The organism is Streptomyces sp. NBC_01669 (assembly GCF_026339735.1).
Lineage (GTDB): Bacteria > Actinomycetota > Actinomycetes > Streptomycetales > Streptomycetaceae > Streptomyces > Streptomyces yanii.
Genome location: NZ_JAPEQG010000001.1, coordinates 6,590,172 through 6,646,856 on the forward strand (window position 1 = coordinate 6,590,172; position 56,685 = coordinate 6,646,856).

Genomic DNA, 56,685 nt, shown 5'->3' on the forward strand with positions numbered 1-56,685 from the left:
CTTCATGCGCGCCGAGCTGGCCCGCCCCGGCACGCAGATCATGTCGAACGAGCAGTTCAACCAGGCGTTCACGATGCACGGCACGATCATGCTGCTGATGTTCGCGACGCCGCTGTTCGCCGGGTTCGCGAACTGGATCATGCCGCTGCAGATCGGCGCGCCCGACGTGGCGTTCCCGCGGCTGAACATGTTCGCGTACTGGCTGTACCTCTTCGGCTCGATCATCGCGGTGGCCGGCTTCCTCACCCCGCAGGGTGCGGCGGACTTCGGCTGGTTCGCCTACTCCCCGCTCTCGGACGCCGTCCGTTCGCCGGGTGTCGGCGCCGACATGTGGATCATGGGTCTGGCCTTCTCCGGCTTCGGCACGATCCTCGGTTCGGTCAACTTCATCACCACGATCATCTGCATGCGCGCACCCGGCATGACGATGTTCCGGATGCCGATCTTCGTGTGGAACGTCCTGCTGACCGGTGTGCTGGTCCTGCTGGCCTTCCCGGTGCTCGCCGCCGCGCTCTTCGCGCTGGAGGCGGACCGCAAGTTCGGTGCGCATGTGTTCGACGCGGCCAATGGCGGCGCGCTGCTCTGGCAACACCTCTTCTGGTTCTTCGGCCATCCAGAGGTGTACATCATCGCCTTGCCATTCTTCGGAATCATTTCCGAAGTGATTCCGGTGTTCAGCCGGAAGCCGATGTTCGGCTACATCGGCCTCATCAGTGCCACGATCGCCATCGCGGGCCTGTCCGTGACCGTGTGGGCGCACCACATGTACGTCACCGGCGGTGTGCTGTTGCCGTTCTTCTCCTTCATGACGTTCCTCATCGCGGTACCGACCGGGGTGAAGTTCTTCAACTGGATCGGCACGATGTGGAAGGGATCGCTGTCCTTCGAGACACCGATGCTCTGGGCCGTCGGCTTCCTGATCACCTTCACCTTCGGTGGTCTGACCGGCGTCATCCTGGCCTCGCCGCCGATGGACTTCCACGTCTCGGACTCGTACTTCGTCGTCGCGCACTTCCACTACGTCATCTTCGGCACCGTGGTCTTCGCGATGTTCTCCGGATTCCACTTCTGGTGGCCGAAGTTCACCGGCAAGATGCTGGACGAGCGGCTCGGCAAGATCACGTTCTGGACGCTGTTCGTGGGCTTCCACGGCACGTTCCTGGTGCAGCACTGGCTCGGCGCGGAGGGCATGCCGCGTCGTTACGCGGACTACCTCGCCGCCGACGGCTTCACCCTGCTGAACACGATCTCGACGATCTCCTCGTTCCTCCTCGGACTGTCGATGCTGCCGTTCTTCTACAACGTGTGGAAGACCGCCAAGTACGGCAAGAAGGTCGAGGTCGACGACCCGTGGGGCTACGGCCGTTCGCTGGAGTGGGCGACCTCCTGCCCGCCCCCGCGGCACAACTTCCTCACCCTGCCGCGGATCCGCTCCGAATCCCCGGCGTTCGACCTGCACCACCCGGAGATCTCGGCGCTCGAACAGCTGGAGCACCACTCCGAGGGTGACAAGGCCCTCGTTGGTGGCAAGGAGGCCGGCAAGTGAAGATCCAGGGCAAGATGTTCCTCTGGCTGAGCATCTTCATCCTCGCCATGGCAGTCACCTATGGCGTGTGGTCGAAGGAGCCGGCCGGTACCACCGCGCTCGTCCTGGCCTTCGGTCTGAGCGTCATGATCGGCTTCTACCTGGCCTTCACGGCGCAGCGCGTCGACGCGATGGCTCAGGACAACAAGGAAGCCGATGTCGCGGACGAGGCCGGCGAGGTGGGGTTCTTCTCCCCGCACAGCTGGCAGCCGCTCTCACTGGCCATCGGCGGCTCCCTCGCCTTCCTGGGAGTCATCTTCGGATGGTGGCTGCTCTACTTCTCGGTCCCGATCATCATGATCGGCCTGTTCGGCTGGGTCTTCGAGTACTACCGCGGCGAGAACCGCACCCAGTGACACCGCTCCACCGGTGACACCGCTCCACCTGACGGGGGGCCCGCACTTCTCCTCCACGAGAAGTGCGGGCCCCCCGTTTGCAGTCACCCGACGCGCTGAAACTGATGAATCTTCTTAGCGTGGGTTCATGAACCTCACGCCGCGCTTCCGACCCGTAGCGAGTTGCACACTGGTGGTCGTGACCCTGGTTGCAGGGGCGACTGCCTGTGGTGGGCCCGATGGTCATCCGCTGTCCGCGCAGCCGTACGACGCGGCGGACGAGATCTCCTTCAACACCCCGGAGGGCGGCAAGAAGGCCGATCCCGACAAGCCCCTCGAAGTCACCGTCACGGGTGACGACGGCCGGATCACGGACGTGACGGCCGTGGACACGGCCGGACACCATCTCGCGGGTGAACTCGCCGCCGACGGGAGCCGCTGGCACTCCACCGTCCCGCTCGCCGCGGGCACCCGGTATACCGTCAAGGTCAGCGTCGAGGACGACGACGGCGCCCCGGGCGCCCGTACGCTCTCTTTCGAGACGGCCCCGGCGAAGAAGTTCCTGAAGGTCGCCTTCGGCCCGCAGGCAGGCACCTACGGCGTCGGGCAGCCCATTACGGCGGTACTCAGCGCTCCGGTCAAGGACAAGGCCGCCAGGGCCACCGTGGAACGCTCCCTGAAGGTCCGGTCCACGCCCTCCGTGCCGGGCTCCTGGTACTGGGTCGACGACAAGACCCTGCACTACCGCCCGGAGGAGTACTGGCCCGCCAGGGCCACCATCGAGGCCACCAGCACCATGGCGGGCATCAAGGTCACCAAGGCGCTGTACGGGGCTCCCACGAAGGCGTTGAAGATCACCACCGGTGACCGCATAGAAGCCATCACCGATGCCGCCGCGCACACCATGTCGGTCAAGCGCAACGGACAAGTGATCAGGACCATTCCGGTGACCACCGGCAGGCCCGGCTTCGACACCCGCAACGGCGTCAAGGTCGTGCTGAGCAAGGAGTACTCCGTACGCATGCGCGGGGAGACGATCGGCATCGCGGAAGGCTCATCCGACTCGTACGACCTGCAGGTCTACTACGCGACCCGCGTCACCTGGAGCGGTGAGTACGTGCACGCGGCCCCCTGGTCCGTCGGCTCGCAGGGGTCCGCGAACGTCAGCCACGGATGCACGGGCATGAGCACCAGCGAGGCCGAGTGGTTCTTCAACACCGTGCGCGAGGGCGACATCGTCAAGGTCGTCGGCAGCCAGGGCGCGACGATGACGCCGTTCGACAACGGCTACGGCGACTGGAACCTCTCCTGGGCCAACTGGCGGAAGGGCAGCGCCCTGCAGAACAACGCCACGCCGGACCGCTCGGACACGATCCAGGCGGCGCGCCTGCGCCCCGAGGTCTGACCGGCCGGGGGAGTGCGCTGCCCCTCGGAGGGACATGAAGGGCCGCGGATGCGACCGCGGCGGCTCCCGGGCCGGTCAGGCGTCTGAGCAGAGCCTGTTGCGCAGCAGAGCGGCCAGGGTGTCGGCGAACTCGACCGGCTCGACCGGAAGGGTCACCGCGGCGTCCGCACGGCTCCAGGTGGCCAGCCAGGCGTCCTGAGGGCGCCCGATCAGCAACAGCACCGGCGGACAGTGGAAGACCTCGTCCTTGATCTGCCGGCAGACGCCCATGCCGCCCGCCGGGGCCGTCTCGCCGTCCAGCACGCACACGTCGATGCCACCGTTGTCCAGAGCGGTCAGGACGGCGGGCAGGGTGGCGCACTCCATGAACTCCAGCGGTGGCACGTCCGCCGCAGGCCTGCGACCGGCGGCCAGCCTCACCTGCTCACGGGTGTTGGCGTCGTCGCTGTAGACCAGGACCGTGGCGGTCGGCTGCATTGTTCCTCCGTGACATCTGTGTCTTCGGGGCTCTCGGGGCATGAACCGATGCGCGGATCGTACTCCGACGGACAGCCTGTCAGCACCGGTAATGACGCCGATTCGATGGGCCGTTCGGTGAGGACACACCCTGCTGACACACCGAACGGCACCCCCCGGAGTGAGGGCGGGATAAGCGACCGACATAATGTCGGTCGTGGCGACAGCAACGACAGTAGAAACCGGGCACGCGCACCCGTCGGTCAATCGACCGAACCTCACCAGCGTCGGAACCATCATCTGGTTGAGTTCCGAGCTGATGTTCTTCGCGGCCCTCTTCGCGATGTACTTCACCCTGCGATCGGTGATGGGACCCGACCACTGGAAGGAAATGGCTTCGGCCCTGAACTTCCCGTTCTCGGCGACGAACACCACGATCCTGGTGCTCTCCTCCCTCACCTGCCAGCTCGGCGTCTTCGCCGCGGAGCGGGGCGATGTGAAGAAGCTCCGTGCCTGGTTCGTGATCACTTTCGTGATGGGTGCGATCTTCATCGGCGGCCAGGTCCTGGAGTACACCGAGCTGGTGAAGAAGGACGGCCTCTCGCTGTCCTCCGACCCGTACGGCTCGGTGTTCTACCTGACCACCGGCTTCCACGGTCTGCATGTGACAGGCGGTCTCATCGCCTTCCTGCTCGTTCTGGGCAGGACATACGCAGCCAAGAGGTTCACCCACGAACAGGCGACCGCCGCCATCGTCGTGTCCTATTACTGGCACTTCGTCGATGTCGTGTGGATCGGCCTCTTCGCCACGATCTACATGATCAAGTAACCGGGCTCGAACCCGAACCACATCCAGCATCGACGCAGAAGATCCTGACACCGGGGTAATCCGTGAAAAAGCTCTCCGCACGACGACGCCATCCGTTGGCGGCGGTCGTCGTACTACTCCTCGCGCTGGCGGCCACTGGGGGGCTGTACGCCGCGTTTGCGCCCGCGAGTAAGGCGCAGGCCGACGACACCGCCCAGTCCCTCGCCATTGATGAGGGCAAGAAGCTGTACTCCGTCGGTTGCGCCAGCTGCCACGGAACCGGCGGTCAGGGCACCACCGACGGGCCGAGCCTGGTCGGCGTGGGCTCCGCCGCCGTCGACTTCCAGGTCGGCACCGGCCGTATGCCGGCGCAGCAGCCGGGTGCCCAGGTACCGAAGAAGAAGGTCATCTACACCCAGGCCGAGATCGATCAGCTCGCGGCGTACGTCGCGTCGCTCGGCGCCGGCCCGATCGTGCCGACCAAGGACCAGGTCAGCCCTGACGGTGCGGACATCGCCAAGGGTGGCGAGCTGTTCCGTACCAACTGCGCGCAGTGCCACAACTTCACCGGCGAGGGCGGTGCGCTGACGAAGGGCAAGTACGCGCCCAGCCTTGAGGACGTGGACCCGAAGCACGTGTACGAGGCCATGCAGACCGGCCCGCAGAACATGCCGTCCTTCCCCGACACGACGATGCCCGAGCAGCAGAAGCGGGACATCATCGCGTACATCAAGACCGTGAACAGCGCCGAGTCGGAGACCCCTGGTGGCCTCAAGCTGGGCGGGCTCGGTCCGGTCAGCGAGGGTCTGTTCGCCTGGATCTTCGGGCTCGGCGCACTGATCGCAGTTGCCGTTTGGGTCGCGGCCCACACCGCTAAGGCCAAGAAGTCATGAGTAGCCAAGAGATTCCAGAAGAGAACCTGCCTGCTGAGCAGGGCACCGCGCACACCGCGGTAGGGGTCGCGGACGACCCGTTCGCAGACCCGGGGCTGCCGGCTCACAAGCCGCGCATCCAGGACATCGACGAACGGGCCGCGAAGCGGTCGGAGCGCACGGTCGCGCTCCTGTTCGTGCTGTCCATGGTGGCGACGGTCGGCTTCATCGCCTCGTACGTCATCTTCCCGGTCGACAAGATCGTGTACATCTGGCCGTTCGGTCACGTGAGCGCGCTCAACTTCTCCCTGGGTCTGACCCTGGGCGTGGCCCTCTTCACGATCGGAGCGGGCGCCGTCCACTGGGCGCGCACGCTGATGTCCGACGTGGAGGTGGCGGACGACCGCCACGCCATCGCGGCCGAGCCCGAGGTCAAGGCGAAGGTTCTCGCCGACTTCGCGGCGGGTGCCGAGGAGTCCGCGCTCGGCCGGCGCAAGCTGATCCGCAACACCATGTTCGGTGCGCTGGCCCTGGTGCCGCTCTCCGGCGTGGTCCTGCTGCGCGACCTCGGTCCGCTGCCGGAGAAGAAGCTCCGCAACACCCTGTGGGCCAAGGGCAAGCAGCTCATCAACATGAACACGATGGAGCCGCTGCGTCCCGAGGACGTTGCCGTCGGTTCGCTGACCTTCGCCATGCCCGAGGGCCTGGAGGAGGACGCTCACGACTTCCAGACGCAGATCGCCAAGGCTGCGCTGATGATCATCCGTATCCAGCCGGAGAACATCAAGGACAAGCGCGAGCGCGAGTGGGCCCACGAGGGCATCGTGGCCTTCTCGAAGATCTGCACCCACGTCGGCTGCCCGATCAGCCTGTACGAGCAGCAGACGCACCATGTGCTCTGCCCGTGCCACCAGTCCACCTTCGACCTCTCCGACGGCGCCCGCGTCATCTTCGGTCCGGCCGGTCACGCCCTTCCGCAGCTGCGGATCGGTGTGAACGCCGAGGGCAACCTCGAAGCGCTCGGTGACTTCGAAGAGCCCGTCGGTCCTGCCTTCTGGGAGCGCGGATGAGTACTGCGACCACGAACACGTCTGGTGCTGCCGCACCGGGCAATCGCAAGGCGCCCGCCGGTGAGCGGGTGGCCGACTGGGCGGACGGCCGGCTCGGGATCTACTCCCTGGCCAAGGCCAACATGCGCAAGATCTTCCCGGACCACTGGTCCTTCATGCTCGGTGAGATCGCCCTCTACAGCTTCATCATCATCATCCTCACGGGTGTGTATCTGACGCTGTTCTTCCACCCGAGCATGAACGAAGTCGTGTACCACGGCTCGTACGAGCCGATGCAGGGCATCCGGATGTCCGAGGCCTACGCCTCGACGCTGGACATCAGCTTCGACGTCCGCGGTGGCCTCCTGGTCCGCCAGATCCACCACTGGGCCGCGCTGATCTTCCTGGCCGGCATGTTCGTGCACATGATGCGCGTGTTCTTCACGGGTGCGTTCCGCAAGCCGCGTGAGATCAACTGGCTCTTCGGCTTCCTGCTGTTCGTCCTGGGCATGTTCACCGGTTTCACCGGCTACTCGCTCCCGGACGACCTGCTCTCCGGTACGGGTGTCCGCTTCACCCAGGGCGCGATCCTGTCCATGCCGATCGTCGGCACGTACATCTCGATGTTCCTGTTCGGCGGGGAGTTCCCGGGCGGCGACTTCGTCGCGCGTTTCTACTCGATCCACATCCTGCTGCTGCCGGGCATCATGCTCGGGCTGCTGGTGGCCCACCTGATCCTGGTCTTCTACCACAAGCACACGCAGTTCGCGGGTCCCGGCCGGACGAACAAGAACGTCGTCGGCATGCCGCTGCTGCCGGTCTACATGGCGAAGGCCGGAGGCTTCTTCTTCCTGGTCTTCGGTGTCATCGCCGTCATCGCGGCCATCGCCTCGATCAACCCGATCTGGGCCATCGGCCCGTACCGCCCGGACCAGGTGTCCACCGGCGCCCAGCCCGACTGGTACATGGGCTTCGCCGAGGGTCTGATCCGAGTGATGCCGGGCTGGGAGATCAACCTCTGGGGTCACACGCTCGTCCTGGGTGTGTTCATCCCGCTGATGGCCTTCGGTCTGGTACTCGCCATCATCGCGGTCTACCCGTTCGTCGAGTCCTGGGTGACCGGGGACAAGCGCGAGCACCACATCCTGGACCGCCCGCGCAACGCCCCGACCCGGACGGCCTTCGGCGTCGCCTGGATCACCGAGTACGTCATCGTCTTCATCGGCGGTGGCAACGACCTCTGGGCCACGCACTTCCACCTCTCGCTGAACGCCATCTCGTGGTTCGTCCGGATCTTCATCTTCGTGGGGCCGGTCGTCGCGTTCATCGTGACGAAGCGGATCTGCCTCGGCCTTCAGCGCCGGGACAAGGAGAAGGTGCTGCACGGACGCGAGTCCGGCATCATCAAGCGCCTGCCGCACGGTGAGTTCGTCGAGATCCACGAGCCGCTCGGTCCCGAGCAGCTGCACACGCTCACCGCGCACGAGCAGTACAAGCCGGTCGAGATCGGCCCGACGGTCGACGAGAACGGTGTCGAGCGCAAGGTGCCCGCGATGCAGAAGCTGCGGGCCAAGCTCAGCAAGGGCTACTTCGGCGAGCACAACCAGATCGAAAAGCCCACCGTCGAGGAGTACAAGGAGATCACCAGCGGCCACGGCCACCACTGATCACCTGAACTGATCGCCACAGCAGGAGCCCCGTCCATTCGATGGACGGGGCTCTTCGCTGTCCGTGGGGCTCGATAGGGTGGGGTGTATCCCCTTTATCGGCTGTGGACCCCAGGAGCGGACCATGAACGTTGTGACCCCGATCGGCGGCGACAGCGTGGCGGCTCGTTCCTGGCCGGGCGTGCTGAACCCGCTGCTGCGTGGCGAGGACCTGACCGCCGACGACACCGCGTGGGCGATGGACAGCATCATGAGCGGCGAGGCGACCGACGTGCAGATCGCCGGTTTCGCCGTCGCCCTGCGGGCCAAGGGCGAGACCGTCGACGAGGTCACCGGACTCGTCCGCGCGATGTACGAGCACGCGACCACGATCCACGTGCCGGGCCGCACGGTCGACATCGTCGGCACCGGCGGCGACCTCGCCAAGACGGTCAACATCTCCACGATGTCCGCGATCGTCGTCGCGGGCACGGGCGCCAAGGTCGTCAAGCACGGCAACCGGGCCTCCTCCTCGGCCAGCGGCGCCTCCGACGTCCTGGAGAAGCTCGGCGTCAACCTGGAGCTGACCCCGCAGCGGGTCGTCGAGGTGGCGGAGGAAGCCGGCATCACCTTCTGCTTCGCGGTGAAGTTCCACCCCGCCCTGCGGTACGCGGCGAAGGCCCGCAAGGAGCTCGGCGCGCAGACCACGTTCAACATCCTCGGGCCGCTCACCAACCCGGCGCAGGTGCGCTCCCAGGCCATCGGTGTCGCCGATCCGAAGATGGCTCCCATCGTCGCGGGCGTGCTCGCGGAGCGCGGCAACTCCGCGCTCGTCTTCCGCGGCGACGACGGCCTGGACGAGCTGACGACCACGGCGACGTCCCGGGTCTGGGTGGTCCGCGACGGAGAGGTGCGCGAGGAGGCGTTCGACCCGCGCGACGTCGGTCTGCAGCTGGTCCCCGTCGAGGCGCTGCGCGGTGCCGACGCGTCGTACAACGCCGATGTGGCCCGCCGGCTGCTGGCCGGCGAGACCGGCCCGGTACGCGAAGCGGTGCTGCTCAACTCGGCGGCGGCGCTGGTGGCGCTGGACCCGGGCGAGGGCACGCTGAACGAGCAGCTCGCCGCCGGAATGGCGAAGGCCGCCGAATCCATCGACTCGGGCGCGGCCCGGGCGGCGCTGGAGCGCTGGGTGGCGGTCAGCAACACCTGACCGTACGGAAATGCGGCACAGGGCGCAGTCCAGATCTTGGACTGCGCCTTGCACGTCGGCGCACGTATGGCAGGATGCTGGTCAGGTCATGAGTGACAGCGACTACGGCCCCGGCCCGCTGTCCGGCAACCCTCCGTCCGTGGCGGGGTGCCCCGGGTGAAGACCAGGCCGTAGGCAGCGAGGTCTGCGGCAAGCGCGGACCCCTCGACATCTGTGAATGTCACATCCCTGGGGTCCTGGTCCTCAAGGAGCCTCTTGTGAGCAAGCGAATGCGATAGGGCCCAAGGCCCTTCTCCGCACACCCTTTTCTTCTTCCTGCGCTGCAGCGTTTTCCGCCGGCGCAGTGAATTCGCCTGCCTCTTACGGGAGTTCGCCATGTCTGTCTTCACCGCTGCCGCCGACCAGTCCGTTTGTACCCCGCTGCCCGTTCTGGGACGAGATGTGACCGTTCCTCTGGTGACCGGTGGTGAAGTCACGTACGCCGCCCTCGACTACGCGGCCAGCGCCCCGGCCCTGCAGCGCGTGTGGGACGACGTCGCCGCGTACGCCCCGTACTACGGCAGCGTCCACCGCGGTGCCGGCTACCTCTCGCAGCTCTCCACGGACCTCTTCGAGAACAGCCGCAAGACCGTCGCGGAGTTCCTCGGCTGCCGCGCCGAGGACCAGGTGATCTTCACCCGGTCGACGACGGACTCGCTGAACCTGCTGGCCGCGGTGATCCCCGCCGACTGCCAGGTCTTCGTGTTCGAGACCGAGCACCATGCCTCGCTGCTGCCCTGGCGCGACGCCCGCGTCACCTACCTCAACGCCCCGCGCACCCCGGCCCAGGCCGTCGAGACACTGGAGCGGGCGCTCGCCGACCGCGACCCTTCCCCGAGCTCTCAACTCCGTTCGAGCAGGGGAGGCCCCACCGGTCCGGCGCTGGTCTGCGTCACCGGCGCCTCCAACGTCACCGGTGAGCTGTGGCCGGTGAAGGAGTTGGCCGCCGCCGCCCACGCGCACGGCGCCCGGATCGTGCTCGACGCCGCGCAGCTCGCCCCGCACCACCCGGTGGACATCGAGGAGCTCGACGTCGACTGGGTCGCCTTCTCCGGACACAAGCTGTACGCGCCGTTCGGCTCCGGTGTCCTCGCGGGCCGCGCCGACTGGCTGCAGGACGCCGAGCCGTACCTGGCCGGCGGCGGTGCCTCGCGGAAGGTCGCCCGGCGCACCGACGGCGGTGTGGACGTGGAGTGGCACTCGACCGCCGCCCGGCACGAGGCCGGTTCGCCCAACGTCATCGGTGTCTACTCCATCGCCTCCGCCTGCAAGGCCCTCACCGAGGCCGGTTTCGACCGGCTCGTCGCCCGTGAGCAGCAGCTCGTCACCCGGGTCCGCGAAGGCCTCGAAGAGGTCCCCCAGGTCAAGGTGCTGTCGCTGTTCGGCGACGACGCCCCGCGGGTCGGCGTCATCTCCTTCGTGGTGGAGGGCTGGAACAGCTCGCACTTCGCCGCGGCGCTCTCCGCCGAGTACGGCATCGGGGTGCGCGACGGACTGTTCTGCGCCCACCCGCTGGTCCGCACCCTGCTGGGCAGCGACCCGCAGGACCCGGGCGAGTGCGGTGCGCCGGAGGCCGAGCCGGGCGAGCGGTCGCTCAACGCGATCCGGGTCAGTTTCGGCGCCGGTACGCCGGACGAGCACATCGAGCGTTTCGTCCGCGCGGTCAAGGAACTGGTGAGCAAGGGCGCCCAGTGGACGTACCGCACCGAGGACGGCCGCTGTGTCCCGGACCGGGGCGCGGCGCAGGTCTGACGGGCCCGTCACACTTCGGCCGGGGACGGGCAGCACTGCCCGTCCCCGGCCGGAGCATGACGCGAACCTACGCGTCGAGACCGATGGCGAAGGCCGCCTCCAGGTCGTGCTGCGAGTACGTACGGAACGCGACATGTGTGTCGGTGCCCTCGACACCCGGGATCTTGCTGATCCGGCCGGGGATGACGTCCGCGAGGTCGTCGTGCCTGGCCACTCGGACCATGGCGATCAGGTCGTACGTACCGGTGACCGAGAAGACCTCGCTGACATTGTCCAGCGCGGCGATGGCCTCGGCGATCTCCGGAATCCGGTCCACGCTGGTTTTGATGAGCACGATCGCGGTGATCACGGCTGGCTTTCTCCCTCGGTGGCCGTGGCTGGAGCCTTCACTCTAGCCCTACGGCCGTAGCGTCCCCAGGCGTAGGCGAAGCCGCAGACGAAGCCGACCACATGGGCGAGATACGCCACCCCGGGACCGCTGCCCGCGCCCTGCGCCGCCATCCACTGCAGCACGAACCAGAAGATCAGCACGATCCAGGCGGGAAAGCGCAGCGGGAGGAAGAGCAGGAACGGGAAGAGGCTGGTCACCCGCGCCCTGGGGAACAGGTAGAGGAACGCCCCGAGCACCGCGGAGATCGCCCCTGACGCGCCGACGAGGGTCTGGTCGGAGCTCGCGTGGGCCGCCGCGTAGGCCAGCAGTGCGAGATAGCCGCAGCCGAGGTAGAAGAAGGTGAATTCGGCACGGCCCATCCGCTCCTCGACCATGGCCCCGAACACGTACAGGAAGAGCATGTTGCCGAGCAGATGCAGCCAGCTGCCGTGCACGAACAGTGCGGTCAGAGGGGTGAGCAGGGCCTGCGCGGAGCCCGCCCACAGCTCGCTCGGGATCACCCCCCAGCGCTCGAAGTACCCGGCCTGGGCGGCGAGCAGGGTGTCGGCGGTGCCGTATGTGCGGTTGAAGCCGGAGAGCGGGCTGATCAGGAAGACGGCGCAGCACAGGGCGATGAGGGCATACGTCACCTGCGCACCGGCCGCGGTGGCGGCGCGCAGGAGCCTGCCGGTCACTCCGCCTCTCGCTGCCCGCCGATCGATCATGAACAGAGCATGACGCAAGGTGACGGAACGGGACAGACCGCCTCGCCGTGTCTATGGGTATGTGCAAGGCCGTAGGGTTACAGCAGGACATCCGCAGTTCGACGGCGCACCGCGAGATCCTGTGCAGACAGCAGCACCACGCTCGACGAAAGAGGACGCAACGATGACGACGGTTCCCCAGCCGACCGACGGGACCCGCTGGCGCTGCACGCTCTGCGGAAATCTCACCCGCTTCGACGTGACCCGCACCTCCAAGGTCGTCGAATACGTCCATCTCGACCTGGCCGGTGAGTCGACGGTCGAGGAACGCGAGGTGGTCAGTGAGACCATCGAGTCGGTCCGCTGCCGCTGGTGCAACGCGGTGGACCAGATCGAACTCGTCGACAGGCCGGGTGCCGACTCCTGACGGGGCCGTGCGGACAGACATTTTGGGGTGACGGATCGTGGAGCAGCCCGATAGCGGCGCCGAGCCGGCCGATGGAGCCGGCGACGCCGTCGAGGCGCTCGACCGCCCGCTGCCCGAAGGCGTACGGCGGCGGGTCGTCGCGCTGGTCTCCGACGCGTTCGGCGGCCTGACGGTCACCGAACTCCCGGCCCAGCTCAGGCAGTACGCCCGCTTCACCCCGACCCGGCGCGCCAAGTTCGCCGGGAATGCGATGGCGGCCGCCCTGGAGAACGACACCCTGTTCCGTCAGCGCATCGGCGAACGGCTCCGGGAGTCCCAGCCGGAGCTGGCCGCTGCCGTGGAGGCGGGGTCGCCGCCGGCCGCCGCCGATCCCGTCGATGTGGCCGCGGCCGCCTATGTGCTGCGCCCGGTCGGCTGGGTGAAACTGGTCGCCGCCGCCGGCGAGGAGGTCCAGCGCGCCGACGCCGAGCGGGCCGACGAGGAGAGCCGGCGCGAGCTGGAACGGCTGCGCGAGGAGCTCGCCCAGGCCCGGACCCAGACGAAGAGCGAGACCGAACGGCTCCGCGCCGAACTCGACGCGGCCCGCAAGGAAGCCGATTCGCTGCAGCGCAAACTCCGCTCCGCCCTCAACGAGGTCAAGCGCGGCGAGGCCGCGGTGCGCCGCGGCAAGGCCGAGGCCGACACCCTGCGGGCCGAGGCGGCCGCCCAGATCTCCGCGGCCGAGAGCGAGGCCCGGCGGGTGCGGGCCCGGCTCGGTGAGGCGGAGGCGTCCGTCGAGGCGAGCCGCAGAGCCTCCAGGGAGGGGCGTTCGGTCGAGGACATGCGGCTGCGGCTGCTCCTCGACACGGTGCTCGACGCGGCACGCGGGCTGCGCCGCGAACTGGCCCTGCCACCCTCCTCGATCCGCCCCGCGGACGGTGTCGACGCGGTCGAGCCCGGCGCGATGTCGCCCAAGGACATTGCAGCCAGGGCTCTTTCGGAGACCGATCCGGCCCTGCTCGACCAGTTGCTCGCGCTGCCGCAGGCGCATCTGATCGTGGACGGCTACAACGTCACCAAGACCGGCTATCCGCAGCTGCCGCTGGAGAAGCAGCGGTTGCGGCTGCTGGGCGGTCTCGCGGTGCTCGCCGCGCAGTCCGGCGCCGAGATGACCTGTGTCTTCGACGGGGCCGAACTGGCCGCTCCGGTACTGCTCGCACCGCCGCGCGGGGTGCGCGTGCTGTTCAGCAAGCCGGGCGTGACCGCCGACGAGCTCATCCGCCAGCTCGCCCGCGCCGAACCGCCGGGCAGGCCCGTCGTGGTGGTCTCCACCGACCGTGAAGTGGCGGACGGCGTGGCGAAGGCAGGGGCCAGGCCCGTTGCGTCCGTCTTGCTCCTTAAGCGGCTTTCACGCGTCTGACGCGCCTTGTGGCGACTTGTCGGAAATCAGGGAACGTACCGTCAAGTCGCCGCTACGCCCTGTGTGATGAGCGTAAAGAAGTGGCTGCTGTGGCGAGATTTTTCTTGTGAGGATTTGAACTGATCACAAGATGGTCACTAGGGTCAGGCTTCGAACCTTCGCTCGGTTGATCACCCATTCGGGGTGGCAGCGAAGGAACCGCCGAGTCCGTGACGTGCACGGAGCCGGGGATTCAGTTCCCCCCACAGCCCGGTAGGCGGCTCGAGGAAGAAGGAGCTCGCCTTCGTGGCGTCCCACCGTCGTCCCAAGCAGCCGAGCCGCGCCCGTGTGACCGTGCTCACCGCGACCGCCGCCGCGGCCGTGGCCCTGACCTCCCAGGCCGCACATGCCGACCCCAAGCCGACCAAGAGTGAGGTCAAGGCGAAGGTCGACAAGCTCTACCACGAGGCGGAGAAGGCCACCGAGAAGTACAACGGGGCCAAGGAGCAGCAGCAGAAGCTCGAGAAGCAGGTCGGCGCGCTGCAGGACAAGGTGGCCCGCGGTCAGGAGGAGCTCAACACGCTCCGCAGCGGCCTCGGTTCGCTCGCCGCCGCGCAGTACCGCTCCGGCGGCATCGACCCGTCCGTGCAGCTCTTCCTCGCCTCGGACCCGGACACCTTCCTCGACGAGGCCTCGGCCCTCGACCAGTTGACGGCCAAGCAGACCGAGTCGCTGGAGAAGATCCAGGAGAAGCAGCGGGCCCTCGCGCAGCAGCGCAAGGAGGCCCAGGACAAGCTGGGCGACCTCGCGGACGTCCGCAAGACGCTCGGCGAGAACAAGAAGAAGTTCCAGGGCAAGCTCGCCGAGGCGCAGCGCCTGCTCAACACCCTGACCGCCGCCGAGCGCGCCAAGATGGCCGAGGAGGACCAGCGCGCCAGCCGCGCCGCCGGCGACCGGGTCGATCTGGGCAACGAGGCCCCCGCCTCCGCCCTCGGCGCCGCCGCCCTGAGGGCCGGCGCCACCCAGCTCGGCAAGCCGTACGTCTCCGGCGGCACCGGCCCCAACTCCTACGACTGCTCGGGCCTGACCCAGTGGGCCTACGCCCAGGCCGGTGCCTCCATCACCCGCACCACGTACACCCAGATCAACGAAGGCACGCAGATAGGCCGCAGCGCCCTCAAGCCGGGCGACCTCGTCTTCTTCAACAACACGTCGCACGTGGCTCTGTACGCGGGCAACAACACCGTTCTGCACGCCCCGAAGCCGGGCGCCGTGGTCCGCTACGAATCGATGAACACCATCGGCAGCTTCCAGGTCGGCGTGCGCATCTGACGACGCCCGAACGGGCGAATTACCGCGCCCCGCACAGACAGTCCGCCCCGCCGGAGACCACAGGTCACCGGCGGGGCGCCGTCGTTCGCGACCCGCATCCACCCGGCATGACCGTTCGTGCGCTCCGTAGTCGCCCGACTACTGTCTGCCTGCTGTGCGGCTCCTGTCCGTCGGTCCGCCCGTCCCGGGCGGCAGGGAGCCGCGTACGTCTGCGTACAGCGGAAGGGAGTGCGGCGTCCTGTGGTGTCCCATCGCCGTTCCACACAGCCCGGCGTCAACCGGAGTGTCCGGGTCACAGTCCTGTCCGCGGCCGCGGCGACCGCCGCCGCCACGCTCGGGGCGGCAGCCGCGCACGCCGACCCGAAGGACACGCCCCGGACCGCCGGGGCCGAGATCGACCGGCTGTACAGCGAGGCCGAGCACGCCACCGAGCAGTACAACAAGGCGGGGGAGAACGCCGACCGGCTGCGCGGCGAGCTGAACCGGGTCCAGGAACGGGCGGCCCGTGGTCAGGAACGGATCAACCGGATGCGCATGGCGCTCGGTTCGGCCGCCGCCGCGCAGTACCGCTCCGGTGGCATCGACCCCTCGCTCGCCCTGCTGCTCTCCGCCGATCCGGACAGCTACCTCGACCGGGCAGCCACCCTGGACCGGCTGAACGCCCGTCAGGCCACCGCCCTGCACGAACTCCAGCACGCTCGGCGCGGCCTCGCGCAGGTCCGTGCGGAGGCCGCCCGCTCGCTCGCCGGCCTGGAGCGCAACAAGGCGGCCGCCATCCGGCACAAGCGGACCGTCGAGGGCAAGCTCCGGCAGGCCCGGCAGCTGCTGGCCGCGCTGCCCGCCGCGGACCGGGCGGCCTTCGACCGCGCCTCACGCTCAGGCCGCGACGCCTCGTTCTCCGCCCTGGCCGATCTGCCGGCCGGCTCGTCCCGGGCGGCGGCCGCCGTCATGGCCGTCCGCCGGGCCGTCGGACTCCCGTACATCTGGGGCGCCAACGGACCCGTCGGATTCGACTGCTCCGGGCTGATGCAGTGGGCGTACGCCCAGGCCGGTGTCAGCCTGCCGCGCACCTCGCAGGCGCAGCGGTACGCCGGCCACATGGTGCCGCTCTCCCAGGCCCGCCCCGGCGATCTGGTCGCCTACCGCTCGGACGCCAGCCACATCGGGATGTACGTGGGCAACGGGCAGGTGATCCACGCCCCGTACCCGGGCGCTCCGGTCCGCTACGACCCGGTCGGCATGATGCCGGTCTCCTCGGTGACCCGCGTCTGACCCGCGTCTGACCCGTACCCTCGGTCACGTGGCTGATCAGGGGTGCACCGCAGGGCGGGGACATGACGGACGGAGGCGCGCGGCGGGAGCGGCGCTCGCCGGGCTGCTGCTCGCGTCCGCCTGCACGGCCCCTGCCCCCGCCACCCCCGACCCCACCGTCCGGGCCGTCAGCGCCACCCTGGACCGCCGCGCCGCCGCTGTCCTGGACCACGACCCGGACGGCTTCCTCGCCGCACTCGCTCCCGGGGCCACCGCGCTGCGGGCAGCCCAGCGCCGCGAGCTGGCCCATCTCGCCGACGTGCCGCTGAGCTCATGGGCGTACAAGGTGACGGACGTGCGCAGGCACGGAGCCGACCGGGCCACCGCCGACGTCGAGTTGCGCTACCGGATCGCGGGCTACGACAGCGCTCCGGTCACCGCGGACCGGGTGCTCGACCTGGAGCGGGACCCGGCGGACGGCCGCTGGTACATCACCGCGGACCGGGCCGGCCGGGACGGCGACCGGCAGCTGTGGCAGCAGGGCGACGTCCAGGTCGTACGGGGCAGGCGAAGTCTCGTCCTCGGTGTGGGGCGGACGACGACGGAGCTCCGCGCGATCGCGGACACCACGGACCGTGCGGTGCCCGCCGTCTCAGCCGCCTGGCCGGAGCGCTGGGCCGGCCGTGTGGTGGTCCTCGTACCGGAGACGACCGACGACATGGCCGGGCTGCTGGGGTCACCGGCGGCGAACTATCGGGGCATAGCGGCCGTCACGACCGGTGAGACCGGTGGCCGGGCGCCCGCGGACCGGGTGATCGTCAACCCTCAGGCGTACGCGACGCTCGGCACGTTCGGGCAGCGGATCGTCCTCACCCACGAGACCGCCCATGTCGCCACCCGCGCCCGCACCTCCGCGTCCACCCCGACCTGGCTCTCCGAGGGCTTCGCCGACTGGGCGGCCTACCGCGCCGAGCACCGGACAGCCGAGCAGGCCGCGCCCGAACTGGCCGATGCGGTCCGGCGCGGTGAGCTGCCCGCCGAACTGCCCACCGACGAGGAGTTCGGGTTCGCGGGAGACTCCGGGCGCCTCGCGAGGGCGTACGAGGGCGGCTGGCTGGCTTGCGCACTCATCGCCGACCACTGGGGCGAGAAGAAGCTCTTCGCCTTCTACCGGGCCGTCGGGGGGCACTCAGGACGGGACGGAGCGGTGGAGCAGGCGATGCAGGACGTGCTCGGCACGACCCCGCAGGATTTCACGGCGCGCTGGCGGGAGTATCTGCGGTCCCGTCTCGGCTGACCTGCCCCGCCGGACCGGACGACTGGACCGGCAGCCGGTGCCGGTCCCGGCGGACCGGCGCGGGCACCGTCTCCTTCCACAGCCGCCGGGACGCGACCAGGGTCGCCGCGACGAGCAGACCGTTGCGTACGAACATCAGCGTCACGCCCTGCGCGTCGCTGGTCACCACGTGGATGAACCCGAGCGGGAACTCCAGCTGGGTGACGCCCGTCGCGACCAGCACCAGAACGGCCGGCAGCCCCATCCGGCTGGGCCGGAAGGCCAGACAGACCGCCGCTAGACCGACCAGCCACAGCATGTACTGGGGGCTGATCACCCGGCTCGTGGTCGTGAACAGCAGCACCGCCGTGAACGCCGCGTCGGCCGGCGTGCTCACCCGGAAGTCACGGGCCAGCAGCCGCCACACCACCAGCCAGCCGAACGCGACGAGGCTCAGCCCCAGCGCCAGCGTGCTCACCAGCTGCACATGCGGCCCCAGGAACTCCAGCGACCCGTAGTTCAGCTCCACCCGGCCCTGCCAGCCGAACTGCCGCGCCACATGGAAGACCAGCGCCCCCAGCGACTCGACCTCGGTGCCGCGGTCGCGCTGGAACCCGAGAAAGGCCAGCGCTCCCGGCAACGCGGCCGTGCACACCACCAGCAGCCCGGCCGCCGTCACCACCGCCGCCGTCCATGAGCGGCGGGTCGACTCCCCGCGCGCGGTCCCGGCCAGCAGCAGCACCGGCCACACCTTCAGCAGCGCGCCGAAGGCGGCCAGCGCCCCCAGCACCCGCGGATGCCGTACCCCCGCCAGCAGCGCCGCGACCGCCACCGCCGTCACCATCACGTCGTACCGCGCGTACGCGGTCGTGCCGAGCAGGGGCACCCCCGCCACCCACACCCAGCCGCCCGCAGTCCGCCTGCCGGTACCGCGGCCCGCGTACAGCAGCAGGCCGAGCACCAGCGCGTCGCAGAGGCAGGCGAGGACGAAGAAGGCCGACGCGTAGTCCAGGAACGGCAGCAGTGCGGGGGACAGGATGGCGAGAGCCGCGACGGGCGGGTACTGCCAGGTGACATCGCCCAGCGGATACGTGCCGGTCTTCAGCACCTCGGACCAGCCGTGGTAGATCACCGAGACGTCGCTCGTTACGTCGGGGCCCGGCAACGTGACGACCTTGAAGACGCAGAGCAGCAACGCGGCCCTGGTGAGCGCCCACACCGCGACGGGTGCGAGAAATCTGCCGGTGCCGCCTGTTGCTGTCATGCTCGCGCCCATCCCCTTCGCCGGTGGCTCCGAGCCATGATGCACGGCGCATCTGTGGGCGAGCCATCAAGCCGGGCCGTTCGGTACTGTCGGCGGCGATGGACAAGACCTTGATCGTGACCAACGACTTTCCGCCCCGACCCGGCGGTATCCAGGCATTTCTGCACAATATGGCACTCCGCCTGGACCCCGGCCAGCTCGTCGTCTACGCCTCCACCTGGAAGCGGAGCCCCGAGGGCGTCGCGGCCACCGCCGCCTTCGACGCCGAGCAGCCGTTCACCGTCGTCCGTGACCCCACGACGATGCTGCTGCCGACCCCGCGGGTGACCCGGCGCGCGGTCCGGCTGCTGCGCGAGCACGACTGCACCTCCGTCTGGTTCGGGGCCGCTGCCCCCCTCGGGCTGATGGCACCGGCACTGCGGAGGGCGGGTGCCCGGCGACTGGTCGCCACCACCCACGGGCACGAGGCCGGCTGGGCCCAACTTCCCGCGTCCCGCCAGCTGTTGCGCCGGATAGGCGAGGGCACGGACACGATCACCCACCTCGGCGAGTACACCCGCTCCCGGATCGCCGGCGCGCTCACCCCCGAGGCCGCCGGCCGCATGGTCCAACTGCCGCCCGGCGTCGACGAGAAGACCTTCCACCCGGGCTCCGGCGGGGACCGGATCCGGGCCCGGCTCGGACTCTCGGACCGGCCCGTCGTCGTCTGTGTGTCGCGGCTGGTGCCCCGCAAGGGCCAGGACACCCTGATCCTCGCGATGCCCGCGATCCTGGCGCGGGAGCCGGACGCCGTCCTGCTGATCGTCGGCGGCGGACCGTACGCCAAGGAGCTGGAGAAGCTGGCCGCGGAGACCGGCGTCACCGACTCGGTGCGGTTCACCGGACCGGTGCCCTGGGAGGAGCTGCCCGCCCACTTCGGCGCGGGCGACGTCTTCGCCATGCCGTGCCGCACCCGTCGCGGCGGCCTCGACGTCGAGGGGCTCGGCATCGTCTACCTGGAGGCGTCCGCGACCGGACTGCCGGTGGTGGCGGGCGACTCGGGCGGCGCCCCCGACGCCGTACTCGACGGCGAGACCGGCTGGGTGGTGCGGGGCGGCTCCGTCGAGGAGACCGCCGACCGCATCGCCACCCTGCTCGGCGACCCCGAACTGTGCCGGCGGATGGGGGAGCGGGGCCGGGCCTGGGTCGAGGAGAAGTGGCGCTGGGACCTGCTCGCGGAGCGCCTCAAGACGCTGCTCTGAGATACGGGGAGGGGCTCGCACGACCAGTCGTGCGAGCCCCTCCCCGTACACCTGCAACCGCGGGATCAGCCGCGGTAGATCGACTCCACCTCGTCCGCGAAGTCCTTCGCCACCACATTCCGCTTCAGCTTCAGCGAGGGCGTGATGTGGCCGGCCTCCTCGGTGAACTGCGAGGTCAGGATGCGGAACTTGCGTACGGACTCCGCCTTGGACACCGCCGCGTTGCCGTCGTCCACCGCCCGCTGCACCTCGGCCAGCAGCTCCGGGTCCTCGCGCAGCGACACCGCCGTCGAGCCGGCCGGCTTGCCGTGCTCCTCGGCCCAGTGGCCCAGGAACTCCTCGTCCAGGGTGATCAGCGCACCGACGAACGGCCGCCCGTCGCCGACCACCATGCACTCCGCGACCAGGGCGTGCCCGCGGATCCGGTCCTCGATCACTGCGGGGGCGACGTTCTTGCCGCCCGCCGTGACGATGATCTCCTTCTTGCGGCCGGTGATCGTCAGATAGCCGTCCTCGTCGAGGGTGCCGATGTCGCCCGTGTGGAACCAGCCGTCGGCCAGTGCGTCGGCCGTCGCCGCCTCGTTGTTCCAGTAGCCCGCGAACAGATGCTCGCCGTGCAGCAGCACCTCGCCGTCGTCGGCGATCCGGACGACCGAGCCGGGCAGCGGCTGGCCGACCGTACCGATCTTCTGCCGGTCCCACGGGTTGAACGCGGTGGCCGCGCACGTCTCCGTGAGGCCGTAGCCCTCCAGCACCGTGAAGCCGATGCCGCGGTAGAAGTGCCCGAGCCGCTCGCCCAGCGGCGCACCGCCCGAGATCGCGTACTCGCCGCGGCCGCCGAGCACGGCGCGCAGCTTGCTGTAGACCAGCCGGTCGAAGACCTTGTGCTTGAACTTGAGGCCGATGGACGGACCCTGAGGGGTGCCGAGCGCACGGCTGTAGGCGATCGCGATGTTCGCGGCCCTGTCGAAGATCTTGCCCTTGCCGTCGGCCTGCGCCTTGGCACGCGCCGAGTTGTAGACCTTCTCGAAGACCCGCGGCACACCGAGGATCAGCGTCGGCCGGAACGCGGCCAGCTCATCGGTGAGGTTCTTGATGTCCGGTACGCAGCCGAGCCGGATCGGGGCCATCACCGCGGCCACCTCGACCAGCCGGCCGAAGACATGGGCCGCGGGCAGGAAGAGCAGTACGGAGCACTCGCCGGTACGGAAGAGGGGCTTCAGCCGCTCCACCACGTTGCCGCACTCGGCGAAGAAGCTGCGGTGCGTGAGCACACAGCCCTTGGGGCGGCCGGTGGTGCCCGAGGTGTAGACGATGGTGGCCGGGTCGTCGGCCTTGGCGCCGGCGCTGCGCAGGTCGACGGTCTCGTCCGAGACCTCCGCACCCGACGCGGTCAGCTCGTCGACCGCGCCCTTGTCGATCTGCCATACGTTGCGCAGCTCCGGCAGCCGGTCGCGCATGGCGGCGACGGACTCGGCATGCCCGTCGCTCTCCACGATCACCGCGACCGCGCCGGAGTCGCCGAGGATCCACTGGACCTGCTCGGCGGAGCTGGTCTCGTACACCGGGACGGTGACCGCGCCGGCACTCCAGATCGCGAAGTCCAGCTGCACCCACTCGAAGCGGGTACGGGACATCAGACCGACCCGGTCGCCGGGCTGCACGCCTGCGGCGATCAGGCCCTTGGCGGCGGCTCTGACCTCGGCCAGGAACCGAGTGGCGGTGACATCGGTCCACACGCCCGCCACTTTGCGGCTCATCACCGCTACATCGGGATGCTGAGCGGCATTGCGGCGGATGAGATCCGTCAGGTTGCCGTCCGAGGGGACCTCGTACAGGGCCGGAAGGCTGAACTCGCGCAAGACTGCTGCTCCTCATCGGGCTCCGGTGCCACGGCTCCGTGTGACGCACCGGCTGCGGTCCAAGATTGGCAGGGTGCTCAGTGGGGTGAGCACGACTGGACTGCCCGGACGTTACCCACCAGTACTCGGTTCCGGATAGGGGGTTCCGGCCAGATGTTTTATGCGTCACACATATCGGTGGTCCTCGCGCGCACAGTAGTGCACCCAGATGACAAGCACGAAGTATCCGCAGGTCCGACGGGCTCTACCCAGGCCGTCAGCGGCGCCCTAGGGTGATCGTTATGCCAGCTGGAGCGAACAGCCGCGAGGGTGCCACCGCACGTCGTACGCGGATCCACGTGGTCAGCGACGTGCACGGGAACACCGAAGCCCTGGCCCGGGCCGGGGACGGCGCCGACGCCCTCGTCTGCCTGGGTGACCTGGTGCTCTTCCTCGACTACGCCGACCACTCGCGCGGCATCTTCCCCGAACTCTTCGGCGTGGAGAACGCCGACCGGATCGTCGAGCTGCGCACCGCCCGCCGCTACGAGGAGGCCCGTGACTTCGGCCGCGGGCTCTGGGCGGGCCTGGACCGCAACGCAGCCATCGTCGGGGCGGTGCGCCATCAGTACGCCGAGATGTTCGCGGTCTTCCCCACGCCGACGTACGCCACGTACGGCAATGTCGACATCCCCGACCTCTGGCCCGAATACGCCCGCCCCGGCACCACCGTCCTGGACGGCGAGCGCGTCGAGATCGGCGGACGTGTCTTCGGCTTCGTCGGCGGCGGGCTCCGGACCCCGATGCGCACCCCGTACGAGGTCAGCGACGAGGAGTACGCCGCCAAGATCGAGGCGGTCGGCGAGGTGGACGTCCTGTGCACGCACATCCCGCCCGACGTGCCGGAGCTGACCTACGACACCGTGGCGCGCCGGTTCGAGCGCGGCAGCAGGGCGCTCCTCGACGCGATCCGCCGGACCCGCCCCCGCTATGCCGTCTTCGGCCATGTCCACCAGCCGCTGGTACGCCGGATGCGGATCGGGGCCACCGAATGCGTCAACGTCGGGCACTTCGCCTCGACCGGCCGGCCCTTTGCCCTGGAGTGGTGACCACACGGACCCGACCCTGGGACGATGCGCCCCGCGCACGCGATAGCCTTCTGGCGGCAGGCATCTGCCGACCGACCGGTACACCGCACTGGAGGAGCCACAGCGATGGCTGAACACACCAGCTCGACCATCACGATCGAGGCGGCACCGGCCGACGTCATGGGCGTCATCGCCGACTTCGACCGGTACCCGGAGTGGACCGGTGAGGTCAAGGAGGCCGAGGTCCTCGCCAAGGACGAGCAGGGCCGCGCCGAGAAGGTCCGGCTGGTCCTCGACGCCGGTGCGATCAAGGACGACCACACGCTCGCCTACACCTGGACCGGCGACCACGAGGTCAGCTGGACCCTGGTCAAGTCCCAGATGCTGCGCGCCATCGACGGCTCCTACGCACTGGCCCCGCTCGGCGACGGCAGCCGCACCGAGGTTACCTACCGGCTGACCGTCGACGTCAAGATCCCGATGCTCGGCATGATCAAGCGCAAGGCGGAGAAGGTCATCATCGACCGCGCGCTGGCCGGTCTGAAGAAGCGCGTCGAGTCCGTCCCGCGGGGCTGACCGGATGCGTACGGTCCTCGTCACCGGCCCCGGCGGCGCCGGCCGTACCACTGTCGCGGCGGCGACCGCACTGGCCGCAGCCCGCCGCGGCCGCCGCACGCTGCTGCTTTCCGCCGACGCCATACCCGGTTTCCCCACCGGCACGGAACCCACCGAGGTCACCGAGGGACTCCGGTTCGCCCGCATCGACTCCGGCGAGCACTTCCGTACCGAACTTCTCTCCCTCCAGGACCAGGCGTCCTCCGTGCTCGACCTGCTCGGCGGGAACCGGCTCGACGGCGAGGAGCTGACCGAACTCCCCGGCAGCGCCCAGCTCGCCCTGCTGCACACCCTGCGCCGGGCGACCCGGGGCGACTGGTCGCGCGACAGCTACGACACCCTCGTCGTCGACCTGCCCCCGCTGCGCGAAGCCCTCGCCGTGCTCGCCCTGCCCGAACAGCTGCGCCGCTATCTGCGCCGCCTGCTGCCCCCGGAGCGCCAGGCCGCCCGCGCCCTGCGCCCGATGCTCGCCCAGCTCGCCGGCGTCCCGATGCCCGCACAGTGGCTGTACGAGACCGCCGCCCGCCGGGACGCCGAGCTGGCCTCCGTCCAGGCCCTGGTCGAGGACCGCAGCACCACGGTCCGCCTCGTCGCCGAACCGGGACCCGCCGCCGAGGACGCCCTGCGCACCGCGCGCACCGGACTCGCCCTGCACGGACTGCGCGTCGACACGCTCACCGTCAACCGGGTCCTGCCCAGGCACTCCTCCGACCCCTGGTTCGCCGATCTCGCCGCCCAGCAGGAGAAGTGCATCGACCACTGGTACGAGGAGTGGGTGCCGGTCGCGTCCCTGTGCGAGGTGCCCCATCTCGGCCGGGACCCACAGGGGCTCGACGACCTCAGCCTCCTCGACACTTCGTCGACCTGCACCACCTTCGAGGCGGCGGGCACCGGTGGCGGGCTCTTCGCGGGGGACGGTCTCGCCGTCGAGCTGGACGACCGGCCGGACGGACGCGCCCAGGACCCCTGGTGGATCGAGGACCCGAACGCCCCGGACGGCCACGACGAGCTGCGGGAACTGCTCCGCGGCAGACCGGACGCCACCGTCTCGCCGCGGCCGGCCGTCGGTGAGGACGGCGACGGCGTCCTGGTCTGGTGCCTGCCGCTGCCCGGAGCCGTCAAGGAGGACCTGCAGCTGGTCCGGCGCGGCGACGAACTGCTCCTGACCGTCGGCCCGTTCCACCGGATCGTGCCGCTGGAGTCCGGGCTGCGCCGCTGCACCGTCTCCGGCGCCGCACTGACGGACGGGGTGCTGCGGGTCCGGTTCACGCCGGACCCCGCACTGTGGCCGCGGACCTCCTGAACGGCGTACCACCGTTCGGGTAACGTCGGTAGTACGCGTCCCGTATGCGGCGGTGGACCACACCCCCGCACGCCCGACGTCCGCAACCACGTCGCAGGAGTCCGCCATGAGCGAAGCCACCGATCGTCCCGTCGACGACGACGCGTGGGCCAAGGCCTGCGCCGAGGACCTGGAAGCCGAGAAGGCCCGTCGCCGCGCCGAGTACGGCCCGCCCGCCGGTTCCGCGGCCGAGGAGCTGCGCAAGCTGGTCGACGCCGTGGCCGACAAGGTCGCCTCCCTCAATTCACCGCTGTTCGGCGTCGCCGCCCAGGGCGCCGTACAGCAGGTGATCAAGCAGGCGAAGGCCGCCGTCGAGCCCGTCATCGAACGCAATCCGGACGTCTTCGACCACATCGCCGCGGCCGGCAGCGAACTCCTCGCCGCCTACCGCTCCGCCGTCGAGGGCCAGGAACGCCGCTGGACCCAGGACGCCACCGACCCCGGTGGCGCCTCGGAGAAGGCCGGCGACCCCACCGACCCGCGCGACGACGACAGCGGGCCGGGCGAACACATCGACCTGGACTGACCGGCACCGATAGGGCGGGGAGCGGCGCTCGGGTACGGTTGGCCATAGCGGGGCTCGACCGAAACTGAGGGATTCATGGGACTCACCATCGGCGTCGATATCGGCGGCACGAAGATCGCGGCTGGAGTGGTCGACGAAGAGGGCCGGATCCTCTCGATGTTCAAGGTGCCGACCCCGCCGACGGCTGAAGGCATCGTGGACGCGATCGCGGCGGCAGTGTCCGGCGCCAGCGAGGGACACGAGGTCGAAGCGGTCGGCATCGGCGCTGCCGGATATGTCGACGACAAGCGCGCCACGGTGCTCTTCGCGCCGAACATCAACTGGCGGCACGAGCCGCTGAAGGACAAGGTCGAGCAGCGCGTCGGCCTCCCCGTCGTCGTCGAGAACGACGCCAACGCGGCGGCCTGGGGCGAATACCGCTTCGGCGCAGGCCAGGGCCACGACGACGTCATCTGCATCACGCTCGGCACCGGCCTCGGCGGCGGCATCATCATCGGCAACAAACTGCGCCGCGGACGCTTCGGTGTGGCCGCCGAATTCGGCCACATCCGGGTCGTCCCGGACGGGCTGCTCTGCGGTTGCGGCAGCCAGGGCTGCTGGGAGCAGTACGCATCCGGGCGCGCGCTCGTCCGGTACGCGAAGCAGCGTGCCAACGCCACCCCGGAGAACGCCGCGGTCCTTCTCGCCCTGGGCGACGGCACGGTGGACGGCATCGAGGGCAAGCACATCAGCGCGGCCGCCCGGCAGGGCGACCCGGTGGCGATCGACTCGTTCCGCGAGCTGGCCCGCTGGGCCGGCGCCGGACTCGCCGACCTCGCCTCGCTCTTCGACCCGTCCGCGTTCATTGTCGGCGGCGGCGTCTCGGACGAGGGCGAACTCGTCCTCGGCCCGATCCGCAAGTCGTTCCGGCGCTGGCTGATCGGCGGCGAGTGGCGGCCGCACGCCCAGGTGCTCGCGGCCCAACTGGGCGGCAAGGCAGGCCTGGTGGGCGCGGCGGACCTGGCCCGCCAGGGCTGAGCCCACCACATCACGGACAACATCGGACGCCCGTCGCGCCCTCACCGGGAGCGGCGGGCGTCCGTCGTATGGTGAGCCGTATGGTCATGACAGAGCTGCCCGACTCCCGTACCGAGCCGGACGGTTCGGCCGTCATCAGAGTGCTCAGCTACAACATCCGGTCGATGCGCGACGACCGTGAGGCGCTGGCCCGCGTCATCCGCGCCTGCGCACCCGATCTGGTCTTCATCCAGGAGGCCCCGCGCTTCTTCCGCTGGCGCAAGCGCGCCGCCTGGCTCGCCGCCCACACCGACCTGGTGGTCCTCTCCGGCGGCGCCACCGCCGCCGGGCCGCTGCTCCTGTGCTCGCTGCGCGCCACCGTGGAACGCACGGAGGACCTGCTGCTGCCGCGTACCCCCGGACTGCACCGCAGAGGCTTCGCCACGGCGGTGGTACGGATCGCGGGCACCCGGATCGGGCTGCTGAGCTGCCATCTGAGCCTGCGCCACGAGGAGCGCGTGGTCCAGGCGGACCTGCTGCTCGACCGGCTGGACGCCATGCAGGTCGAGCACGTCATCGTGGCCGGCGACCTCAACGACGCACCGGAGGGGAAAGCCTTCCAGTTGCTTGCCGGGAGGCTCCAGGACGGCCGGTCCGTCCGGCCGTGGGGTGGCGAGCTCACCTTCCCGGCCCACGATCCGCGGCTGCGCATCGACGCGGTCTTCGCGAGCAGAGGCATCGAGGTCCTCGGCTGCGGAGTCCCGTCGGGACTGCCCGGCGTCACGGAGCAGGACCTGCGCGCGGCCACCGACCATCTGCCGGTACTGGCCGCGCTCAGGGTGCCCGCCCTGTCCTCGCTCGCCTGAGGGCTGCTCGTTCCCCCCCAGCCGGCCTGATCCGGGGGAGCCGGCTCAGACCACCGCGCCGCGCCCGGGGTCGTCGTCATCCTCGTCGTCGTGCTGCATCCGCGCGACCAGGGTGACGAAGCCCCCCAGGAAACCGCCGATGCAGACCGTGGTGAGCCACCACGTCATCTCCCACTGCAACAGGACGGCGAGCAGCATCAGCACCGGTCCGCCGACGACCGCGAGCCAGGCGAACTTCGCCGTGACATCGGCCTCCGGCAGCGGAGGCGGCTCCGGCGGGACGAAGTGCCCCTCGTCGCTGTCGTCCGCGTCGTCGTCCGTCGGCTCCGCCACCTCGTAGTCGCGGGGACCACCGACACCGGGGGCAAAGACGACCGAGCTGCCGAGCGGCTTCTCCGGCGGTTTCTTCTTCTTGATGCCCTTGTCCGGCTCCAGGACGTTGCGCTCGCCGTCCTCCAGGAGCGCGAGGCCGTCGATCGACTTGAACGGCTTGGCGCCCGGCGGGTCCGGCGGCTCCTCGCCGTAGCCCGCGACGATCGCCTCCCAGGCGGCGTCCTCGTCGAGCGCGTCACCCTGACCGGGCCCCCCGGGGACGTGTGGCGCACCCGCGCCCTTCTCGGGCACGGCCGTTCCCTCGGTGGGGCGCGGTTCGCGCTCCTCCTCGCTGCCCGCGCGCTCCGCGTCGTGCTCAGCCACCTGACGTGCTCCCCTTCTTCCCGACGCTCGGAGCGAGGCGGCCGATGAACGAGTAGCTCTCGTCGAAGATCCGCTCCGCATCGTGGTCCAACGTCGCCACGTGGTAGCTCTGTTCCAGCAGGATCTCCTCGACGTCCGTGGACGACACCCGGCTGAGGATCCGCGCCGAGTCCGCCGGCGGCACCACATGATCCTGCGGGCTGTGCAGCAGCAGGAGCGGCTGGGTGACCTGCGGCAGCTCCGCGTCGACCAGCCGGAAGAGGTTCCGCAGGGCGTGCGCCGCGTGCAGCGGCACCCGGTCGTAGCCGATCTCGACGGAGCCTTCCCGGGCGATGTCGTTCGCCACCCCCTTCGTGGACGGCAGCAGATGGCGGACGACCGGCAGCGCGTACGCCGCCAGGCCATGCACCTTGTTGCCCGGATTGACGAGCACCAGACCGCTGATCGCGTCCCCGTGCTTCGCCGCCAGCCGCAGCGACAGCGCGCCGCCCATGGACAGCCCGAACACGAAGACCTGACGGCACCGCTCCGACAGGGCCCGCAGCTCCCGGTCCACCTCCGCGTACCAGTCCTGCCAGCCCGTGACCTGCATGTCCTCCCAGCGGGTGCCGTGCCCGGGCAGCAGCGGCAGCGCGACCGTGAGTCCGCGCTCCGCGAGATATTCGGCCCAGGGGCGCAGCGACTGAGGCGAACCGGTGAATCCGTGACAGAGGAGGACGCCGACCTCTCCGCCCTCGTGGCGGAACGGCTCGGCTCCAGGAAGGACCGGCACCGGGGTCTCCTGTTCGTGAGGCTCGAAAGGGAGCGAAAGGGGGAGTGCAAGAAGGATTACTTCACCGTACGCGACCGGACTGACACCGACCAGGGCCGTCACAGGTCACGGCCGTGCTTCGGCCCCGTGCCGGGCAGGACACGGCGGCAGCACCACGGGTTAAGGTCAATGCGACAGCACACAGGAGGCACCCGAGTTGATCTACGGCGCGATGAAGTTCTCCATCGGCGGGTCATTGAAGCTCGCCTTCAGGCCGTGGGTGGAGGGCCTGGAGAACATCCCCGCTCAGGGGCCGGCGATCCTCGCGAGCAACCATCTCTCGTTCTCCGACTCCTTCTTCCTGCCGGCCGTGCTGGACCGCAAGGTCACCTTCATCGCCAAGTCCGAGTACTTCACCGCGCCCGGCGTGAAGGGCAAGCTGACCGCCGCCTTCTTCAAGGGCGTCGGCCAGCTCCCGGTGGACCGGTCCGGTGCCCGCGGTGCCGGTGAGGCGGCGATCAAGGCCGGCATCGAGGTCATCGAGAGCGGCGGGCTCTTCGGGATCTACCCGGAGGGCACCCGGTCGCCCGACGGCCGCCTCTACCGCGGCAAGCCCGGGGGTCTGGCCCGGGTGGCGCTTGCCACCGGAGCACCCGTCATCCCCGTGGCGATGATCGACACGGAGAAGATCCAGCCGCCCGGTCAGGTGATCCCCAAGCTGATGCGCCCGGGCATCAGGATCGGCAAGCCGCTCGACTTCAGCCGCTACCACGGCATGGAGGGCGACCGCTTCATTCTCCGCTCGGTCACCGACGAGGTGATGTACGAGATCATGAAGCTCTCCGGGCAGGAATACGTCGACATCTACGCGACCGCGGCCAAGCGCCAGATCGCGGACGAGGCGAAGCGCCGCGCGGAGGAAGAGAAGCACGCGGGCAGAAAACCCGGCACGCAGGGGTGACGGAACAGCCGGCGCGTCACCGCGTCGGTGTCCGTCCGGGGGGTGGGGGACATGGCCAAGCGCGAGCGGGTCGTACGGATGTCGGTCGAACAGCCGCTGTGGCGCGCGCTGACCGCGTACCGGCTTCTGACGATGGTCTACGCGATCCTGCTGGCCACGTTCGGCTGGGAGAAGAAGTACGAGCGGCCCTGGGTGGCTGTCACCTTCCTGGCCGTCATGGCCGTCTGGACGCTCGCCACCCTCCCGAAGGTCGCGAACGCCGCGAGCTGCACCAAGCGGTTCCTCGGCGCCGACCTCGTCGTCGCCCTCGTCGGCATCCTCCTCACCCCGCTCGCCGACTTCGACGCCCAGCACTTCGACGGCCCGACCCTGCCGTCCATCTGGACCGCGGGCTCCGTCCTGGCGTTCGCGATCAAGGGCGGCTGGCGGTGGGCGGCGCTGGCCTCCACCTTCGTCGCCGTCGCCAACATCATCGAGCGCGGCGAACCCAGCCGCGACACCTTCCACAACGTGCTGCTGGTCTGGGTCGCCTCCATCGCCATCGGGTACGTCGTCGAGGTCGCCCGCGCCAGTGAGCGCACCCTCGCCCGCGCCCTGGAGATCGAGGCGGCGACCCGGGAGAGGGAGCGGCTGGCCCGCGACATCCACGACAGCGTGCTCCAGGTCCTCGCCATGGTGCAGCGCCGCGGCACGGCACTGGGTGGCGAGGCCGCCGAGCTGGGCCGGATGGCAGGGGAGCAGGAAGTCGCTCTGCGCACCCTGGTCTCCAGCGGTCTGGTGCCCACCACCCGGGTCTCCGAGGACATCTCCGAGGGCGCGGTGGTCCGTACGGTCGAGGTCGACGACCGGGAGGACGGCCCGTCCGGTCCGGCCGACTGCGATCTGCGCGCCCTGCTGGCCCCGCACGCCGGCTCCCGGGTCAGCTTCGCGGAGCCCGGTGCTCCGGTTCTGCTCGCCCCGGCGGCGGCGAAGGAACTCGCGGCCGCTGTCAGTGCCGCCCTGGACAATGTCAGGGTGCACGCCGGCCAGGACGCCCAGGCGTGGATACTCGTCGAGGACTGGCCGGACGAGGTGATCGTCACGGTGCGGGACGACGGCCCCGGCATCCCGGAGGGGCGGCTGGTCCAGGCCGAGGGGGAAGGCCGGATGGGGGTCGCCCTGTCGATCCGGGGGCGGCTGCGCGACCTGGGCGGCACAGCAGAGTTGATTTCGGTGCCCGGCCAGGGCACCGAGGTCGAGTTGAAGGTTCCGAAGGTTTCACGGGGGAAGGCAGGATCCGGCCGATGAGTACGGAGAACACCGCGAGCGCCGAGAGCGCGCAGGACGCCGAGCAGCGGACCATCAGGGTGATGGTCGTCGACGACCATCCGATGTGGCGCGACGCCGTCGCCCGTGACCTCGCCGAGTCCGGCTTCGACGTGGTGGCGACCGCGGGTGACGGACCGCAGGCCGTGCGCCGGGCGAGGGCCGTCACCCCCGACGTCCTGGTCCTCGACCTGAACCTGCCGGGGATGCCCGGCGTCGAGGTCTGCAAGGAACTCGTCGGCTCCCACCCGGGCCTGCGGGTCCTGGTGCTCTCGGCGAGCGGTGAGCACGCCGACGTACTGGAAGCGGTGAAGTCCGGCGCCACCGGCTATCTGCTCAAGTCGGCCAGTACGCAGGAGTTGACCGAGGCCGTGCGGAGCACCGCCGTCGGCGACCCGGTCTTCACCCCGGGCCTCGCCGGACTGGTGCTCGGCGAGTACCGCAGGCTGGCATCCGAGCCCGCGCCCGTCGCGCCGGACGAGCCGAAGGCGCCGCAGTTGACGGACCGGGAGACCGAGGTGCTGCGGCTGGTCGCCAAGGGACTCTCGTACAAGCAGATCGCCGAGCGGCTGGTCATCTCGCACCGCACCGTCCAGAACCATGTCCAGAACACCCTGGGCAAGCTCCAGTTGCACAACCGGGTGGAGCTCGTGCGGTATGCGATCGAGCGCGGCCTCGACGACGCGTGAGCTCAACGGTGTCCGATCTCAACGGCGTGAACGACGGCTGTGATCAACTGCGCCTTGTTGCAGGGGAATTGACCATCCGACCCATCCCGGAGTGACCTGGATCACCATTAGCGTGGTCGCCAGCGAGCTCACTTCGGCGAAGGGATGCTTCCATGCGGGTCGGAGTACTGACCGGGGGCGGCGACTGCCCCGGACTCAACGCGGTCATCCGCGCCATCGTCCGCAAGGGCGTGCAGGAGTACGGCTACGACTTCATCGGCTTCCGGGACGGCTGGCGCGGCCCGCTGGAGGGCGAGACCGTTCCGCTCTCCATTCCGGCGGTGCGCGGCATCCTGCCGCGCGGCGGCACGATCCTGGGTTCCTCGCGGACCAACCCCCTCGCCGCCGAGCACGGCGTCCGCCGGATCAAGGACAACCTCGCCAAGTACGAGGTCGACGCGCTCGTCACCATCGGCGGCGAGGACACCCTCGGTGTGGCGGCGACCCTGTCCGACGAGTACGGCATCCCATGCGTCGGCGTGCCCAAGACCATCGACAACGACCTCTCTGCCACCGACTACACCTTCGGCTTCGACACGGCGGTCGGCATCGCCACCGAGGCCATCGACCGGCTGCACACCACCGCCGAATCCCATATGCGGGTCCTCGTCGTCGAGGTGATGGGCCGCCACGCGGGCTGGATCGCGCTCCATTCCGGGCTGGCCGGCGGTGCGAACGTCATCCTCATCCCGGAGCAGCGCTTCGACATCGACCAGGTCTGCGCCTGGGTCACCTCCCGCTTCAGAGCCAGCTATGCGCCGATCGTCGTGGTCGCCGAGGGCGCCATGCCCGCCGAGGGGGAGATGATCCTCAAGGACGAATCGCACGACTCCTTCGGTCATGTCCGGCTCTCCGGGGTCGGCGAATGGCTGGCCAAGGAGATCGAGCGGCGGACCGGGAAGGAGGCCAGGACCACGGTCCTGGGCCATGTCCAGCGCGGCGGCACGCCCAGCGCCTTCGACCGGTGGCTGGCCACCCGCTTCGGGCTGCACGCCATCGAAGCCGTCCGGGACGGCGACTACGGCGTGATGGTCGCCCTACGCGGCACGGACATCGTGCGGGTGCCGATCGCCGATGCGACCGCCCGGCTCAAGACGGTCGATCCGGCGCTCTACGCGGAGGTCGGCGTCTTCTTCGGCTGACTGCGAGCGGCGCACCAGGGATACGGGCCGTATATTCGCGGCTATCCGGCCCGTCATTCTGCTTGTCTGGAGAAATCGTGGAAATCCTGGCATTCGGTGTGCAGTCCGACGAGAAGCCGCTGATCGAGAAGGCCTTCGCCGGACAGCACGAGGTCCGCTGCCTGGACGTATTCCTCAACAAGGACACCGCACCCATCGCGGCGGGCTACGAGATCATCTCCACCAGTGTCAACGCCGACCTGGGCAGCGGCGTTCTGCAGACGCTCGCCGCGGGAGGCACGCAGATGATCGCCCAGCGCTCCACGGGCTTCAACAACATCGACCTCGATGTCGCCGAACGTCTCGCCCTGCGGGTCGCCCGGGTCTCGTACTACTCGCCGTACTCGGTCGCCGAATTCGCCTGGACGCTCGCCATGGCGGTCAACCGCCGCATCATCCGCGCCGCGAGCCGCACCCGCGACTTCGACTTCCGGCTCGACGGTCTCCTCGGCCGGGACATGCGCGGCCGCACGGTCGGCGTGATCGGCACGGGCAAGATCGGCGAGGCCTTCACCCGTATCGCCCATGGCTTCGGGATGAAGCTGCTCGGCTGGGACGTGGCCGAGAACCCCGCCTGCACCGAACTCGGCATGACCTACGTCGAGAAGGAACAGCTCCTCGCCGAGTCCGACCTGATCAGCCTCCATGTCCCGCTGCTGCCGGCGACCCATCACATCATCGGCGAGGACGCCCTGGCCGCGATGAAGGACGACGCGATCCTGATCAACTCCAGCCGTGGCGGACTGGTGGACACCTCGGCCCTGGTCACCGCATTGCGGGCGGGCCGCTTCACCGGTGTCGGACTCGATGTGTACGAGGCGGAGGCCGGGCTCTTCTTCCTCGACAAGTCCCTGGAGGTCGTCGACGACGACACCCTGGCCCGGCTCGTCACCTTCCCGAACGTCATCGTCACCTCGCACCAGGCGTACTACACGGAGGACGCGGTGGCGCAGATCATCGACGCCACCGTGCAGAACGTCGCCGACTACCTGGCCCGCCGCCGCAGCGACAACGTCCTCGTCCCCAGACCTCCCCAGGACCAGGGCCATTCCTTCGGATCAGCCCGGCCCGATCCGAAGGAAAGGCCCTGAGGCCCCGGACCGCCTCGGCGGAATCCGGAGCCCCCGTCCGCGTCCGCGGTCAGCCGGGCACGGGCAGCCCCGCCAGCAGCTCGGCGACGATCGACGCGCCGCGCAGCGTCAGCACCGACTCCGGGTGGAACTGCACCGACGCGAACCCGCCCCCGCGCAGCGCGTGCAGCTCCCCGGTGGCCGCGTCCCGGCTCACCTCGATGGAGTGCGCGGCCAGCTCGGTGACCGTCTCGTCGTCGCAGCGTGCGGTGAAGCTGTTGTAGAAACCGACCGTCTCCGGGCGCCCGAACAGCTCGATCCTGGTCTGCGCGCCCTGGTACGGCACGGTCTTGCGGACGATTTCCAGACCCAGCTCCGCCGCGATCAGTTCATGGCCCAGACACACCCCCAGCAGCCCGTGCCGGTGCTCCCGCACCAGCTCCGCGGCGAACTCGCGCAGCAGCCGCATCTTCGGATCGCCGGTGTCGGCCGGATCCCCGGGCCCGGGGCCCAGCACGACCGGGCCCGTGTGCGCCCGTACGGTTTCGCGCAGCCCCGGCTCGTCGTAGCGGTGCACCGACACCTCAAGACCCGAGGCGCGCAGCAGATGCGCCAGCATCGCGGTGAAGGTGTCCTCCCCGTCGATCACCAGCGCATGGCCGGAGAGCTCCTGCGTGCGCTCCTGCATCCGCAGCCAGAACGGCGCGAGCCCGTCCCGCCGGGCGTCCAGGGCGGCCCGCACCCGGGGGTCGCCGGCCAGTTGCGGACGCGCCTCCTTTGCCCGAGGCCGTCCCGGCCGCACGCCCAGTGCGGTCAGTACCCCCGCCGCCTTCGCGTGGGTCTCGGCGACCTCGCTGTCCGGATCGGAGTGGCGTACGAGCGTTGCCCCGACCGGCACCCGCAGCCGCCCGCCGGCCGCGATGTCGGCGGTCCGGATCAGGATCGGCGAGTCCAGGGTCTGTGCCCCGCCCGGCTCCTGCCGCAACAGGGCCAGCGCGCCCGCGTAGTAGCCGCGGCCGCAGGGCTCGTACCGCTCGATCACCCGGCACGCGTTCTGCACGGGCGAGCCGGTGACGGTCGCGGCGAACATGGTCTCCTTCAGCACCTCCCGCACATCCAGCGAGGAGCGCCCGCGCAGCTCGTACTCGGTGTGCGCGAGATGCGCCATCTCCTTGAGCCGCGGCCCGATCACCACGCCGCCCATGTCGCCGACGGTGCACATCATCTTCAGTTCCTCGTCGACCACCATGGAGAGCTCCTCGGTCTCCTTGCGGTCGCCGAGGAAGGTCAGCAGGCTCTCGGCGGTCGGTCCTTCGGCGGGGTAGCGGTACGTTCCGCTGATCGGGTTCATCACGACCGTCCCGCCGGACATCCGCACATGCACCTCCGGGCTGGCGCCGACCAGCGTCCTCTCCCCGGTGTGCACGACGAACGTCCAGTACGCACCCCGCTCACCGGCCAGCAGCCGACGGAACAGGGCCAGCGCGTCGGTCCGCCCGAACCCCGGGATGTCACCCTGGAAGGTCCGCCGGATGACGAAGTTCGCGCCCTCGCCCTGCCCGATCTCGTCCTCGACGACCCGTCGGACGATGCCGGCGTACTCCTCGTCGGGGACGTCGAAGGCGCCACCCTCGACCCGTACGTCATGGGTGGGCAGCTCGGCGAGCACCTCGTCCAGCGGAAGCTCGTACGTCTCGTCCGCGACCATCACGGACAACGGCGTCCCGTCGTCGCGTACGTCGAATCCGCGCTCGGCGATCTGCCGGAACGGCACCAGGGCGAGCGAGGGCTGCGGTCCGACCGGGAGACCGGCGAGCCGGTCCGCCTCCCGGACCCGGCCGATCAGCACCTCGACGATGTCGTGGTCGTGACCGGGGGTGCGCCTGCGCAGCAGCGCGAACGGCGGGCAGTCGTCCCGGACCAGCCGGGCGAGGACGGATGCGGTGCGATGAGGCATGGGGTGGTGTTCCTTCCGGATGGAGGAACGGCCCCGAAACGCAGAGAAGGCCGCCCCTCGGGCGGCCTTCGCGTGGTCTGTCGCGCGCGATGAATCAGTGGGCCGCCGGATGAGCGGTCCACCACCAGTTCTGGTGCGTCTGCGCGAACATGTCCGAACCCTATCGGACGCCCGGTCCATCCGAGCGCGCGTCTCAACTATTGAGCGTACGGATGGACGCCCCCCTGGACCCCGTAATGTTGTGGTTGTGACCGTGAACGCCAATACCTCCGTCGCCGGTGGCAACACCTGGCGAGACCTTCCCGCGGCGCAGCAGCCCGAGTACCCCGATGCCGAGGCTCTGCGCGATGTACTCGCGGACCTCGCGTCGTATCCGCCGCTCGTCTTCGCGGGCGAGTGCGACCAGCTGCGCGCCCGCATGGGAGCCGTCGCCAAGGGCGAGGCGTTCCTGCTGCAGGGCGGCGACTGCGCCGAGGCCTTCGACGCCGTGTCGGCCGACCACATCCGGGCCAAGCTGAAGACGCTGCTCCAGATGAGCGCCGTCCTGACCTACGCGGCCTCCGTGCCCGTCGTCAAGGTGGGCCGGATCGCCGGCCAGTACTCCAAGCCGCGCTCCAAGTCGACCGAGACCCGCGACGGCGTGACCCTGCCGACCTACCGCGGCGACTCCGTCAACGGCTTCGCCTTCACCGAGAAGGCCCGCGTCCCGGACCCGGACCGGCTGAAGCAGATGTACCACGCATCCGCTTCCACGCTGAACCTGGTCCGTGCCTTCACCACCGGTGGTTACGCCGACCTGCGCCAGGTCCACGCCTGGAACCAGGACTTCGTGAAGTCGTCCCCGTCCGGGCAGCGTTACGAGGCGCTGGCCCGCGAGATCGACAACGCGCTGAACTTCATGAAGGCGTGCGGCACGGACCCGGCCGAGTTCAAGGCCGTCGAGTTCTACTCCTCGCACGAGGGGCTGCTGCTGGACTACGAGTCGGCGCTGACCCGCACCGACTCGCGCACCGGTGAGCTGTACGACACTTCCGGTCACATGGTCTGGATCGGTGAGCGCACCCGCCAGATGGACGGCGCGCACATCGAGTTCGCCTCGAAGATCCGTAACCCCATCGGCATCAAGCTCGGCCCGACGACCACCGTCGACGAGGCACTCGGCTACATCGACCGTCTCGACCCGGACCGCGAGCCCGGCCGGCTGACCTTCATCGTCCGGATGGGCGCCGACAAGGTCCGCGACAAGCTCCCCGCGCTGGTCGAGAAGGTCACTGCCTCCGGTGCGGTCGTCGCCTGGGTCACCGACCCGATGCACGGCAACACCTTCGAGGCGGCCTCCGGCCACAAGACCCGTCGCTTCGACGACGTCCTGGACGAGGTCAAGGGCTTCTTCGAGGTGCACAAGGGCCTCGGTACGCACCCGGGCGGCATCCACGTCGAGCTCACCGGTGACGACGTCACCGAGTGCGTCGGTGGCGGCCACGAGATCTTCGTGGACGACCTGCACCAGCGGTACGAGACGGCTTGCGACCCGCGGCTCAACCGCAGCCAGTCGCTGGACCTGGCGTTCCTGGTTGCCGAGATGTACCGGGACCAGTAGCCATCACCGCAGGTAGCGCCCGTACGACTGTGGGGCACGGATCGATGTGATCCGTGCCCCACAGGGCGTTCCGGGACTTTTGCCGGCCCCGGATGCCGGGTAAGGTTAGGTTAGCCTCACCGTTCAACGGGGTGGCATCCATGACCATCCTGCCGGGAGGTGAACCGCATGTACGTCTGCTCGTGTTTCGGCATTACGGAGCAGCAGGTCAAGGAACATGCGGACGCCGGGGCGTGCACCCCCCGCCAGATAGCCAACGCCTGCAAGGCGGGCACCGACTGCGGTGGCTGTGTCCGCCGGATTCAGGCGATGCTCGGCCGCGGCGCGTGCGCGCGCCGGGAACTGCTGGACCAGAAGCAGGCCCCTGGTGACGCCCCCGAGCAGACCCCCTCGACCACACCAGGTGCGGCGCCCCGCATTGGCCCGGGCATCGCCCCCGGACGGATCCCGGGCATCGGCCCCGGCCCGATCCCGGGCATCCGGCTCCCCGACGCGGCCTGAACCGGGCTCTCCCGGACCCGGCTGTCCCGGACTCAGCTGTCCGGCTGCTCGATCTGCTGCGCGATGTAGAGCGGCTCGCCGAGCTTCTCGATCAGTTCCAGCTGGGTGTCGAGGTAGTCGATGTGATGCTCCTCGTCCTCCAGGATCGATTCAAAGATATTTGCGGACGTGATGTCGCCCTTCCCCCGCATCAACTCGATGCCGCGCTTGAGCCGGTCGATCGCCTCCACCTCGACCTGGCGGTCGGCCTGGAACATCTCGGTGACCGTCTGCCCCACGCGTACGTGGAAGAGTCGCTGGTAGTTGGGGAGTCCATCGAGGAAGAGGATGCGGTCCGTCAGGGTCTCCGCGTGCTTCATCTCGTCGAACGACTCGGACCGGGTGTACTTCGCGAGTTTCGTCCAGCCGAAGTTGTCCTGCATCTTTGCATGCAGGAAGTACTGATTGATGGCAGTCAATTCGGCGGTCAGCTGTTCGTTCAGGAACTCGAGGACCTCGGGGTCGCCCTGCATCGCAGAGGCTCCTTCCAACCGGTGAACTGGGCAGGTTGGCCGCATCCTCGCACCGCACCCCTCAGTCGTCCAGTAAGTACATGCTTAGTACGAGTTGCCCGAATGGTCGCTGCCCTGGTCATGACCACCCCTGCCTGTCTGTCACCATGGAGGCATGGGTCAGCCGGAAAGCCGGGAATACCGCGAATCAGAGCAGTCCGAGCTTCCGCCGGGTCAGCGACTGCAGCGCGGTTGGCCGGTTACCCACTACGGGCCCGTTCCCAAGTTCAAGCCCGACCGCTGGGAGTTCCGGGTCTTCGGAGCTACTGCGGACGGCGAGAAGCACTGCTGGAACCATCAGGAGTTCTCGGCCCTGCCGTTCTCCTCGGTCGTCGCAGATCTGCACTGCGTCACGAAATTCAGCATGCTCGGGGCCGAATGGGGCGGGGTCCTTGCCCGTACGATCCTGGAACTCGCGCCACCCGCGCCCCAGGTCACGCATGTGATGGTCTGGGCCGAGTACGGATTCAGCGCGAACCTGCGGCTCGCCGACTTCACCTCGGACCGCACGCTTTTCGCCACCCACAAGGGCGGTGAGCTGCTCACCGCGGAGCACGGCTTCCCGCTGCGCCTTGTCGTACCGCACCTGTACGCCTGGAAGGGGCCCAAGTGGGTCCGGGGCGTCGAATACATGACGGCCGATCGCCGGGGCTTCTGGGAGGAGCGCGGCTACCACAACATCGGTGACCCGTGGCGCGAACAGCGCTATTCCTACCAGGAAGAGCCCGGGGAAGGCCCCGAGCTCTGACCTGACGGTCCCGGTGCGGGGCCGTCCTCAGTGGTGGTACTGGTGCACCACCGCGTGGCCCTTGCCGCGGCCGATCATCCACTTGTTGACCGGCGTGGTGACGACGAAGGCCACGGCCAGCGACAGCGCGAGCGCCCCCCAGAACAGCGCGTCGGCGAGCTGTGCGTCCATGGCGCCCGGCCACAGGATGATCACGCCGTTGTCGATCAGTTCCATCACCGCGATGGAAAGAGTGTCGGCGGCCAGGGCGACCCGGAACGCCGTACGGAAGTCGACGCCGGCCTTCAGGATCGAGCGCAGCGTCAGCGTGTAGCCGAAGAAGAACGCCAGGACGATCGCGAGGACCATCGTCTCCGTGTTGCCCCAGCCGAGTGCCGTGCCGATCACCATGCCGAGGATCTCGCCGATGGCGCATCCGGTGAGGCAGTGCAGTGTGGCGCGCGCGGCCATGGCCCAGTCGGCCCGGCCGGGGGAGTGTGCCGCGTGGTCGGCGTGAGCCGAGTGGTCATCGTGACTGCTGCCGCCGTGACCCTGCCCGTGGTGCTCGTGGTGCTCGTGGTGCTGCTGGTGCTCTTCGTCGCGCGTGTCGTGCTGCATGGCGATCCCCCAATGCCGGGTAGCGGTTCCTGTCGACAACAGGAACCGTATACCCCCTAGGGGTATTCCTCAATGGGTTTCGCGGTCAGCCGCAGTCGCGCAGCCCCCTCAGTCGTGCCACATCCGCCGCATGGCCTACCTTGCCGCCCGGCGTCTCGATGATCAGCGGCACCCCCGCCGTCGCCGGATGCGAGAACAGCTCCCGGAACGGCTCCTCACCGATGTGCCCGGCGCCGATGTTCTCGTGCCGGTCCTTGTTGGCTCCCACCACGTCCTTGGAGTCATTGGCGTGGATCAGCTTCAGCCGCCCCTCGCCGACCGTGTCCACCAGCAGGTCCAGGGTCTGCTTCATACCCGCGGGACCCGCCAGATCATGGCCCGCCGCGTAGATGTGGCAGGTGTCGAGACAGACACCGAGCTTGGGGTGGGCGTCGAGTGCGTCGAAATACGGGCCGAAGTCCCAGGTCCGCGAGCAGAGCGAGAACCCCTGTCCGGCCGTCGACTCCAGCAGCAGATACGGGTCGTCGTCATGGGTCAGCTCGTCGAGGAGCGGCCTCATGTGCGCCCGTACCTGCGCCAGGGCCTCCGCGCGCGGCCGGCCGCCGGTCGCCGAGCCGGTGTGCACCACGACGCCCAGGGCGCCGATCTCGCGGGCCCGGCGCAGGGAGTGGCGCAGCGAGTCCACGGACTTCTCCACGGTGGCCTCGGTGTGCGAGCCGAAATTGATCAGGTACGGGGCGTGGACGTACGCCGGTATCGACTCGGCTGCACACTCGGCGCGGAACTGTTCGTCCTGCGCCGGGTTCCCGGTGGGTGTGGCCCAGCCGCGCGGATTGGCGACGAACACCTGGACGGCCTCCGCCCCCATCTCGCGGGCGTACGGCAGGCCGACTCTGGCGAGGCCGCCGGCCACGGGGATGTGGCCGCCGACGGGGTTGCGCATATGGATCTAGAGCCCCTTGGTCTTGATGGTGATGGTGCTGCCCTCGGGGGCCTGTTCGCCGCCGTCCACGGACTGGCTGGCGATCTTGTCGCTGAAGGAGAGGAACGGGCGGTCGACCTTGACCTCGAAGCCCGCCGCCTTCAGCAGGCTCGTCGCCTTGTCGACGTCCTTGCCGGTGACGTCCGGTACGTCGATCATCCGCGGGCCCTTGGAGACCGTGAGCGTGATGGTGTCGCCCTCGGCGACCTGGGCACCCTGACCCGGGGACTGGTGCGCGATGTCGCCCTCGGCCTCGGGAGAGTTGACGCGGCCGGGCAGCACCTCGGCCTTCAGCCCCTCCTCGTCCAGTGCGGCGGTGGCGTCCTGGACCGACAGTCCGGTGACATCGGGGACATCGACCGGGCTGCCCTTGCTGACGACCAGGGCGACCGCGGAGTCGGGGTGGCGCTCGGCGCCCGCTTCGGGATCCGTACGGATCACGTCGCCCCGGTCGAACTCCCCGCTGAACTCCCTGGTGACCATGCCGGGCACCAGCCCGCTCTTCTTCAGCGTCTGCCGGGCCTCGGCCAGCGCGATGCCCTCGACGTGGGGCACCTTCACGATCTCCGGGCCGCGCGAGACGGTGATCGTCACCGAGCCGTTGCCCCGGATCCGGGCGCCGGACTTCGGATCGCTGCCGATGACCCTGCCACGCTCGACGCTGTCGCTGTAGGCCCGCTTGACGCTCTTCAGCTCCAGCCCGGATTCCGAGAGCCGCTGCTCGGCCGCCTTCTCGGTCTGGCCGAGCAGGGAGGGGACCCGGGTGAACTGTCCCGAGTTGATGTACCAGACACCGGCACCGACCCCGAGCACCAGCAGCACGGCGACGATCGCGGCAAGCATTCCGCGCCGCGGCCCGCGTCGGGCCTGCCGGTCCTGCTTGGGCGGCAGCGGCGGGGGCATCTCCAGCCGGCTGGTGTGATGGGCGGTGCCCTGACCGACCGGGAGCACCCGTGGGATCACGCTCGTGCGGTCCTCGGCGGCGTCGTGCACCTCGGCGAGGGCCTGCGGCGGTACGGCGTCCAGTTGTTCGTCGGTGAGCGCGGCGCGCGCGGTGCGGGCCTCGGCCAGCAGGGCCACCGCGTCGAACGGGCGGACCTCGGGGTTACGGGCGGTGGCGCTCGCGACCAGGTGGTCCAGCTCGACCGGGAGCCCGGGGACGACGGCCGAGGGGGCCGGGACGTCCTCGTTGAGGTGCTGGTAGATGACCTGGGCGGGGGAGTCGCCGGTGTGCGGCTTGGCGCCCGTCAGCATCTCGTACAGCACGACACCGCAGGCGTACACATCGGTGCGGGTGTCCGCCGTGCCGTGCTCGATCTGCTCGGGGGCGAGGTAGGAGACGGTGCCCAGGACGGATCCGGTGGTGTTGGTGTCGGAGCCCACAGCCCGTACGAGACCGAAATCCGCGACCTTCACCCGGCCGTCGTCCCCTATCAGGACGTTCTCCGGCTTCATGTCGCGGTGCACGAACCCCGCCCGGTGTGCGGCACCGAGCGCTGCGAGGACCGGCTCCAGGATGTCCAGGGCGGCGCGCGGCTGCAGGGCGCCGCGCTCGCGCAGGACGTCGCGCAGCGTGCAGCCCGCGACGTACTCCATCGCCAGGTAGACGTACGCCCCCTGGGCGCCCTGGTCGAAGACCGCGACCACATTGGGGTGCGCGAGTCTGGCCACCGACTTGGCCTCGCGGATGAAGCGCTCGACGAACGAGGCGTCGGTCGCGAGCGCCGGGTGCATCACCTTGAGGGCGAGCACCCGGTCGAGCCGGGTGTCCATGGCCCGGTAGACCGTGGCCATCCCGCCCACGGCGATGCGGGCATCGACGCGGTAGCGGCCGTCGAGCAGCTGCCCGACGAGCGGGTCCTGGAGGGTCATATCCACGCAGCCGAGTCTACGAGCCACTGCGGACACGACCGACGGGCCGGGGCGATCCCGGGGCCGTACTGCAGCCGAGCCGTGACAGGGACATGCACTTCAGCAACGTACGGACCCGGGAGCGTGCGCTCAGAACGCCGGCCGCTCCGGGTCCAGCACCGCCCGCCCCTCCACCGGTGAGGAGGCCTCGGCGAAATGGCGCCGCGGGATCCGGCCCGCGCGGTACGCCAGCCGCCCGCCGTCCACCGCGTGCCGCATCGCGGCCGCCATCAGCTCGGGCTCCTGCGCCCGGGTCACCGCCGACGCCAGCATCACCGCCGCGCACCCCAGCTCCATCGCGAGCGCCGCGTCCGAGGCGGTCCCGGCGCCCGCGTCGAGAATGACCGGAACCCGGGCCTGCTCGACGATCAGCTGGAAGTTGTGCGGATTGCGGATGCCGAGCCCGGAGCCGATGGGGGAGCCGAGCGGCATGATCGCCGCGCATCCCACGTCCTCCAGTTTCCGGGCGAGCACCGGGTCGTCGCTGGTGTACGGCAGGACGGTGAACCCGTCGTCCACCAGGGTCTCCGCGGCGTCCAGCAGCTCGATCGGGTCGGGCAGCAGAGTCCGCTCGTCGGCCACGACCTCCAGCTTGATCCAGTCGGTGCCCAGCGCCTCGCGGGCCAGCCGGGCGGTCAGCACGGCCTCGCCCGCGGTGAAGCAGCCCGCCGTGTTCGGCAGGACGCGGATCGAGAGGCGTTCGAGGACGGAGAGCACCGAGCCCTGCACGGTCGGGTCGAGGCGGCGCATCGCGACGGTGGTCAGCTCGGTGCCGGACGCCGTCAGGGAGCGTTCGAGCACGTCGAGGCTGGGCGCCCCGCCCGTTCCCATGATCAGTCGGGAGCCGAACGTGGTGCCGCCGAGGGTGAAGAGATCGTCGGACATGGTCAGCCTCCCTGGACCGCGGTGAGGACTTCGATCCGGTCGCCGTCGGCGAGGGCGGCGGCCGCCCAGCGGCTGCGCGGGACGACGGTCTCGTTGAGCGCCGCGGCCACCCCGGAGGTCGCCGCCGTCAGAGTCGCGACAAGGGTCTCCAGGGTGGTCCCCGCGGCGATCGAACGGGGATCGCCGTTCACGGAGACGGTGAGCGGAAGGGAGTCGGTCATGCGGGCTGCTCCTGACGTACGGAGGCGGAGGGCGGTACGGGGGAGGGTGCGAACCGTCCGGGGGCGAAGGGGCGGGCCACCGCCGGCAGCTCGCCGGTGGTCAGCAGCTCGGCCATGGCGTCACCGGTGACGGGGGTGAGCAGGACGCCGTTGCGGTGGTGGCCGGTGGCGAGGTGGAGGCCGGGCAGGGCGGTGGGGCCGAGCAGCGGGGCGTTGTCGGGGGAGGCGGGGCGAAGTCCGGCCCGGGTCTCGGTGAGCGGCAGTTCGGTGATGCCGGGCACCAGCTCGTGGGCGTCGCGCAGCAGCTCGTACACACCGCCCGCCGTGACGGTGGTGTCCCAGCCCATCTCCTCGCTGGTCGCGCCGACGACGAGCTCGCCGTTCTCGCGCGGGACGAGATAGACATGGCTGCCCCGGACCACGGCCCGCACGGTGCGGGTGAGGAACGGTGCGTACGCGGCGGGTACCGTCAGCCGGAGCACCTGTCCCTTCACGGGCCGCACCGGGGGAACGACCTCGTCCGGCAGGCCGGCGAGCCGCCCGCTGCGGCTGCCCGCGGCGAGTACGACCTGGTCGGCGGCCAGCTCCGTACCGGCCGCGAGTACGGCTCCGGCGGCCCGGTCCCGTGCCACGCCGAGGCGTTCCACCCGGTCGCGGTGGAAGACCACCCCGGCCCGCTCGCAGGCCGTCAGCAGAGCGGCGGCCAGCCGGCGGGGATCGACCTGGTGGTCGCCGTCGACCCGCAGGCCGCCGCGCACGCCCGGCGCCAGCATGGGCTCCAGCCGGCGGCACTCACGGCCGGTGAGCCACTCCGACTCCAGCCCCGAACGCTGCTGCAGCGCGTGCAGCTCCCGCAGATGGGCGCGGTCGTCGGAGTCCAGGGCGACCGCCAGGGTGCCACAGGCGCGGAAGCCGATGTCCTGGCCGCTCGCCGCCTCCAGTTCGGCCGCGAAGGCCGGGTAGCGCGCGGCGGACGCGACATTGAGGCCGAGCAGCATCTGCTCGCCGTAGTGGAGTTCGGTGACGGCGGCGAGCATCCCGGCCGCGACCTGGGCGGCCCCGCCGCCCGGTTCGGGGTCGACGACCGCGGTGCGCAGACCGCGCTGCGCAGCCCGCCAGGCGGTCACCAGACCGATGATCCCGCCCCCGATGACGAGGACGTCGGATCCTTGTGCGGATACGGATGTGTTCCCGGAAGAACGCATGGGCGTCCAGCCCCTCCCTTCGCCGGCATGACCCGGATCAGGTTCGTACGGTCGGAGGCCGCCCAGCCTCCCTCTCAGCCCGGTGCGTCCGGGCTCCCGCGAGTGTCTTACGGTGGCCACCCTAGACCCCGTCCCCCGGAACCTGTAAGGGAGCAGTCACCGTGGCCCGTTCGCTCGACGGACTCGTCCTGTCGCCGGTCGCCGACCAGGCGCCGGGCCAGGTCGGCACCCGTACCCGCTTCACGTACCACGAGGAGGACGGCCGGATCTGGGCCGAGTACGCGGGCGGCGACGTGGTCCGGGGCCATCTCGTCGGCACCAGGACCGCCGATCGACTCGACTTCCGGTACGTCCAGTTGAAGCAGGACGGAACGACATCCTCCGGACACTGCCTCTCCACCGTCGTCGACCTCGCGGACGGCCGGGTGCGGCTGGACGAGCGGTGGGAGTGGGAGTCGCAGGAGGGCAGCGGGACGAGTGTGGTCGAGGAACTGTATGGCTGACGGATCGTCAGGTGCTTAAGGTGGACAGGTGAGCGAGCAGCAGACTGAGCAGCCGGACCGGCGGACCGAGCGCCGCATCGTCATCGTCGGTGCGGGCATGGCCGGTGTGCAGACCGCGGTGGCCCTGCGGGAACAGGGCTTCACCGGCCCGGTCACCCTGATCGGAGCCGAACCCCACCAGCCCTACGACCGGCCGCCGCTGTCCAAGGCGGTGCTGCTCGGCAAGGCCGAGGACTCCGCCTTCGATATCGACTTCGAGGCGCTCGACATCGAGCTGCAACTGGGCCGCGACGTGACCGGCGTGCGGTCCGCGGCGCACGAACTGGACACCCCGACAGGCCCCGTCCCGTACGACGTCCTGGTCATCGCCACGGGCGCCGAACCGGTCGAGCTCCCGGGCTCGGAGGGTGTGCGCGGCGTCCATCTGCTGCGCACCCTCGACGATGCCGCACGGCTGCGGCCGGTCCTCGGGGAGCAGCACACCGTCGTGGTCGTCGGCGCCGGATGGATCGGCGCGGAGTTCGCCACCGCGGCCCGCGCCGCGGGCTGCGAGGTCACCGTCGTCGAGGCCGCCGACCGGCCGCTCGCGGGCGTCCTGCCCGCCGAGGTCGCCGCCCCGATGGCCCGCTGGTACGGGGAGAGCGGCGCAGAACTCCTCACCGGTGCCCCGGTGGCCCGCATCGAGCCAGGGCGCGTGGTCCTCGCCGACGGCCGCGCACTCGCGGCCGGAGCGGTGGTCGTCGGGATCGGTGCCCGGCCCGCCACCGCCTGGCTGGCCGGCTCCGGCATCGCGCTCGGCCCGGACGGATCGGTGACCGCCGACGAAGCGCTGCGCACCTCGCTGCCCGATGTGTACGCCGTCGGGGACTGCGCCTCCTTCCCCTCCGCGCGGTACGGCACGCGCCTCCTCGTCCACCATTGGGACAACGCCCTCCAGGGGCCGCGGACCGCCGCCGCCAACATCATCGGCGCCGGATCCGGCGGGGCGCCGCAGCCCCTCACGTACGACCCCGTGCCGTACTTCTGGTCCGAGCAGTTCGACCGGTTCGTGCAGTACGCGGGCCATCACGGGGGCGCCGACACGCTGCTGTGGCGCGGCGACCCGGACGGTCCCGCCTGGTCGGTGCTCTGGCTGCGGGAGGGCGCGCTGGTCGCCGTCCTCGCCGTCGGCCGGCCGCGCGACCTGGCCCAGGGGCGCAAGCTCATCGAGGCGGGGGCGCGGCTCGATCCGGAGCGGGCCGGTGACCCGTCCGTACCGCTGAAATCGGCGACTTGTCAGTAGGCGTACGGGCAACGGATGTTGACGTCCGCTATGTGGACGACCCCTTGAGGGGAGGCAGAAGTTAGTGCACCGTGCCTCTTTTGGAGTGCTCATTTCATATCTCTTCGAAGGATGCGCATGTTTCGACACAGATGGGCCCGCGCGCTGCGGGGAATCTCCATGGCCTCGGCGTCGATCGCGCTCGTCGGAGGCGCACTCGCCGCCCCGGCGTACGCGGGCACCGCTCCCCAGCCCGGTTCCAACCCGGCAGTCGACTACCAGGACCCGATCGACGCGCTGCCGCCGGTCTCCCGCCCGGACACCAAGCAGTGCTCGGTGACGGCCGTCGACCACGACTTCGGCTACACCCTCGGCGGACCGCCGTACACCACCACGCTCACCCCGCCCGAGAAGTGCAAGGGTCCGTGGAACAAGGTCGTCCTCGACTGGTCGGGCAGCGTGAAGGGGCGTCAGTACGACCGCCTCGCCGCGGTCTTCATCGGTGGCGCGGAGGTCTTCCGCACCAGCACCGCCGAGCCCGACGAAGACGGCATCAGCTGGCACGTCGCCAAGGACATCACCGACTTCGCGCCGCTCCTCAAGGACCCGCAGAAGCTCCAGCTGGAGCTCGGCAACGTTGTCAACGACACGTACACCGGCGTGTACAAGATCAAGCTGACGGTCACGTACTACCAGGCCGACAAGCGTCACCCGGCCGCCACCACGGCCGACCGCATCGTCCCGCTCGGTAACACCGGCTCTGTCGGCGCCCCCTGGATGGACATCGGCAAGGGCGGCTCCACCCGCACCGAGGTCACCTTCCCGCGCAATCTGACCCGCGCGCGCCTGGAGGTTTACGCACGCGGGGGCGGCTGCGACGAGCAGTGGTTCGACGCGGTCCCCAGCGACCTGGCGGAAACCGCTCCGGACTACCTCTGCGGCGGCGGCCCCTACCGTGAGGTGCAGGTCGCGGTGGACGGACAGCCCGCCGGTCTCGCCCAGCCGTACCCCGTGGTGTACTCCGGTGGCATCGTGCCGACCCTGTGGCGCCCGATCCCGGCCATTGACCAGTTCAAGACCGAGGCGTACGACATCGATCTCACCCCCTTCGCGGGCCTGCTGGCCGACGGCAAGCCGCACGCCATCAGCATCACCCCGTACGGCGCGGCCGACGGCTGGAACGTCGACGGTTCGCTCTTCCTCGACACGGACGCGCACGCGTCCCGCACGAGCGGCAAGGTGACCACCAACACGCTCAGCCACACCCCGGTCGTGAAGACCGTCCAGACCCCGGGCAAGAACGGCTCCACGGACGTCTCCGTGTCGACCGGCCGCTCCTGGAAGATCTCGGGCTACGTCCAGACCTCGAAGGGCCGGGTCACCACCACCGTCGAGCAGGAATTCGCGTACACCAACACGGACACGGTCTCCAGGACCGGGCAGCAGCAGACGATGCACCAGCGCGACCACGGCGCCACCACGGTGACGACCACGACGGGCGGGCGTACCAGCGCGCAGCGGCACGCCTGGTCCTACCCCATCGACGTCGACATGGACATCCCGGTCTACGGCGACTACAACAACTACGACCTGAGGGCCGCCGTCACCCAGCGCCGTGTGCTGATCGACACCTCCCGGACGGGCTCCGCGAGCGTGTGGCGCACGGACGCCGTCACGGACGACACCGTGGACTCGACCGGCAACCTCGCCCGCACGGGCGGCGTGGTCACCGCCGCGGACGGAGCCTCGGCCGAGAAGTACCGGGGCACCACCGACACCGGAGCCTGCTACTCGCGTGTCCTGGAGTCCGCCCATGGCTGGATCACCAGCGACCAGCAGTCCCGTTGCCGCGTCGCGGACGTGGTTCGCGAGGCCCTGAAGGGATGAGTCCGGGTATCGGCTGTCAGTGCGGGATGGCAGGCTTGTCCTGTGACCGAGATTGACGCAAAGATCGATGCTCTCGTCCCTGCCTGGCTCCACCTCCCCGACATCGCAGAAATGTTCGATGTCGAGGTGACGCGCGTGCGGCAGCTGGTCAAGGAAGGCCAGCTCATCGCCGTACGACGTGGTGAGAACCGGGCGCTCCAGGTGCCTGCTGCCTTCATCGACGGCAACAAGGTGGTCAAGGGCCTCTCCGGCACCCTGACGCTCCTGAGGGACGACGGCTTCTCCGACGAAGAGGTGCTGGAATGGCTCTTCACCCCTGACCCGACCCTGCCGGGTACCCCCGCACAGGCGCTGAGCGAGAATCGCGGCACGGAGGTGAAGCGCCGCGCCCAGGCGCTCGCCGTCTGACCGGGACGACCGTACGTGGGGTGCGGGCCGTGCGCCTCTGCACGGCCCGCACCGCCGCATGGCCGCCCCGTCGTACCGCTCCGCATCACCGGTCGTACCGCTCCGTCCCAAGGGGGAACCGCACCATGCCCACGCCTCGCGCGCTGCTGTCCGACGCCCGGCTCTATCTGTGCACGGACGCCCGCAGGCGCGAGGGTGACCTCCCCGAGTTCCTCGACGCCGTACTCTCCTCCGGCGTCGACATCGTCCAGCTGCGCGACAAGGGCATGGAAGCGGCCGAGGAGCTCGAGCACCTCGCTGTCTTCGCCGACGCCTGCAGGCGCCACGGCACGCTCCTCGCGGTGAACGACCGGGCCGATGTCGCTCATGCCATCGGCTCCGATGTGCTCCACCTCGGCCAGGGGGACCTGCCCGTGTCCGCCGCCCGGGCCATCATCGGCGAGGACGTGGTCATCGGCCGCTCCACACACGCCGAGTCCGAGGTCGACGCGGCCGTCGCCGAGCCCGGCGTGGACTACTTCTGCACCGGACCCTGCTGGCCCACCCCGACCAAGCCCGGTCGGCACGCCCCGGGTCTCGACCTCGTGCGGTACGCCGCCTCGCTCGGCCGGACGCGCCCGTGGTTCGCCATCGGCGGGATCGACGCGGACAATCTCGACGAGGTGCTGGACGCGGGGGCGCGCAGGGTCGTGGTCGTACGGGCCATTACCGAGGCCGACGATCCGGCTGCGGCCGCCGCCGGGCTCGCGAAGCGGATCAGGGCACGCGCCGACGTCTGACAAGCACGTCGGGAAGTCGCGGGGCATCCATGAGCGACCGGGTCCGCCCGGGGACTGCGCGAAGGGTGTCCGAGGGGTGGACAAACCACCAGTCAATTCGGGCAATTGCCGCTGGTCTGGTTGGGGCACCGTCGAGCCCTGGTTAACCTTCAGTATGGCCCTTGGCACTCCTTCTACCAGAACAGATCACGCACGCACCGTGCGTGATCTTCTCGCGACCGGCAAGACGTCGTATTCGTTCGAGTTCTGGGCGCCCAAAACCGAGAAGGGCGAGCGGAATCTCTGGAATGCGCTGCGCCGTGTCGAGGCGGTGAGGCCGAGCTTCGTCTCCGTGACATACGGCGCCGGCGGCTCCACCCGGGCCGGAACGGTGCGGGCCACCCAGCAGATCGCTGCCGATTCCACGCTCACCCCGGTCGCCCATCTGACCGCCGTCAACCACTCCGTCGCCGAACTCCGCAACATGATCGGGCAGTACGCGGACGCCGGAATCAGGAACATCCTCGCCGTGCGCGGCGACCCGCCGGGCGACCCGATGGGCGAGTGGGTCGAGCACCCGCAGGGTGTGCCGTACGCGGCCGATCTCGTCCGGCTCATCAAGGAATCCGGCGATTTCTGTGTCGGCGTCGCCGCATTTCCCGAGATGCACCCGCGCTCGACCGACTGGGACGCGGACATCCAGCATTTCGTGGACAAGTGCCGCGCCGGCGCCGACTATGCGATCACGCAGATGTTCTTCAATCCGGAGGACTATTTGCGTATGCGTGACCGAGTGGTTGCTGCGGGTTGCGACACGCCGATCATCCCCGAGGTCATGCCGCTCACCAGCGTCAAGCAGTTGGAGCGGTTTCCGCAGCTCAGCAACGCGTCGCTGCCGTCGTCGCTGAAAGAACGCATCCTCGCCGTCAAGGACGATCCCGCCGCTGTACGCTCCATTGGGATTGAGTTCGCGACGGAGTTCTGCGCGAGGCTGCGGTCCGAGGGCGTGCCCGGACTGCACTTCATCACGCTCAACAACTCGACGGCGACGCTCGAAATCTACGAGAATCTCGGACTGCACAAGCAGTCGTGACCGGCCGTACCCGCCACGATCCGGGGCGGTGGCCGTAGAAGGGGGCGGGCATGGGCTGGACGGTCCTCTATATCGCGTTCGGCATCGTGGCGTTGTGGCTGCTCGGCGAAGTGCTGCTGCAGTACAAGGCGCGCCTTCGCTGGCGCCTGCTCGCCTTCGCCGGCTTCGCCTGTGTGGTCGTCGGCGTGCTGATGCCGTCCGTGTTCGTCATCGCCGTCGGCGCGATCGCGTTCGCCACCGGCCAGACGTACGTCACGCTCTCGTTCCGGCGCGGCTTCTCGACCGGCTGGGCCATAGGGGGCAGCCCGGGCGAGAGCCGTCGCCGCCGGGCGGGGGGCGCCCGGGACACCCACCGGGAGCCCACGCTGGAGGTGTCGGACCTGGAGATGGAGTACGACCACTCGGGCCAGGACGAGGCGAAGAACCCCGCTCCCGCGAGCGCGGCCGCGGTCTACGAGCCGGAGCCGCTGCCCGACGACACCGGGCAGTACGGCATCTACACCGACCCCCAGCCCGCGCACCAGTCCCAGCAGGCGCAGCCCCAGTACGCCTCCTACGAGCCGTACCCGGACTACTCCACGTACACCGCGCCCGCCCCGGACTCGTACGCCGGCCAGGACAGCTACGGCGGGCAGGGCACGTACGCGAGCCAGGACTCCTACGCCGGGCAGTACGACTACGGCACGGACCGGCAGCAGTACGCCGCGTACTCCGACCCGTACATCGGCACCACCACCGGCTCCCCGCAGTACGGGGCGCAGGACCCGTACGCGAGCCATGACAGCTACGGCGGTCAGCAGCAGTTCACGGCAGACCCCTACGCCCAGCAGTACGCCTCCGAGACGCCGCCGGGCGGCGTCTGGGTGCCGCAGCAGCGCGAGGGCGAGCAGTACCCGCCGCTGCCGCCGGAGCAGCCCGCACAGCCCGCGCCGTTCCCGAACGGTTACGACACCGGCTACAACGACCAGTACCGCTACTGACGGGACAGGCCGCGCCGTCGGGCGAAGGCCGAGCTCGTCGGCTGCCGGAAGACGGGGCGGCGGCCGGACGTGTCCGGCACCCGCCCCCTCAGGGGCACCGGGCCCCTCACTGGGAGCCGCGGAAGCCGTCCCCCTCCACGATGAGCCCGGCGACGAGCGCCCCCGACATCCCGGCGTGCGCGAGCCCGCCGCCCGGGTGCGACCAGCCGCCCGCGAGGTAGAGCCCGGGCAGCCGGGTGCGGTTGCCCGGATGCAGATACGCGCCCCCGGCCCCGGCGAGGGCGGGCGCGGGCACCGAGCCGCCCTCGGCGCCGGTATCGGCCGCGCTCTCGGCGGGCGTCCGCACCTCGGCGTGGAGCACCCGCTCCCGTATCCCGGGAACGGCCGCGCCGGCCGCCTCGATCAGCGTGGCTGCGTACCGCTCGCGCAGCGCACCATCCGTCCAGTCCACCGCGCCGTGCGGGGCGACCGTCGCCGTGAGCGTCACGGCCTCGTGGGCGTCGTCGGGGCGGGTTGTGGGGTCGTCGGGGCGGATCACCGTCACCGTGGGACCTGCGGCGAGCCGGCCGCCGAACACCGCCTCGCGCTCCGCCGCGCCGTTCGCGCCGTGCACCACCGTCCGGTGCACCGCGTCCGCGGGCCGGGCGCCGCGCAGCGACAGCAGGACCTGGAACCGGCCCGGCACCGGCGTCCCGCCGCCCGGTCGCGGCTGAGCCGTCACATCACCGCTCTGCCAGAGCCCCTGACCAGGCACCAGATCCGGGTGCGGCCAGGCCCCCAGCACCACGTGGTCGGCCTCCGCGACCGTGCCCGCGGCGAGCTCGACGCCCGCTGCCCGGCCGTCCTTCTCCACGACCCGGGCCACTTCGGCGCCGAAGACGAACTCCACCTTCCGGGCCAGGCACCGCTCGTACACCGCCTGCGCCAGCGCCCGGATTCCGCCCGCCACGTACCAGCTGCCGAACGTCTCCTCCATGTACGGCAGAAGGGCCGCGCTCGCCGGTGCGCCCAGCGGATCGAGGCCGTACGACAGCGCGTATCCGTCGAGGAGAGCGGCCAGCCGGGGGTCCGTCAGCTCCCAGGCGCCGACCTCCGCGACCGTGCCCGCCAGGCGTGCTGAGCGCAGCAGCCGGCGCTGCCGGAGTGCCGGGTACGGATCGCGGCCCAGCACCTCCCAGTCGGCGCGCAACGGCTCCTCGAGCAGTGGCCGCCGGGACCGGTCCCAGGCATCGCGGGCCCGGTCCAGGAACCCGCCCCAGCTGCCGCCCGCACCGGCCCCCAGCGCACTGTCCAGGGCGGCGACCACCCCGGCGCGCGAGGCGTTCGGCAGCGAGACCGCCGTGCCGTCGGCGAAGAGATGGCGGCTCGCCGGGTCGACCTGCGTCATCGTGACGCACCGCTCCAGCGGCTCCTTGCCGGTCTTCACGAACAGGTCGCGGTAGACGGCGGGCAGATGCAGCAGCGAGGGGCCGGTGTCGAACGCGAAGCCGTCGCGGGCATACCGGCCGACCGAACCGCCGAAGGTCTCCGACCGCTCGTACACCGTCACCCGGTGGCCTGCCACGGCCAGCCGGGCGGCCGCTGCCATCGCGCCCATCCCGGCGCCGATCACCGCAATACGTGCCATGTCAGTGACCTTAGCGGCCGGCACCGACAGCTCAGCCGGAAGGCCGGTGCGAACGAGGCGCCGAAGGCCCCGAACCCGTTCCGGCCAGGTGTTTCTCCTCCCGCCGCTGCGCTCTGCGGCGCAGGAACCGGCGGATGCGGGAGGCCAGGAAGATCAGTATCACCAGGCCGAGGAAGAGCAGGGTCGCGGCGATGACCGCCGCCGCCAGCGGATGGAATATCGCGAACGTGATGATCCCGGCGACGCCGAGGTCCTCGGCCGTGCTCACCGCGATATTGCTGAACGGCTCGGGGGAGGTGTTCACCGCCATCCTGGTACCCGCCTTTACCAGATGGCTCATCAGCGCCGTGGAACCGCCGACGGCCCCGGCCGCGAGCTCCGGCAGCGAACCGCTCTCTCCGGCCAGCAGCGCCGCCACGACAGCCCCGGCGACCGGCCTGATGACGGTGTGTACCGAGTCCCAGACCGAGTCCACGTACGGGATCTTGTCCGCGACCGTCTCGCACAGGAAGAGAACGGCGGCCACCACGAGCACATCGGTGCGCTGCAGCGACGCGGGCACCTCGTCGCTGATTCCGGTCGCGCCGAAGATGCCGAGCAACAGGACCACCGCGTAGGCGTTGATCCCGCTCGCCCAGCCACTTGTGAACACCAGGGGGAGTACGGACACGGACGCGATCGTAACCAGGAGCGTGCCGCTCCGGGTGGGGTCCGGTGCGCAGCTCTGAGTATCCGTACCTAGTCGGCGAGATGAGTAGGTACGCGGATGGGCTCCCGCCTGCGCAGACGGAAGAGTGGAGGGCACGGAAGGGGCGCAGCGCCGGTACCGCCGACACGGGGCGGCGGAACGGGTGCCGCACTCCTTCCGGAACGGGGGCGCACGGGGGTGCGCAACGGAGGGCCGCGGACCACGGGGGAAGGCTTTCCGGCAGTGCAGGAAGCGCCGGTCGGGCGAGGCTCGGGGGGATCGAGCCTCGCAGGACCGGCGCTTCCGCGTGTGCGGACGTCGCCCCGGGGGGCGGGTGTGTCAGTGCCCGCTGACCCGGCCGTGCAGCAGCAGGGACAGCGCCGAGTGCACATCGTCCATGGACCGCTCCGGCTGGAACGCCTTCCAGTCCAGGGCCGCCACCAGGACCATGCCGACCAGTGCCGCCGCCGTCAGCGGGATGTCGATCTCCTCGCTGAGCTCACCGTTGCCGACGCCTCCGCGCAACACGTCCTCGACCACGGCGACGGCCTCCTGACGTACCACCAGGAGGGTCGCCTGCCAGGCGCGGTTGGTGCGCCACAGCTCGGCGACGTACAGCTGGGTGAAGGCCGGATAGCGGTCGATGAAGGCCAGACCGGCCCTGATCATCGCGTCCAGGGCCTCGACCCGGGTACCGCCGCGCTCGGCCGTCTCCTCGGCCGCGGACCGCAGCGAAGCGGTCAGCAGCCCGACGCCGTGCCGCAGCAGTTCCTCGAAGAGTTCGGTCTTGCTCTTGAAGTTGTAGTAGACCGTGCCCTTGGCGACCCCGGCGCGCTCGGCGATCTCGTCGACCGTGGTCGCCGAGAAACCCTTCTCGGCGATGAGAGTGACGGCCGCCTCGTAGAGCTTCTGCCGGGTGGCCTGGCGGCGCGTGGTGCTACTGCTTTCCATGCGCTCGATTCTCACAGGTCCGGGCGCGCTCACAGGCTCAGCTCCGGATGCAGCCGGTCCAGCGTCCACACCTGCTTGCGTCGGGCGGACACCGCGGTCAGGGCCAGTGCCCCCGCGGTGAACGCCAGCAGCACCGCGCAGCCCTGCCAGACCGGGCCCAGCCCGCCGCCCGTGATCAGCCGGCGCAGGCTCTCGACGATGTAACTCATCGGCAGGTACGGGTGGATCGCACCGAAGAAGCCGGGGCTGGTCTGGACGGGGTACGTGCCCCCGGCCGAGGTCAGCTGCAGCATCAGCACCGCGAGCACGAGGATCCGTCCCGCCGCACCGAACCGGGCGTTCAGCCACTGCACGATCGCACCGAAGCAGCAGGTCACGAGGGCGAGGAAGCCGATCGTCCCGGCGGCATGGGCCATCTGCAGCCCCAGCCCCCAGTGCAGTACGGACATCAGGGCGACCACCTGCAGCAGACCGATCGCGGCCACCGGCAGCCACCCGGCGAAGGCAATGCGCCAGGCGGAGGCCCCCGCGGCGAGCGCCCGCCGGTTGAGCGGCTGGATCAGCATGTACGCCACCATCGCGCCGACCCAGAGGGAGAGCGGGATGAAGTAGGGAGCGAATCCGGTGCCGTAGTTGGGGGCCCGGTGCAGCGACTGGGAGGCGAGCTTGACCGGATCGGCCATGACATCGGTGCGCCGGTCGCGGTCCTGCTTGTCGTAGTCCGGGATCTTGCCGACGCCGTCGTTCAGCCCCTGGGCAAGCGTGGCGGAACCGTCGTTCAGCCGGATCAGCCCGCCGTCCAGGTCGGTTGCGCCCGTCTTCAGCCTGCCGACGCCGGTGTTCAGATCGGCGGATCCGGTCTTGGCCGTGGCGAGACCCGTGTGCAGTTCGTCCGCGCCCCTGGCGACCTTGTGGGCGCCGGTGTTGAGCGCGTTGATCTTCGCGACGGCGGACTTCAGGTCCTCGTCCAGGTGCGGGGAGCGCTCGGCGAGGGCGTCGGCCTGC

56 protein-coding genes and 2 riboswitches (2 of these 58 running past the window's edge) are annotated in these 56,685 nt (G+C 70.0%); of the genes, 36 read left to right on the forward strand and 20 right to left on the reverse strand.

Translation table 11 applies throughout. From position 1 onward, the window contains the following. The 3 genes from ctaD to OG972_RS29495 all read left to right on the forward strand — a co-directional run. Positions 1–1,546: the 3' portion of a cytochrome c oxidase subunit I gene (gene ctaD / locus OG972_RS29485; RefSeq protein WP_266986525.1), read on the forward strand. The gene continues 191 nt to the left of window position 1, outside the view; only the last 1,546 of its 1,737 coding nucleotides appear in the window; its start codon lies off the left edge, out of view; its stop codon occupies positions 1,544–1,546. Then, positions 1,543–1,941 carry a cytochrome c oxidase subunit 4 gene (locus OG972_RS29490; protein WP_266986527.1) on the forward strand — a complete coding sequence of 133 codons (399 nt, stop codon included), beginning with the start codon at positions 1,543–1,545 and terminating at the stop codon, positions 1,939–1,941. Before ctaD ends, OG972_RS29490 begins: the two co-directional genes overlap by 4 nt. Before the next feature lie 127 nt (positions 1,942–2,068). Further along, on the forward strand, positions 2,069–3,325 hold the full coding sequence (locus OG972_RS29495) for an Ig-like domain-containing protein (RefSeq protein WP_266986529.1): 1,257 nt from the start codon (positions 2,069–2,071) through the stop codon (positions 3,323–3,325). A gap of 75 nt (positions 3,326–3,400) precedes the next feature. Here OG972_RS29495 and OG972_RS29500 read toward each other — a convergent pair whose 3' ends face one another. Beyond that, positions 3,401–3,802, reverse strand: coding sequence for a hypothetical protein (locus OG972_RS29500; RefSeq protein ID WP_266986531.1), 402 nt, complete (start codon positions 3,800–3,802; stop codon positions 3,401–3,403). Positions 3,803–3,989: 187 nt separating this feature from the next. On the opposite strand from OG972_RS29500, the gene OG972_RS29505 reads away from it, so the two are divergent. From OG972_RS29505 to OG972_RS29530, 6 genes are all read left to right on the forward strand, one after another. Next, positions 3,990–4,610 (forward strand): heme-copper oxidase subunit III, encoded by a 621-nt coding sequence (locus OG972_RS29505; RefSeq protein WP_266986533.1) that lies wholly within the window; start codon positions 3,990–3,992, stop codon positions 4,608–4,610. A gap of 62 nt (positions 4,611–4,672) precedes the next feature. Next, the gene (locus OG972_RS29510) at positions 4,673–5,482 is read left to right on the forward strand and encodes a c-type cytochrome (protein WP_266986535.1); all 810 of its coding nucleotides are present in this window, start codon (positions 4,673–4,675) and stop codon (positions 5,480–5,482) included. After that, positions 5,479–6,531, forward strand: coding sequence for a ubiquinol-cytochrome c reductase iron-sulfur subunit (locus OG972_RS29515; protein WP_266986537.1), 1,053 nt, complete (start codon positions 5,479–5,481; stop codon positions 6,529–6,531). Before OG972_RS29510 ends, OG972_RS29515 begins: the two co-directional genes overlap by 4 nt. Then, on the forward strand, positions 6,528–8,177 hold the full coding sequence (locus tag OG972_RS29520) for a ubiquinol-cytochrome c reductase cytochrome b subunit (protein WP_266986539.1): 1,650 nt from the start codon (positions 6,528–6,530) through the stop codon (positions 8,175–8,177). Before OG972_RS29515 ends, OG972_RS29520 begins: the two co-directional genes overlap by 4 nt. A gap of 124 nt (positions 8,178–8,301) precedes the next feature. Further along, positions 8,302–9,366, forward strand: a complete 1,065-nt coding sequence (gene trpD, locus OG972_RS29525; RefSeq protein WP_266986541.1) for an anthranilate phosphoribosyltransferase — start codon at positions 8,302–8,304, stop codon at positions 9,364–9,366. 84 nt (positions 9,367–9,450) lie between these two features. After that, positions 9,451–9,568: riboswitch (SAM riboswitch) on the forward strand. Between the two features lie 173 nt (positions 9,569–9,741). Beyond that, the gene (locus OG972_RS29530; RefSeq protein ID WP_266986543.1) at positions 9,742–11,157 is read left to right on the forward strand and encodes an aminotransferase class V-fold PLP-dependent enzyme; all 1,416 of its coding nucleotides are present in this window, start codon (positions 9,742–9,744) and stop codon (positions 11,155–11,157) included. A gap of 67 nt (positions 11,158–11,224) precedes the next feature. Here OG972_RS29530 and OG972_RS29535 read toward each other — a convergent pair whose 3' ends face one another. Both OG972_RS29535 and OG972_RS29540 read right to left on the reverse strand, forming a co-directional pair. Further along, positions 11,225–11,506 carry an Lrp/AsnC family transcriptional regulator gene (locus tag OG972_RS29535; protein WP_037694047.1) on the reverse strand — a complete coding sequence of 94 codons (282 nt, stop codon included), beginning with the start codon at positions 11,504–11,506 and terminating at the stop codon, positions 11,225–11,227. After that, positions 11,503–12,252 carry a rhomboid family intramembrane serine protease gene (locus OG972_RS29540; RefSeq protein ID WP_266986546.1) on the reverse strand — a complete coding sequence of 250 codons (750 nt, stop codon included), beginning with the start codon at positions 12,250–12,252 and terminating at the stop codon, positions 11,503–11,505. Before OG972_RS29540 ends, OG972_RS29535 begins: the two co-directional genes overlap by 4 nt. A 163-nt stretch (positions 12,253–12,415) precedes the next feature. On the opposite strand from OG972_RS29540, the gene OG972_RS29545 reads away from it, so the two are divergent. From OG972_RS29545 to OG972_RS29565, 5 genes are all read left to right on the forward strand, one after another. Continuing rightward, positions 12,416–12,658 (forward strand): hypothetical protein, encoded by a 243-nt coding sequence (locus OG972_RS29545; RefSeq protein ID WP_266986548.1) that lies wholly within the window; start codon positions 12,416–12,418, stop codon positions 12,656–12,658. Between the two features lie 37 nt (positions 12,659–12,695). Beyond that, entirely contained in the window at positions 12,696–14,057 is a 1,362-nt protein-coding gene (locus tag OG972_RS29550; protein ID WP_266986550.1) for an NYN domain-containing protein, read from the forward strand. 285 nt (positions 14,058–14,342) lie between these two features. Then, on the forward strand, positions 14,343–15,368 hold the full coding sequence (locus OG972_RS29555) for an NlpC/P60 family protein (protein WP_266986552.1): 1,026 nt from the start codon (positions 14,343–14,345) through the stop codon (positions 15,366–15,368). A 240-nt stretch (positions 15,369–15,608) separates the two neighbouring features. Next, positions 15,609–16,640: an NlpC/P60 family protein gene (locus OG972_RS29560; RefSeq protein WP_266986554.1), complete on the forward strand. Its 1,032-nt coding sequence runs from the start codon at positions 15,609–15,611 to the stop codon at positions 16,638–16,640. A gap of 28 nt (positions 16,641–16,668) precedes the next feature. Continuing rightward, the gene (locus tag OG972_RS29565; RefSeq protein ID WP_266986556.1) at positions 16,669–17,916 is read left to right on the forward strand and encodes a hypothetical protein; all 1,248 of its coding nucleotides are present in this window, start codon (positions 16,669–16,671) and stop codon (positions 17,914–17,916) included. Here the strand turns inward: OG972_RS29565 and OG972_RS29570 are convergent. Continuing rightward, positions 17,873–19,159: a glycosyltransferase family 87 protein gene (locus OG972_RS29570; RefSeq protein WP_266986558.1), complete on the reverse strand. Its 1,287-nt coding sequence runs from the start codon at positions 19,157–19,159 to the stop codon at positions 17,873–17,875. The genes OG972_RS29565 and OG972_RS29570 overlap by 44 nt on opposite strands. A 98-nt stretch (positions 19,160–19,257) precedes the next feature. Here OG972_RS29570 and OG972_RS29575 point away from each other — a divergent pair, with 98 nt between their 5' ends. Then, entirely contained in the window at positions 19,258–20,400 is a 1,143-nt protein-coding gene (locus tag OG972_RS29575; RefSeq protein WP_266986560.1) for a glycosyltransferase family 4 protein, read from the forward strand. Between the two features lie 65 nt (positions 20,401–20,465). Here OG972_RS29575 and OG972_RS29580 read toward each other — a convergent pair whose 3' ends face one another. Continuing rightward, positions 20,466–22,262, reverse strand: a complete 1,797-nt coding sequence (locus OG972_RS29580; RefSeq protein ID WP_266986562.1) for a long-chain fatty acid--CoA ligase — start codon at positions 22,260–22,262, stop codon at positions 20,466–20,468. Between the two features lie 281 nt (positions 22,263–22,543). Between OG972_RS29580 and OG972_RS29585 the strand changes: the two genes are divergently transcribed. The 6 genes from OG972_RS29585 to OG972_RS29610 all read left to right on the forward strand — a co-directional run bounded on the left by OG972_RS29585 (position 22,544) and on the right by OG972_RS29610 (position 27,674). Beyond that, positions 22,544–23,350, forward strand: coding sequence for a metallophosphoesterase (locus OG972_RS29585; RefSeq protein ID WP_266986564.1), 807 nt, complete (start codon positions 22,544–22,546; stop codon positions 23,348–23,350). 105 nt (positions 23,351–23,455) lie between these two features. Continuing rightward, complete coding sequence (locus OG972_RS29590; RefSeq protein WP_266986565.1) at positions 23,456–23,905, forward strand: SRPBCC family protein; 450 nt, start codon at positions 23,456–23,458, stop codon at positions 23,903–23,905. 4 nt (positions 23,906–23,909) lie between these two features. After that, a complete protein-coding gene (locus OG972_RS29595; RefSeq protein WP_266986567.1) occupies positions 23,910–25,247 on the forward strand; it encodes an ArsA family ATPase in 1,338 nt (445 codons plus the stop codon). Positions 25,248–25,353: 106 nt separating this feature from the next. Continuing rightward, the gene (locus tag OG972_RS29600; protein WP_266986569.1) at positions 25,354–25,812 is read left to right on the forward strand and encodes a DUF5304 domain-containing protein; all 459 of its coding nucleotides are present in this window, start codon (positions 25,354–25,356) and stop codon (positions 25,810–25,812) included. A 75-nt stretch (positions 25,813–25,887) separates the two neighbouring features. Further along, positions 25,888–26,829 (forward strand): ROK family glucokinase, encoded by a 942-nt coding sequence (locus OG972_RS29605; RefSeq protein ID WP_037696990.1) that lies wholly within the window; start codon positions 25,888–25,890, stop codon positions 26,827–26,829. 80 nt (positions 26,830–26,909) lie between these two features. After that, a complete protein-coding gene (locus OG972_RS29610; protein ID WP_266986572.1) occupies positions 26,910–27,674 on the forward strand; it encodes an endonuclease/exonuclease/phosphatase family protein in 765 nt (254 codons plus the stop codon). 45 nt (positions 27,675–27,719) lie between these two features. Here OG972_RS29610 and OG972_RS29615 read toward each other — a convergent pair whose 3' ends face one another. Together OG972_RS29615 and OG972_RS29620 are read right to left on the reverse strand one after the other, a co-directional pair. Next, complete coding sequence (locus tag OG972_RS29615) at positions 27,720–28,370, reverse strand: hypothetical protein (protein ID WP_266986574.1); 651 nt, start codon at positions 28,368–28,370, stop codon at positions 27,720–27,722. After that, entirely contained in the window at positions 28,363–29,142 is a 780-nt protein-coding gene (locus tag OG972_RS29620) for a carboxylesterase (RefSeq protein ID WP_266986576.1), read from the reverse strand. Before OG972_RS29620 ends, OG972_RS29615 begins: the two co-directional genes overlap by 8 nt. Before the next feature lie 196 nt (positions 29,143–29,338). Here OG972_RS29620 and OG972_RS29625 point away from each other — a divergent pair, with 196 nt between their 5' ends. The 5 genes from OG972_RS29625 to OG972_RS29645 all read left to right on the forward strand — a co-directional run bounded on the left by OG972_RS29625 (position 29,339) and on the right by OG972_RS29645 (position 34,387). Beyond that, a complete protein-coding gene (locus OG972_RS29625) occupies positions 29,339–30,082 on the forward strand; it encodes a 1-acyl-sn-glycerol-3-phosphate acyltransferase (RefSeq protein ID WP_266986578.1) in 744 nt (247 codons plus the stop codon). Between the two features lie 51 nt (positions 30,083–30,133). Beyond that, the gene (locus OG972_RS29630) at positions 30,134–31,369 is read left to right on the forward strand and encodes a MacS family sensor histidine kinase (protein ID WP_266986579.1); all 1,236 of its coding nucleotides are present in this window, start codon (positions 30,134–30,136) and stop codon (positions 31,367–31,369) included. Then, entirely contained in the window at positions 31,366–32,076 is a 711-nt protein-coding gene (locus OG972_RS29635; protein ID WP_266986580.1) for a response regulator transcription factor, read from the forward strand. The genes OG972_RS29630 and OG972_RS29635 overlap by 4 nt, the downstream gene beginning before the upstream one ends. 152 nt (positions 32,077–32,228) lie before the next feature. Continuing rightward, a complete protein-coding gene (locus OG972_RS29640; RefSeq protein ID WP_266986582.1) occupies positions 32,229–33,257 on the forward strand; it encodes a 6-phosphofructokinase in 1,029 nt (342 codons plus the stop codon). A 77-nt stretch (positions 33,258–33,334) separates the two neighbouring features. Further along, on the forward strand, positions 33,335–34,387 hold the full coding sequence (locus OG972_RS29645) for a 2-hydroxyacid dehydrogenase (protein ID WP_266986584.1): 1,053 nt from the start codon (positions 33,335–33,337) through the stop codon (positions 34,385–34,387). Positions 34,388–34,436: 49 nt separating this feature from the next. Here OG972_RS29645 and OG972_RS29650 read toward each other — a convergent pair whose 3' ends face one another. Beyond that, positions 34,437–36,323, reverse strand: a complete 1,887-nt coding sequence (locus tag OG972_RS29650; protein WP_266986586.1) for an anthranilate synthase family protein — start codon at positions 36,321–36,323, stop codon at positions 34,437–34,439. Between the two features lie 94 nt (positions 36,324–36,417). After that, positions 36,418–36,474, reverse strand: coding sequence for a trp operon leader peptide (locus tag OG972_RS49615; protein WP_107063558.1), 57 nt, complete (start codon positions 36,472–36,474; stop codon positions 36,418–36,420). Between the two features lie 102 nt (positions 36,475–36,576). Between OG972_RS49615 and OG972_RS29655 the strand changes: the two genes are divergently transcribed. Next, positions 36,577–37,923: a class II 3-deoxy-7-phosphoheptulonate synthase gene (locus OG972_RS29655; RefSeq protein WP_266986588.1), complete on the forward strand. Its 1,347-nt coding sequence runs from the start codon at positions 36,577–36,579 to the stop codon at positions 37,921–37,923. A gap of 168 nt (positions 37,924–38,091) precedes the next feature. Continuing rightward, positions 38,092–38,424, forward strand: coding sequence for a bacterioferritin-associated ferredoxin (locus tag OG972_RS29660; protein ID WP_266986590.1), 333 nt, complete (start codon positions 38,092–38,094; stop codon positions 38,422–38,424). 32 nt (positions 38,425–38,456) lie between these two features. Here OG972_RS29660 and bfr read toward each other — a convergent pair whose 3' ends face one another. After that, complete coding sequence (gene bfr / locus OG972_RS29665) at positions 38,457–38,936, reverse strand: bacterioferritin (protein ID WP_266986592.1); 480 nt, start codon at positions 38,934–38,936, stop codon at positions 38,457–38,459. A gap of 154 nt (positions 38,937–39,090) precedes the next feature. Here bfr and OG972_RS29670 point away from each other — a divergent pair, with 154 nt between their 5' ends. Continuing rightward, the gene (locus OG972_RS29670; protein ID WP_266986594.1) at positions 39,091–39,723 is read left to right on the forward strand and encodes a sulfite oxidase-like oxidoreductase; all 633 of its coding nucleotides are present in this window, start codon (positions 39,091–39,093) and stop codon (positions 39,721–39,723) included. 27 nt (positions 39,724–39,750) lie between these two features. Here the strand turns inward: OG972_RS29670 and OG972_RS29675 are convergent, their stop codons facing one another. The 6 genes from OG972_RS29675 to thiO all read right to left on the reverse strand — a co-directional run bounded on the left by OG972_RS29675 (position 39,751) and on the right by thiO (position 45,524). After that, positions 39,751–40,320: a DUF4396 domain-containing protein gene (locus OG972_RS29675; protein WP_266986596.1), complete on the reverse strand. Its 570-nt coding sequence runs from the start codon at positions 40,318–40,320 to the stop codon at positions 39,751–39,753. An 85-nt stretch (positions 40,321–40,405) separates the two neighbouring features. Further along, on the reverse strand, positions 40,406–41,263 hold the full coding sequence (locus OG972_RS29680) for a deoxyribonuclease IV (RefSeq protein ID WP_266986598.1): 858 nt from the start codon (positions 41,261–41,263) through the stop codon (positions 40,406–40,408). A gap of 6 nt (positions 41,264–41,269) precedes the next feature. Then, positions 41,270–43,180, reverse strand: a complete 1,911-nt coding sequence (gene pknB, locus OG972_RS29685; RefSeq protein WP_266986600.1) for a Stk1 family PASTA domain-containing Ser/Thr kinase — start codon at positions 43,178–43,180, stop codon at positions 41,270–41,272. A gap of 123 nt (positions 43,181–43,303) precedes the next feature. Further along, on the reverse strand, positions 43,304–44,098 hold the full coding sequence (locus OG972_RS29690; protein WP_266986602.1) for a thiazole synthase: 795 nt from the start codon (positions 44,096–44,098) through the stop codon (positions 43,304–43,306). Positions 44,099–44,100: 2 nt separating this feature from the next. Then, on the reverse strand, positions 44,101–44,319 hold the full coding sequence (gene thiS, locus OG972_RS29695; RefSeq protein WP_266986604.1) for a sulfur carrier protein ThiS: 219 nt from the start codon (positions 44,317–44,319) through the stop codon (positions 44,101–44,103). After that, positions 44,316–45,524 (reverse strand): glycine oxidase ThiO, encoded by a 1,209-nt coding sequence (thiO, locus tag OG972_RS29700; RefSeq protein ID WP_266986606.1) that lies wholly within the window; start codon positions 45,522–45,524, stop codon positions 44,316–44,318. Before thiO ends, thiS begins: the two co-directional genes overlap by 4 nt. After that, a riboswitch (TPP riboswitch) is annotated at positions 45,522–45,634 on the reverse strand. It overlaps the preceding gene by 3 nt. 51 nt (positions 45,635–45,685) lie before the next feature. Between thiO and OG972_RS29705 the strand changes: the two genes are divergently transcribed. The 7 genes from OG972_RS29705 (at position 45,686) to OG972_RS29735 (ending at position 52,414) form a co-directional block, all read left to right on the forward strand. Then, positions 45,686–46,027, forward strand: coding sequence for a hypothetical protein (locus OG972_RS29705; protein WP_266986608.1), 342 nt, complete (start codon positions 45,686–45,688; stop codon positions 46,025–46,027). A 28-nt stretch (positions 46,028–46,055) separates the two neighbouring features. Beyond that, positions 46,056–47,309: an NAD(P)/FAD-dependent oxidoreductase gene (locus OG972_RS29710; RefSeq protein ID WP_266986610.1), complete on the forward strand. Its 1,254-nt coding sequence runs from the start codon at positions 46,056–46,058 to the stop codon at positions 47,307–47,309. Between the two features lie 117 nt (positions 47,310–47,426). After that, on the forward strand, positions 47,427–49,175 hold the full coding sequence (locus tag OG972_RS29715) for a peptide-N4-asparagine amidase (RefSeq protein WP_266986612.1): 1,749 nt from the start codon (positions 47,427–47,429) through the stop codon (positions 49,173–49,175). 42 nt (positions 49,176–49,217) lie between these two features. Next, positions 49,218–49,583 (forward strand): Rv2175c family DNA-binding protein, encoded by a 366-nt coding sequence (locus OG972_RS29720; protein ID WP_266986614.1) that lies wholly within the window; start codon positions 49,218–49,220, stop codon positions 49,581–49,583. Between the two features lie 125 nt (positions 49,584–49,708). Beyond that, positions 49,709–50,362, forward strand: a complete 654-nt coding sequence (thiE, locus tag OG972_RS29725) for a thiamine phosphate synthase (RefSeq protein ID WP_266986616.1) — start codon at positions 49,709–49,711, stop codon at positions 50,360–50,362. Positions 50,363–50,516: 154 nt separating this feature from the next. Further along, positions 50,517–51,434: a methylenetetrahydrofolate reductase [NAD(P)H] gene (gene metF, locus OG972_RS29730; protein WP_266990784.1), complete on the forward strand. Its 918-nt coding sequence runs from the start codon at positions 50,517–50,519 to the stop codon at positions 51,432–51,434. Between the two features lie 50 nt (positions 51,435–51,484). Continuing rightward, positions 51,485–52,414, forward strand: a complete 930-nt coding sequence (locus OG972_RS29735) for a hypothetical protein (RefSeq protein ID WP_266986618.1) — start codon at positions 51,485–51,487, stop codon at positions 52,412–52,414. A 106-nt stretch (positions 52,415–52,520) separates the two neighbouring features. On the opposite strand, the gene OG972_RS29740 is transcribed toward OG972_RS29735, so the two are convergent. From OG972_RS29740 to OG972_RS29755, 4 genes are all read right to left on the reverse strand, one after another. After that, entirely contained in the window at positions 52,521–54,041 is a 1,521-nt protein-coding gene (locus OG972_RS29740) for an NAD(P)/FAD-dependent oxidoreductase (protein WP_266986620.1), read from the reverse strand. 31 nt (positions 54,042–54,072) lie between these two features. Continuing rightward, positions 54,073–54,711 carry a DUF4126 domain-containing protein gene (locus OG972_RS29745; RefSeq protein WP_266986622.1) on the reverse strand — a complete coding sequence of 213 codons (639 nt, stop codon included), beginning with the start codon at positions 54,709–54,711 and terminating at the stop codon, positions 54,073–54,075. 357 nt (positions 54,712–55,068) lie between these two features. Further along, positions 55,069–55,680: a TetR/AcrR family transcriptional regulator gene (locus OG972_RS29750; RefSeq protein ID WP_266986624.1), complete on the reverse strand. Its 612-nt coding sequence runs from the start codon at positions 55,678–55,680 to the stop codon at positions 55,069–55,071. Positions 55,681–55,709: 29 nt separating this feature from the next. Beyond that, positions 55,710–56,685: the end of a YhgE/Pip domain-containing protein gene (locus OG972_RS29755; protein ID WP_266986626.1), read on the reverse strand. 1,112 nt of this gene lie beyond the right edge of the window; the window shows 976 of its 2,088 coding nt (coding positions 1,113–2,088); its start codon lies off the right edge, out of view — the gene reads right to left on this strand; it ends in the stop codon at positions 55,710–55,712.

Bases quoted from the DNA above. Each gene is read 5' to 3' on its own strand.
- OG972_RS29495 (WP_266986529.1), top strand. From the start codon at position 2,069: ATGAACCTCACGCCGCGCTTCCGACCCGTAGCGAGTTGCACACTGGTG.
- OG972_RS29500 (WP_266986531.1), bottom strand. From the start codon at position 3,802: ATGCAGCCGACCGCCACGGTCCTGGTCTACAGCGACGACGCCAACACC.
- OG972_RS29505 (WP_266986533.1), top strand. From the start codon at position 3,990: ATGTCGGTCGTGGCGACAGCAACGACAGTAGAAACCGGGCACGCGCAC.
- OG972_RS29515 (WP_266986537.1), top strand. From the start codon at position 5,479: ATGAGTAGCCAAGAGATTCCAGAAGAGAACCTGCCTGCTGAGCAGGGC.
- OG972_RS29520 (WP_266986539.1), top strand. From the start codon at position 6,528: ATGAGTACTGCGACCACGAACACGTCTGGTGCTGCCGCACCGGGCAAT.
- trpD (WP_266986541.1), top strand. From the start codon at position 8,302: ATGAACGTTGTGACCCCGATCGGCGGCGACAGCGTGGCGGCTCGTTCC.
- OG972_RS29530 (WP_266986543.1), top strand. From the start codon at position 9,742: ATGTCTGTCTTCACCGCTGCCGCCGACCAGTCCGTTTGTACCCCGCTG.
- OG972_RS29540 (WP_266986546.1), bottom strand. From the start codon at position 12,252: ATGATCGATCGGCGGGCAGCGAGAGGCGGAGTGACCGGCAGGCTCCTG.
- OG972_RS29545 (WP_266986548.1), top strand. From the start codon at position 12,416: ATGACGACGGTTCCCCAGCCGACCGACGGGACCCGCTGGCGCTGCACG.
- OG972_RS29570 (WP_266986558.1), bottom strand. From the start codon at position 19,159: ATGACAGCAACAGGCGGCACCGGCAGATTTCTCGCACCCGTCGCGGTG.
- OG972_RS29575 (WP_266986560.1), top strand. From the start codon at position 19,258: ATGGACAAGACCTTGATCGTGACCAACGACTTTCCGCCCCGACCCGGC.
- OG972_RS29585 (WP_266986564.1), top strand. From the start codon at position 22,544: ATGCCAGCTGGAGCGAACAGCCGCGAGGGTGCCACCGCACGTCGTACG.
- OG972_RS29590 (WP_266986565.1), top strand. From the start codon at position 23,456: ATGGCTGAACACACCAGCTCGACCATCACGATCGAGGCGGCACCGGCC.
- OG972_RS29595 (WP_266986567.1), top strand. From the start codon at position 23,910: ATGCGTACGGTCCTCGTCACCGGCCCCGGCGGCGCCGGCCGTACCACT.
- OG972_RS29600 (WP_266986569.1), top strand. From the start codon at position 25,354: ATGAGCGAAGCCACCGATCGTCCCGTCGACGACGACGCGTGGGCCAAG.
- OG972_RS29605 (WP_037696990.1), top strand. From the start codon at position 25,888: ATGGGACTCACCATCGGCGTCGATATCGGCGGCACGAAGATCGCGGCT.
- OG972_RS29610 (WP_266986572.1), top strand. From the start codon at position 26,910: ATGGTCATGACAGAGCTGCCCGACTCCCGTACCGAGCCGGACGGTTCG.
- OG972_RS29630 (WP_266986579.1), top strand. From the start codon at position 30,134: ATGGCCAAGCGCGAGCGGGTCGTACGGATGTCGGTCGAACAGCCGCTG.
- OG972_RS29635 (WP_266986580.1), top strand. From the start codon at position 31,366: ATGAGTACGGAGAACACCGCGAGCGCCGAGAGCGCGCAGGACGCCGAG.
- OG972_RS29640 (WP_266986582.1), top strand. From the start codon at position 32,229: ATGCGGGTCGGAGTACTGACCGGGGGCGGCGACTGCCCCGGACTCAAC.
- OG972_RS29650 (WP_266986586.1), bottom strand. From the start codon at position 36,323: ATGCCTCATCGCACCGCATCCGTCCTCGCCCGGCTGGTCCGGGACGAC.
- OG972_RS29660 (WP_266986590.1), top strand. From the start codon at position 38,092: ATGTACGTCTGCTCGTGTTTCGGCATTACGGAGCAGCAGGTCAAGGAA.
- bfr (WP_266986592.1), bottom strand. From the start codon at position 38,936: ATGCAGGGCGACCCCGAGGTCCTCGAGTTCCTGAACGAACAGCTGACC.
- OG972_RS29670 (WP_266986594.1), top strand. From the start codon at position 39,091: ATGGGTCAGCCGGAAAGCCGGGAATACCGCGAATCAGAGCAGTCCGAG.
- OG972_RS29675 (WP_266986596.1), bottom strand. From the start codon at position 40,320: ATGCAGCACGACACGCGCGACGAAGAGCACCAGCAGCACCACGAGCAC.
- OG972_RS29680 (WP_266986598.1), bottom strand. From the start codon at position 41,263: ATGCGCAACCCCGTCGGCGGCCACATCCCCGTGGCCGGCGGCCTCGCC.
- OG972_RS29690 (WP_266986602.1), bottom strand. From the start codon at position 44,098: ATGTCCGACGATCTCTTCACCCTCGGCGGCACCACGTTCGGCTCCCGA.
- thiS (WP_266986604.1), bottom strand. From the start codon at position 44,319: ATGACCGACTCCCTTCCGCTCACCGTCTCCGTGAACGGCGATCCCCGT.
- thiO (WP_266986606.1), bottom strand. From the start codon at position 45,524: ATGCGTTCTTCCGGGAACACATCCGTATCCGCACAAGGATCCGACGTC.
- OG972_RS29715 (WP_266986612.1), top strand. From the start codon at position 47,427: ATGTTTCGACACAGATGGGCCCGCGCGCTGCGGGGAATCTCCATGGCC.
- thiE (WP_266986616.1), top strand. From the start codon at position 49,709: ATGCCCACGCCTCGCGCGCTGCTGTCCGACGCCCGGCTCTATCTGTGC.
- metF (WP_266990784.1), top strand. From the start codon at position 50,517: ATGGCCCTTGGCACTCCTTCTACCAGAACAGATCACGCACGCACCGTG.
- OG972_RS29735 (WP_266986618.1), top strand. From the start codon at position 51,485: ATGGGCTGGACGGTCCTCTATATCGCGTTCGGCATCGTGGCGTTGTGG.
- OG972_RS29740 (WP_266986620.1), bottom strand. From the start codon at position 54,041: ATGGCACGTATTGCGGTGATCGGCGCCGGGATGGGCGCGATGGCAGCG.
- OG972_RS29750 (WP_266986624.1), bottom strand. From the start codon at position 55,680: ATGGAAAGCAGTAGCACCACGCGCCGCCAGGCCACCCGGCAGAAGCTC.